This is a genomic window from Pseudomonas sp. St386, from assembly GCF_018325865.1.
In the GTDB taxonomy this organism is placed as follows: Bacteria; Pseudomonadota; Gammaproteobacteria; order Pseudomonadales; family Pseudomonadaceae; genus Aquipseudomonas; species Aquipseudomonas brassicacearum.
Genome location: NZ_AP021900.1, coordinates 6,780,677 through 6,821,346 on the forward strand (window position 1 = coordinate 6,780,677; position 40,670 = coordinate 6,821,346).

A 40,670-nucleotide genomic window follows, 5' to 3' on the forward strand; every position below is an offset into this window, starting at 1 on the left:
CCACCCAACCCACCTGCGGCCACATCCAGTTGCAAGGTCGTGTCGCCGCACTGCTGGAACTGGGCATGGGCTTTCATCCGGACTTCACCGGCCGCCAGAACGCGTTCATGGCCGGACAGCTGCTAGGCATGCAGGTGGAAGAAATCGAAGCCTTGATGCCCGAGATCGAAGGGTTTGCTGAAATCGGCGAGGCCATTGACCAACCGGTACGCACCTATTCCAGCGGCATGCAGATGCGCCTGGCTTTCAGCGTCGCCACCGCCCGGCGTCCGGACATCCTGATCGTCGACGAGGCGCTGTCAGTGGGCGACGCCTACTTCCAGCACAAGAGCTTCGAGCGCATCCGCAGCTTCCGCAAGGCCGGAACCACGCTGCTGATCGTGTCCCACGATCGCTCGGCGATCCAGTCAATCTGCGACACCGCCATCCTGCTGGAGCACGGGCGCATGGCGATGCGCGGCAAGCCCGAAGAAGTGATGGATTATTACAACGCGATGCTGGCCCAGCGCGAAGGCCAGGTGGTCCGCCAGGAAATGCTCGCCAACGGCCAGGTGCGCACGATTTCCGGCACCGGCGAAGCCGGCATCATCGATGTACAACTGCTCAACAGTCAGGGGCAGCCGGTGGAAGTGGCCGAGATCGGCCAGCCGATGGTGTTGCAAGTGCGGGTTGAAATCCGCCAGGACATCGAGCGGCTGGTGCTGGGCTTTTTGATCAAGGACCGTCTTGGCCAGCCCATGTACGGCATCAATACCCATCGCCAGGACAAAGCTGTGACCGACCTCAAGGCCGGCGAACAGATCACCTTCCGCTTCAGCTTCGATATGCGCCTGGGCAAGGGCAATTACTCCGTCGCGCTCAGCCTGTCGCGGCTGGACTCGCACCTGGACCGTAATTTCGAATGGCGCGACTACGGGTTGGTGTTTCACGTCATCAATAATCGCCAGGAGGATTTCGTCGGCTGTTCCTGGCTCCAGGCCGAGACCTGCATCCGGCGTTCGAGCCAGCCTGTCGTCGAAGCGGTGCCGCAAAAGGAGTTGCCATGAGCCGTCTGTTGGTGGAATGCACCTATGTGTTCGAACACCCGGAAGTCAATTCCGGCATTCAGCGCGTCGTGCGCAATGTGATTCGCGAACTGCCGGCCAAGGATGGCGAACGTGAATGCATTCCAGTGGTCATGCTGCAGGGCAAGTTGTACGAGGCCAAGAGCCTGGCACCGCTGTCGACCAATAAACTGGATCTGGTCAGCCTACGGATCCGCTGGGAACAGATGGCCAACCTGTTCTGGTTCTGGCACAGGACGCTCGCACGGCAGTGGCCCTTCAGCCGATCATTGTGGGCCCGCCGCCTCCTGTACGTTGGCTGCCGACTGTTCGCCTTCGGCTTCTTGAGCATACCGATACGTTTGTTCGACCGTGCCCTCAAAGGCCAAGAGCTGCCGAAGCGTTGCGTACCGCTGGAGCATCGGGCCGGCGATCAACTGGTCTTGCTCGATTCATCCTGGCACTCGGATATCTTCCCCCTGGCCGAACAGCTCAAGCGCGATGGCGTCGGGATCATCTCGGTGGTCTACGACCTGATTCCCCTGTCTCATCCACAATTCTGCGACGCCGGGCTGGTCAAGGTGTTCAATCATTGGTTCGACTGGATTGCCCGCACCGCCGACGGCTACATCGCCATCTCCGCCACCATCCGTGACCAGCTGCGCCAGGAAATGGTCCGGCGCATTGGCGAGCAGCAGGTACAAGAACGCTGGTTCGACTATTTCCACCTGGGCAGCGAACTGGACCAGATAAACACCGCCCACGCCGTCGATACGAAGTTGCTGCGGCTGTTCAAGCGCCCCGAGCCGGTGTTCCTGATGGTCAGCACCATCGAGCCGCGCAAAAACCACGCTTATCTGCTCGATGCATTCGATCGGGCCTGGGCTGCCGGCTCCCAGGCGCGGCTGTGCGTCGTCGGGAAGATCGGCTGGAAATGCGAGGCGTTGATCGAACGTATCGAGCGTCATCCACAACTCAACAGCCGCCTGTTCATGTTCAACAATCTCTCGGACCAAAGCCTGGAACACGCCTATCGCCACGCCACTGCGTTGGTGTTCCCGTCCTATGTGGAAGGCTTCGGCCTGCCCCTGGTGGAAGCCATGCAGCGCGGCTTGCCGGCGATGGGCAGCGACATTGAAGTGTTTCGGGAAATCGGCGGTGAGTTCATGGCCTACTTCGATCTCGACGATCCTCAAAGCCTGGCAAACCTGATCATCGACATGGAGCATACCGGGGTATTCCCGGCCAAGCGCAACCTGGAACAATGGCAATGGCTGAGTTGGCACCAGGCCAGTGCGCAATTGGTGGAGCGGATCGAGGGCCACGTTAACGAAGTCATCGTCGACCGGGAAACAGCATGCGGATAGCCCTCAACGCACGCATCCTCCAGGCGCCACGTACCGGCATCGGCCAATACGTGTCGGAACTGGCCACTGCCCTGGTCCGGGAGCCTGATGTGCAGTTGTCGCTGTTCCACGGCTGGGGCTGGAACTCGCAGCTGCCACAAGCGCCCACGCCTGGCTATTCGAGATTCAGTCCCTTGTTGCGGCGGGTTCCGGGTGCCTATCAGGCGCGACGCTGGCTGGAACAGAAACGCTTTGACCAAGGCCGTCCCGAGGCCATCGACCTGTACCACGATCCCAGCCTGTGGCCGCTGGCCTTTGACGGCCCGACGGTGATGACCCTGCATGACCTGACACATGTGCGTTATCCCGAGACGCAACCGCCGGCACGCCTGAAAGAGATCGAGCGGCGGCTGGCCCGGGCGGTGGAGCAGGCGCAACTGATCATGACCGTTTCGCAGTTCATCGCCGACGAGGTGCAACAGCATTTCGGCCTCCCCACCGAGCGCCTGCGGGTCGCTCCGCTGGGCGTGGCGGCGCGTTTCCATCCGCGCGAACCCGCAGCCATTGACGCCGTACTCAAGGCCCACGGCCTGGAGCACGGTCGTTACTTTCTATGTGTCGGCACCCTGGAGCCGCGCAAGAACCTGTCACTGGCCCTGCGTGCCCACGCCGGGCTTCCTGAATCCGTACGTCAGACCTTTCCTTTGTTCATCGTAGGAATGAGCGGATGGCAACAGGCGCAGCTCAATGATGAGTTGAAAGGCGCCCTGGCTGGCGGTCATGTTTGTCTGGCGGGTTACCTGCCTGACGAACAGGTCGCCCAACTGTTGGCGGGGGCACGGGCACTGATTTTCCCGTCCTACTACGAAGGCTTTGGCCTGCCGGTGCTTGAAGCCATGGCCAGTGGTACACCGGTGATTACCACCCGCTGCTCGGCGATGCCCGAGGTGGCGGGACCAGCCGGAAATTATTGCGAGCCGGACGATCCGCAAGGCATGCGAGAAGCCATGGGCCGGTTGATGGAAGATCCCCAGCACTGGCAAGCGTGTCGCGAAGCGGGGTTGCAACAAGCGGCGCTTTTTTCCTGGGAACGCTGTGCGAAGGTCACCGCCCAAGCGTATCGCCAGGTCTTGGGAGGTTGAATGCGAGTCCTGCACTTTTACAAAACCTATTTGCCAGACTCCATGGGCGGCATCGAACAGGTCATCTTCCAGCTGTGCGACAGCACTGACCGATTGGGTATCGATAACACCGTGTTGGCCCTGAGCAGGCAGCCGGCGCCCGAGCCGATCAAGATCCGACAGCATGTCGTTCATCAGGCGCGAATGGACTTCCAACTGGCGTCCACCGGCTTCTCCTACAGCGTGTTCAGGAAATTCCGTGAGCTGGCCGCCGAAGCGGACGTGATCAACTACCACTTCCCCTGGCCGTTCATGGACCTGGTGCATTTTTTCACCTGCGTGAAAAAACCCTACATCGTGACCTACCATTCGGACATCGTTCGCCAGCGGCACCTGCTCAAGCTCTATCGCCCCTTGATGCGGCGCTTTCTGGACGGCGCCGAGCGCATCGTCGCGGCGTCGCCGAACTATGTTCATACCAGCGATGTGCTCAAGCAATACCCCACCAAGACCCGGATCATCACCTACGGCCTGAACAAGACCAGTTATCCACAGCCTGACGCCGAGCGCATGGCGGGGTGGAAGGCAAAACTGGGCGAGCGTTTCTTTTTGTTCGTGGGGGTGATGCGGTACTACAAAGGCCTGCACATTCTGCTCGACGCCCTCAAAGGCGTGGATTACCCCGTGGTCATCGTGGGTGCCGGCCCGCTGGAAAAACAACTGCATGCCCAGGCGGCGGCATTGGGCCTGCGCAACCTGCATTTCCTCGGACGCCTGGGGGACGAAGACAAGGTCGCGCTGCTGGAACTGAGTTATGCCATCGTGTTCCCTTCGCACTTGCGCTCCGAAGCCTTCGGCATCTCGCTGCTCGAAGGCGCGATGTTCGGCAAACCGATGATCTCCAGCGAAATCGGCACCGGCACCAGCTACATCAATGTCCACGAAGAAACCGGCCTGGTGGTGCCACCGAGCAATCCCGAAGCTTTTCGCGAGGCGATGCGCACCCTGTGGGAAAACCCGGCACAAGCCCAGGCAATGGGCGCCAGGGCCGAAGCCCGTTACCGACAGTTGTTCACGTCTGAAGAGATGGGCCGCAAGTGGGTGCGGCTATACGAGGAACTGCTGGAGGAAAAGGCGCTTTCCTACGCATAGGTCTACTGGAACGATGCAATTGCTGTGGTGAGGGAGCTGTCTCTGTCATGTGGGAGCAAAGCTTGCTCGCGAAACAGGCGCCTCGATCTCTGAAAGACCGCAGTGCCTTCATCGCGGGCAAGCCTTGCTCCCACCGTGAAGATAAATTTCCTCGCCACCGAGTTCCGTTTCAGGCGTGCTTTTGCAACCCGACAACCGTACGCGGCATGCCCACGAACCCGGGCAAGGCTTCGATCCGCGCCAGCCAGGCCCGCACATTGGCATAGTCCTCCAGCGATACATTGCCTTCCGGTGCGTGGGCGATGTAGCTGTAGCCGGCGATGTCCGCGACAGTCGCAGCGTCACCCGCCAGATAAGCACGGTTGCTCAATTCTTGATCAATGACTTTCAGCACGTTGTGGGAACGGGCAATCACGTCCTCAGCGTTGTAGGCCGCGCCAAACACCGTGATCAGTCGCGCCGTGGCCGGGCCCGCATGGATCGGCCCAGCCGCCACCGACAACCAGCGTTGCACCCGGGCGGCGCCAACAGGATCGGTCGGCAGCCAGCGGCCCTTGCCATATTTGTGCGCCAGGTACACCAGGATCGCGTTGGAGTCCGCCAGCACCACACCATCGTCGTCAATGACCGGTACCTGGCCAAACGCATTGAGCGCCAGGAAGTCCGCCTGTTTGTGCGCGCCCTTGGCCAAGTCGACGAAGACCTCTTCGACAGGCAGCCCGAGCAACGAAAGCATCAGTTGAACGCGATGGGAATGGCCGGAAAGCGGGAAGTGATAGTGCTTGATAGGGTTCATGGTCGACTCCGCTGCAAGTGACGCCATCAGCACAACGGCGTCGATGGGGTCATCTTCCGCTCCAGGCAAAACCAAGAGAATCACCCAGAAATGCAATCCATTGTTTCAGCCAGCGAAACAATGCTTCAACCGCTCAAGGCCGGATGTTCGCGCAGTGCACCGACGACGAAATCGACAAAACTGCGGACCCGCGTCGGCGCATTGCGCCCGCCCTGGTACACCACATGGATCGGCAGAGGCGGCAATTCAAAATCGGCCAGGACGATTTCCAGTTCCCCGGCCGCCACGTTACCTGCCACTTGGTAAGACAGGACCCGCGTCATCCCCAACCCCTGGCAGGCCGCCGTGATCGCCGCCTGGTTGGCCGTCACCACCAGCCGAGGCACGGGCCGGACGGCCAACGGTTGGCCTGAATCGATGAAGGTCCAGCTTTTGACCTGGCCAATGGCCGATGACGCCACCACGGGCATTCGCTCCAAGTCCTCCGGATGCCGGGGCCGCCCGTGGCGCGCGAAGAAATCCGGGGCACCGCACACCACCCGCCGCACTTCACCGACACGCACGGCGTGCAAGTTGCTGTCCGGCAGCTCGCCAATGCGCAGGGCAACGTCGATGCCCTCCTCCACCAGGCTGACCGTGCGATCCAACAACAAGGCGTTGATGCTGACCTCGGGGAACCGGTGCAAGTAATCCACCAGCAGCGGCGTGACGAACAACTGACCGAACAACACCGGCGCGGTAATGGTCAACTGCCCACGGGGCTGGACGTGGCTGCCGGCCGCCGAATCCTCGGCTTCCTGCAAATCGCTCAGGATCCGGCGACAGTCCTCGAGAAAGCGCTGGCCGGCTTCGCTCAAGTACACGTTGCGGGTGGTGCGCACCAGCAATGGCGTGCCGATGCGTTGCTCCAACGCCGCCACCGCCCGCGTGACGCTGGCCGCCGACAACCCCAGGCGCCGCGCTGCCGCCGAAAACCCCGACGCCTGGGCCACGGCGAGGAAAACCTGCATTTCCTGGAACCTGTCCATCCATCCCCCGATGAGAAATCCTGATACAAGTTTTCTGCGCGTCTCAAAGCAGCGCTTCGCGGCCATTGTAGGGCCTGGGCCAGTGAACCACAGCGTAGCGCAGCCAGACACCGGGACATTGCCTCGGCCAGGGGCGATTGCCCTTGGTACCATCCCTCCTCATGACAATTTCATGACCGAAGGAACAACCCTCCGTGGGAGCAAGCTCGCTCCCACAGGGGTCGTGTCCGTTCAGTAGATTGGTTTCAACCGAAAGGCCTGCTTTTGTGAACGTTCTTTATCGCGCTTCAACCCATCCGCGCGCCGCCCTCATCGCCCTGATTGGCTGCGCACTACTCGTCCCCATGGGCCTGCGTCTCGCCCTGGGCTGGTCCGACCCGCTGGGTTATCTCTCGGACCTGGGTATCGGCGGGTTGCTGATCGTGCTGCTCCATCGCCGTCCCGGGTGGCTGGCGTTCCCGGTATTGCTGGCCTGGAGCGCGTTGACGCTGGCCAGCATCGAGCTGGTCAGCGCGGTCGGGCGGATGCCCAATCCTTCGGACATTCTTTATCTGACCGACCCACAGTTCGTTGAAAATTCCACCAGCGGCGGCTTCGCCCATCCCTGGCTGGCCGCGATCCAGTTGTCCGCGCTGGCGTTCTGGCTGATGACTCAATGGACCAGCCGCCCACGCCAGGCGCCACGTTTGCCTCGCCACGCCTGGGCCGTGCCCGTGTTGCTTCTGTTGGGCCACGGCGCGCTGCAAGCCTGGCGCCCCAGCGAGGCGGACCAATGGAGCGTGTTCAACCTGCCTCACCAACTCGTCACCGCAGGTATCGCCGCCGGGCAGGACCAGGCCCGACAATGGCTCGACGGCGATGCGGTGGACCCGGCCCCGCCGATGGAGGGGCTGACCCGCCTGGACCTCGATGGCAACAGATTGCTGGCCGAACCGGGGCGTGCGCGCAACGTCCTGGTCATCGCCCTGGAGGGCATTCCCGGGGCCTACGTGGGCGCCAACCGTCAGGCCTTGAAAAGCAGCTATCAGGAGAACCTGATGCCGCACCTCAGTGCCTGGGCCGAGCGCGGCATGAACACACCCGATTACGTCCTGCACAGCCACCAGACCATTCGCGGCCTCTACGCGATGCTGTGTGGCGACTACGACAAGCTCGACAACGGCACGCCCAAAGGCGTCGAAATGCTCAACCAGACCCAGCGCAACCAGGCCTGCCTGCCGGCCCAGTTGCGCCAGAACGGCTTTTCCACGCATTTCCTGCAGGGCGCGGGCCTGCGGTTCATGGCCAAGGACCGGATCATGCCGCACATCGGCTTCGACACAACCTTGGGCATGGAGTGGTTCACCCAACCGGCCTATCTGCAATTCCCTTGGGGCATGGACGACAAGACCTTCTTCGAGGGCGCGCTGGACTACGTCGGGCAACTGCAACAAGCGGACAAACCCTGGATGCTGACCCTGCTGACCGTGGGCACGCACCAACCCTACTCGGCACCGGATGACTACCTGCAACGCTACGACACCGCCAAGCAGGCGGCAGTAGGTTACCTGGACGACGCCCTGGAAAACTTCCTGGCGGGCCTGGAACGCCAGGGCATCCTGGACAACACCCTGGTGGTCATCACCTCGGACGAATCCCATGGCATCGACGACGTTCGGCTGGCCTCGTCCTGGGGGTTCAACCTGACGCTGGCGCCGGAGCCGTTGCCCAGGATCAAGTCCGGCACCTACGGCCACGTCGACCTGACCGCCTCGATCCTCGACTACTTCGGCTTTGCGGTGCCCACGTCGTTGTCCGGCCGCTCGATGTTCCGGGACTACCCGACGGGCCGGGAAATCATGTCGTTCACCAACGGTAAGCTGCGCTATCACAACGGCAAGGGCACCTTTACCGAGTGCGACTTCCTCCAGCATTGCCGTGACTACGCCAGCGACGGCTTCATCGCCGACCGCGCTACCTACGGCGGGCAATACAGCGGCCAGCGCGCCAGGCTGATCGGCGTCCGGGCCACGGCCCTGGACCAGACCCTGTTGCGCACGCCCTTGAACCAGCATTATCAATTCGGCAGTGCGGATAAGATCCCGCTGCCGGCCCAGGTCACCAACGACTGGACCGACAACCTGATCGGTGCCCAATACCTGGAAATGCCCAAGGGTTCACAGACCCGCGTCAGCCTGACCATCCGCGCCGTGGAGGCAGACCATGCCGCCTACATTTCCCTCAAGGCCAAGGAGTTCGAGCAGGATGTGTCGATGGACCTGCCGACAGACGTGGCGGTGACACCTGACCAGCCGCTGGTGATGAACCTCCGTTTCGACAATCCGCAGCAGCGCAAGGCGTTTTCCTTCCATCTGCTCGGTCATGGCGTCGGCGCCATCGAGATCAGCGACTTCAGCGTCGTGACCGAACTGCCGGACCAGACCGACCAGCCGCAATACCTGGACGATATGCAGGAAGACAGCGAGGCCCAATCCAGCTGAACGAAAAACGCGCACCCCTTGAACACGGCGGCGCGTTTCTATTGTTCGGGGCCGGACTTGATCAATGCTTGATCAATTGCATGATTTCGAACGCGTTCAATGCCGCCCCCCGCAGTAACTGGTCACCGCTGATGAACAGGTCCAGCCCATGCTCGCCATAGATCAGGTTGTAGCGAATCCGCCCGACTTCCACCGCATGCTTGTAGGTGGAAGTCATGGGCATCGGATAGGCGCCATACTCCGGCTCATCCACCACTTCAACCCCCGGCGCCGCGCGCAACAACTCATGCACCTGCGCCAATGACTGGACAGGCTCTTTGAACCGTAGGCTCAGGCTCTCGGCATGGGAGCGCAGGGTCGGCACCCGCACCGCCGTGGTGCTGATAGCCAACGCCGGCTCATCCAGGACCTTGCGCAGCTCCCAGACCACTTTCATTTCTTCACGGGTGTAACCATTGGCTTCGAACGAATCGACCTGGGGAATCACGTTGAAGGCCAGGTTATGGGCGAAGTGCTCGCTGTCATCGCGGTCGCCATAATCGCTGAAGGACTTGGCCTTCTCCCGCAGCTCCAGCATCGCTGGCTGCCCTGCACCACTGGCGGCCTGGTAAGTGGAAATGATCGCGCTCTCCAACCCGAAGGCCTGATGCAGCGGCCCCAGCACCATCAGCGCAATAGCCGAGGAACAATTGGGGTTGGCGATCAGTTTTTCGCCCTTGTAGCGCTGACCGTTGATGGGCGGCACCAGGAGCGGAATCGCCGGGTCGTAACGGAAGGCCGAGGAGTTATCAATGACGTAGGCGTTCTCAGCCAGACGCTCGCCATACTCCAAGGCGAAAGCCCCAGACACACACAGGAAGACGATATCGCACTCGGCACAACCCTCGACCGAAAAGACTTCGACCAGGTGCTCGCCCTTCCCCACCTTCAAGCGCTTGCCCGCCGAACGGCCAGAGGCCATGCACACCACTTCATAATCGGTATTTTCAAGCAATTGCAGCATGGTCATGCCCACTGCACCGGTGCAGCCCACCACGGCGACTTTCTTCATTTCGCGTCCCTTATCCACCTTTGCAAAGGCTCAACCGTCTTGGTTTTCCCGATTACCTGCGATCGATTGTAGGGACACGGGCACGTCCGCTACAGTGCAGCGCAAGACAATAAACGGTGGATTTACGCCAAATGCATGCGCATCCCGGAACCGTGGCAATCCTCGTTTATGAAGGCCTTTGCGTGTTCGAGTTTGGTATCGCCCTGGAGATCTTCGGCCTGCCTCGCCCTGAGCTGGATGTACCGTGGTATGGCCATCAAATCGTCGCCGTCGACGCTGGACCGATGCATGCGCTGGGAGGCCTTCGGATAGCCGTCGACGCGGGCCTCGAAGCACTGGTTACCGCGCGAACCATCATCATCCCCGGCTGGCGCAGTCACCACGAACCGCCTCCTGAAGCGTTATTACAAGCACTGCGCCGCGCCCATGCCCGCGGTGCACGCCTGCTGTCGATCTGCTCGGGGGTGTTTGCCCTGGCTGCCACCGGGCTGCTCGACGGCAAGACCGCGACCACCCATTGGCAATTCTGCGCAGAATTGGCTGAGCGCTTCCCGCTGATCACGGTTGACCCGAATGTGCTGTATGTCGATTCCGGGCAATTGATCACCTCCGCCGGCAGCGCCGCCGGCATCGACGCCTGCCTGCACCTGATTGCCCGGGACTTCGGCACGCACATCGCCAACTCGGTGGCCCGTCGCCTGGTCATGGCGCCGCAACGGACCGGTGGCCAGGCCCAGTTCATCATCGCCCCCGTGAGCAAGTCACCACGCAACGAACTGACCCGCGTCCTGCAGTGGATGCGTGAAAACCTCGACCAGCCCCTAAGCGTCGGCGACATGGCCGCCCGCGTCGCCATGAGCGAGCGCACCTTCCTGCGCCGCTTCGTCGAAACCACCGGCCTGCCGCCCAAGACCTGGCTGCAACAGGAACGCTTGAACCGGGCACGGGCGCTGCTGGAAAGCACCGACCATAGCACGGCCGGCATCGCCCAGGCCTGCGGCTATCGGTCGGTGGAGAGTTTCCGGGCCGCGTTCAGGAACGCTATCGGTTTGCCGCCCTCCGCCTATCGCGAAAGATTCGGCAGCGGTGAGGGTCGCCCAGAGGAGGCCTGGGGCTAATCCAGCAGCCGATGCAGCTTGGCGTACTGCAACAGCATGATGGTCTTGCCGTCGCAAATCTCCCCGGTCTCGATCATGCCCAAGGCCTGGTCGAGGGGCAGCTCCAGCACTTCGATCTCTTCGCCCTCGGCTTCCAGGCCGCCGCCTGCGTGCTGCTTGTCTTCATCGAAATACTCGCCGACGAAAAAATGCACCCGTTCAGTCACCGAACCCGGGCTCATGAAGGCGTCGAACACCTTGCGCACGTCCTGGATGATATAGCCGGTTTCTTCCTGGGTTTCCTTGCGGATGCAGGTGTGCGGGTCGTCGTTATCCAGCAGGCCAGCGCAGGTTTCTATCAACAGGTCGTCGTGCCCGTTGACGAAGGCCGGGAAGCGGAATTGCCGGGTCAACACCACGGTCTGCTTGGCCTTGCTGTACAGCAGGATGGTGGCGCCGTTGCCCCGGTCGTAGGTCTCGCGCGTCAGCTCGCGCCATTGGCCGTTGCGGCCGAGGTAGTCGTAGGTGGTCTTGCGCAGCACGTACCAATTATCCGAGAGGACTTCGACGTGCTTGATTCGTACGCGATCCTTGATGCCGATTGCCTGTGTCATTTGCCCACTCCGTTCGGGACCCGAGGTCCCCTTTGAAAACTCCATTCGCACCTCTTTCATGCCCACAAGAAAACTCACGATGGCCCATCGTTTTTTCTAGTTCGACAAAATCCGCCCGCTCATTAAATCTTCGACCAGCCCTGAGCCTGCGGGGATTCGATCAATAAAAAAGAAACCAGACGAGAATTCCTCATGGGCATCAATCTGAAATTCGGCCACAAGATTCTTCTGGGGGCCTGCGTCATCGTGATGGCGGTATTCCTGTCTTTCTCGTTGTTCAACGACCATCGCCAGCAAGCCAGCACCCGCGAAGCACTGCACCGCAACCTACAGGCCACCGGCCAGTTGCTGGGCGCGAACCTCGACAGTTGGCTGGCAGGCCGGATCCTGTTGATCGAAGGTGCCGCCGAAACCATCGCCGCCAATCCCACCCCGCAGAACATCGGCGCAATTCTCTCCCAGGACATCATTGCAAAGACCTTCATCGCCAGCTACGTCGGCCTTGAAGACAGTCGTTTCTTTATCCATCCCGAACGGGTAATGCCCGACGGGTATGATGTTCGCCAGCGCGCCTGGTACAAAGACGCGGCTCGCAGCCTTGAACCGGTGCTGACCGAACCCTACATCGGTGCCGGTATTGATTATCTGATCATGACCCAAGCAGCGCCGATCAAGGTCAATGGCAAGGCCGTGGGTGTGCTGGGTGCGAGCCTGAGCCTGGAGCAACTCGCGAAAATCATCAATGCCGTGGACCTCAACGGCATAGGCTATGCCTTCCTGGTCAGCGACGACGGCAAGATCCTGGTGCACCCGGACAACACACGAGTGACCAAGACACTCACCCAAGCGTTCCCCGAAGGCCCGCCGAGCATCAACAGCGCCCTGAATGAAGTGCAGGAAAATGGCCGAACGCGGATCGTCACTTTTACCCCGATCAACGGCCTGCCCTCGCTGCACTGGTCCATCGGACTTTCAGTGGATAAAGACAAGGCCTACGCCGCACTCCACGAGTTTCGCACTTCGGCGCTGGTCGCCACATTGATCGCCATGCTGGTCACGGTCGGTTTGCTCGGTCTGTTGATCAATGCCCTGATGCGACCATTACGCCGCATGGGCTCGGCCATGCAATCCATAGCCGATGGCGAAGGCGACCTGACCCAGCGCCTGCACAGCCTGTCCCGGGACGAGTTCGGCATGATGGCCGGGGGCTTCAACCGCTTCGTCGAACGTATCCAGCAGTCGATCCGAGAAGTCCTGGCGTCCAGTGTCCAGCTCACCCAATTGGCGGCACAGGTCAGCCAGGCGTCAAACGCGTCACTGGAAAGCTCTGACACTCAAGCGGCGCTGACCCATAACGTCGCCGCGGCTATCAACGAGCTTGGGGCCGCAGCGCAGGAAATCGCCCGCAGCGCCGCTCATGCCTCAAGCCGCGCCTCTGATACCAGGGATCAGACCCAGGAAGGCCAGTCGGTGGTGCAGCGCAGTATCAGCGCCATGTCGCAACTCTCGTCGCAGGTGGTCAATACCCGCCAGGACATCGAAAGCCTGAATGAGAAAACGCTGAAGATCGGACGTATTCTCGACGTCATCAAAGGCATCTCCGACCAGACCAACTTGCTGGCCCTTAACGCTGCCATCGAGGCCGCCCGTGCCGGAGATGCCGGGCGCGGTTTTGCAGTGGTCTCAGACGAAGTGCGTACGCTCGCCCATCGCACCCAGCAGTCCGCCCAGGAAATCCACAGCATGATCGAGGAACTGCAAGCAGGTGCCGGTAGCGCCGTGAGCGCCATGCTCGAAAGCCAGCGTCACAGCGACGACAACGTCACTACCGCCAGGCTTGCGGGCGAGCGACTCAATCGCGTGCTGCTGGGCATCGGCGAGATCGATGAGATCAACCTGTCGGTAGCCACCGCCACCGAAGAACAAACCTCAGTGGTGGACAATCTGGATCGCGACATCAGCCACATCAATGACCTGAACCAGCAAATGGTCGGCAATTTGCAATCCACCTTGCAGGCCTGCACAGAACTGGAAAACCAGTCACGCCGCCTGCAACAAATGGTCAACACCTTCAAGATCTGAGGGTCATTCAGACCGGGTAGGCGGGACGCGGGGCAATGCTCGTTTGTGGGCCGTCTTGAGGTAGGCGCGTTCAATGATCTGTCGCGCCTGCGGCGACACCTCTTCGCCCATCAGATACCCATCGATTTCCTCGTAGCTGCAGCCATACGCCACCTCATCCAGCTTACCGGGTGCCAGGTCTTCCAAATCAGCGGTCGGCGCCTTGCACACCAGGTATGCGGGGGCGCCCATCGCATCGGCCAACAATCTCACCTGAGTCTTCGTCAACCCGGACAGCGGTGCCAGGTCGCACGCGCCGTCGCCAAACTTGGTAAAAAAACCCATCACCGCCTCCGCCCCATGATCGGTGCCCACCACCAACCCATTGCTCAGATTGGCAATGGCGTATTGCGCCAGCATCCGGGCCCGGGCCTTGGCGTTGCCTTTGGCAAAGTCGATGAGCTCGGCGCCAGGCTGCAAGCCATCGATGGCGATACTGCCCATCAGCCCGTCAACACCAGCGGCGATGTTGCTGGTGGTGATCAAGTCCGGCCGAATGAAGTCCAGGGACGCCTGGGCGTCTTGCTCATCGGCCTGAGCCTTGTAGGGCAACCGGACGGCGATAAAGCGCGCCTCGTAGTCTTCACCCCGCAGTTGCTCCACGGCCAACTGACACAGGCGGCCGGCGGTGAGAGAGTCGACACCGCCACTGATCCCCAGGACCAGGGACTTGCAGCCCGACTCGCGCAAGATCTGCTTGATGAATTCGATGCGGCGGGCAACCTCGGTTGCTTCGCCACCCCGTGTGAGTTGACGGTCGATGCCCAGTTCCCGGGCAATGCGTTCTTGCACAAGCGTAGTCATATCAGGCTCCCAACTGTGGATTGATCAGGGCAACGTTGAACACTTGGGCGGCGTACCGCAGAAACGAGGCATCCTCGCAGACGTTCTTGATCGGGTCGTCGGAGAACTTCACGACCGGCTCGCCGTGGACCCGCACCAGCTTCATGACGATGCTCAGCGGTTCAACCCCGTCGACATCGCAGGCCAGGCTGGTGCCCATGCCAAAACCGAATTTGGCCTTGCCGCGAATATGACGCAGGATCGGCAGGCACTTTTCGAAATTGAGGCCATCGGAGAACATCAGGTCCTTGGTGCGCGGGTCGATGCCCAGTTCCTGGTAACGCCCCAGCACCTTGTCAGCCCAGACGATAGGGTCACCGGAATCCTGGCGCAGGCCGTCATAGAGCTTGGCAAAGTACAGGTCGAAATCCTTGAGGAAGAAGTCGGTGCTGATGCAGTCCGTCAGGGCGATACCGAGGCGGCCACGATACTCGCGCACCCAGTTTTCCAACGCCGCGTTCTGGCTCTCGCGCAAGCGCCCGAGTTGTTGATGCACCATCAGCCATTGGTGAGCCATGGTGCCTATCAGGGGCAGATCGAACTCGTAAGCCAAGTGAGCGTTACTGGTGCCGACAAAGACCCCAGGAAAATCGCTGCGCATGATATTCACCACTTCACGCTGGGCCCTGAACGACAGCCGCCGCCGGGTGGAGAAGTCTGAAACGCGAAACTCGGCGAGTTCTTCACGGCTGGCGTTTTTCTCCAGCCATTCGAACTTCTGGTACAGCTTGCGGGTGACGTCGGCCAACTCGACCTCGGGGTATTTCTCGCGGTTGCGCAGTTCGCTGACCATCGCCAATACCGGCTGCTCGAACATGATGCAGTGCAACATCGGCCCACGGACGCGGATGTGCAGTTGGCCGTCGACTTCCGAAACGTGTATGTAGCGCAAATTGAAGCGAAACAGGCCGAGGAACTGCTCGAAGTCCGGTGTCAGGTACTCACGGAAACGCTTGTTGAACAGAAACCGCTGCTCCCCCTCGCGCAGCTGCAGCCCGGCGAGCCTCTCAAGCTCGACACGAATATCCGGGATCAGGTGACCGAGGCGCTCCTTGGAACGCACGATGAACTGGTATTCCACCTCGACATTCGGGTGCTGGTGCAAGACCGCCTGCATCATGGTGAAGGTGTAGTAGTCGGTATCCAGAAGACTCTGGATGGTGCCGCTGCTTGAATCGAATGCACTGTCCATGGCTCTTCCTTATGCGTTTGCCAGGCGGATGGTTTCTTCGCGCGTCGCGGCAACCGAGACGCCCGCTTGCCGCATGTTTTGAATGGCTTGAATAGCCCCCTCTTCACTGATGGCCCGACAGGCCGGGAGGTGAATGATCACCTTGAAGCCGGCGGCGGCCAGTTGCAAAACGGTGGTCTTGACGCAGAAATCCAGCGCCAGCCCGCCAACTATCACCTGCTCCACACCCAGGCCGTTCAGGTACTCGATCACCCCGGTGGACAGCTTGCCGTGCAGGTCGTGATAGCAGGCGCCGTAGGGGTGCAAATCCGGCTCGACGCCCTTCCAGACGAAATAGTCGTAGTCGTAGGGAGTCGGCAGTTGATCCAGCAAAGCGAAACCTTCGGTGCCGGGAACGCAGTGGCTGACCCAGGTGATATCGGCATGCTCGAGCCCGGTCGGCACGAACATCTGTGCGTGATCGGCGACCACCCACGGCGCCAGGGGCGAATGGGCGTCCTTGCTGCCGACGCGGAGGCTGGCCAGGGACGCGATGAAATTCAGCTCACCGGCAATCTGGTCGCCGCCCGGCACTGGAAGCTCATCGGGGCATAGCGGCGTGAAGCTCTTTTGCGCATCGACATCGAAGGAAGCTGTTTTCCGGGTCAGGCTGTTCATGCTGGGTTTCTCCTCTTCATGGCCATGAGAGTACATAAGGTGTACTTTCATAACAAGCCACTCGCAGAAAATATTTTTGATGAGTCTTCTTTAATTAATGGCTATGGTTCAGCACAAAGCAGGTTTTCACTAAAAAGATTTTGCTGATAGAGTACATGTCATGTACCAAAAGAGGATGTGCCATGTTCGAGATTGCCCTTTATGGCGGCGCCTTCAATCCCCCGCACGCCGGTCACGCCCAGGTGATGATCGAGGCCTCACGCCAGGCCAGACGCGTGCTGGTGGTCCCCAGCTTGCGGCATCCCTACGGCAAGCAAATGGTCGACTATGAGGTTCGCCTGAACTGGCTGGAATCGATCGTCGAGAACGTTCAGCCACTGTGCTGCGCCGAAGTGCGTGCAAGCCGGGTGGAACAGGTCGTGGCCCGTGGCGTTGAAGGCGCAATCTACAGCTACACCCTGCTCGCCCACCTCGCCGACAGCCTGGCCCTGGACGGCAAGCGGATTGCGTTGGTGGTGGGTCAGGATGTTGCGGATCGGCTGCCGACCTTCTACCGCGGCCAGGAATTGCTGGAGCGTTTTTCCATTCTTTGCGTGGAGGAAAGGATCCACGTGCGCAGCACGGTGGTTCGCGACCGACTGGCTTTGGGCAAACCGCTTCCCAGCGACTGGATGGCACCGGGCATGAACCCGTTAAACTATGGTCTTTACGCTCCCCACGGAAATCGACATGCCCACTAGCACAGCCCCCGCGCGCGGTTATCTGCACACCATCGACCTCTGTGTGCTGCGCTTCTGCCGGGAAACCCACGCACTGGAAATCCTCCTGAACCGACGGGAAGCCGAGCCGTTTGCCGGCCATTGGGCGCTGCCCGGGATCGTGGTCAATGGTGACGTCGAAGATCTCACGCTGAACGACGCCGTGGAGCGCCTGCGCAATTCAAACAAGGTCGGCATGCCGCTGGCCTGGATCGAACAGGTCGGCACCGTCGGCGACGCGTTCCGCGATCCGCGCTGCTGGTCGTCCTCGACGTTCTACCTGGCGATTGTCAGCGAGGCGGTCCAGCTCGCCGAACACCAGGGATTTTTCCCCCTCAAGGACGTCGCTGACGCCTCGATCAAACTTCCTTTCGACCACAACAGCCTGGTGGCTGCAGTCCAGGAGCGGTTGTTGTCCAAAGCCCTCTATAGCAGCCTGCCGCTGATGTTCCTGGGCCCGGAATTCAGCGCGCCGGAAGCGGTGGGCATTTTCTCCGTGGTGCTCGATCGCCCGGTACTCAAGACCAGCATGCGCCAGCGTTTGCTGAAGATGACCGAGGCGGGTTATTTGCAGGAAACCGGTCGCAAAAAAAGCGGTGACGGCGGCCGCCCGCAACGCACGGTGGAAAATCTCAAGCCGACCAGCGTTTATCTTTTTGATCGTTGTTTTCTGGAGTAGCGGTCAGCGGGCAAGCGCGAATGCTGGCGCTATGCGCTCCTGCTCATTGCTTGAGATTCCCAGATAGCGCGCGACTCTGGGCCATTTCCTGACGACGCCCTGAAACCTCTCGATGGTTTGTCTGGCATCGTCAGCAGACACTCGGAAGTAGCCTGCCACGCTCATTGCCAAATCAAGGTCCATGGCGTTATCTGCCTCTGAAACGTTGAGCCTCAAGCCAGTATCACCAGGGACAGGGTTCATGTCATACGCAGGTGAAAGACGCCAACCGCGTCCTGGCTCCAATAGGAAGCCATGGTTTCGTAGATGATCGTCAGTATTCGAAACCAGCATATTGAAGACAATTCTTCGCCAAAGCTCGGGAATATCTACGTCGGGAGCGGCACCCTCCCTCACCAATACCTCTGCAATCTCCAGATAACTCGCCCCCGTCTCATGCCCATCACCATCTTGATGGTCCGTCAGGGTCATCGCTGAAGCAAAATGAAATCGTCCACCCGTTGCTGTTCTGTCAAAGCGCTTAACCATGAAACAGTGGTAATCACTCGCGTATCGTTGCGCTCTCCCTTCGGCAACATTTAGTCCACAGCCTTGGGCCAATGTGTTGACGACCATCTCCCAGCCGCCCACGTCGTGGGTGTCTCTATTACTGGGGAATTTTCCTATCCAGAGAGCGTGATCGTCATCGACTACGCTTGCCTTGGGCCTCGCTCCGCCCAGAGAGCCACCTGGAGCAATGAGCATTCGAATCCAGTCCTGCCCCTGAGCCCCCCGATCCTCTCCGGCTTCAAATCGACGCGAAGCCTCTTCAAGCTCCCGCATGCGAGCCATAGGTGGGGCGGCCTGTTCCACATGGTCGTCAAGGAACGCTCCCTCTTCCTCCACTTTGAAACGCAACCCCCCTACCCGGTAAGCGTCGTGAACACCGATGAGGTAGTCCGAGTCAAATAGCCGTGCGTCCTGCGGTACGACTCCTGCTCTTTTATCCCGCTCCAGGCGACGATCCATCAGCAGTCGCCCCCATCGATCAGGTGAGGAGTCCGATACGCACCCAAAGCAATTTCTCGCTGGATATTGCCGTCCTTCGTAAGGCTGAATCCGAGGGTCGATCGCAATCTGAGTGTGAATGGTTTGAAGAACGGCCCGCGCGTATTCAAACTCCATACGCTCTGATCCTGCCAATCTGCGGGAATGAAGGGTCCCAAGCAGTACCGGTGCTGTTTCATTCCAGTCTGCGTAGACGAAAATCCTTTCAGGCATCGTCGTCCCCTAGAAGCTTCTTAGCCAGTTCAGAGCTTGTCTGGCTCCGACTGTCAGCGGCTGGTGATGTAGAACTATTTTCTTTTGCTGAGACGCTGACCAAGTTGTCCCAATGAAACTGAGGCAGCCGTACTTTTGGCTTGATGTGCTCGACTGCAGACCGCCCTTTCAGCTCAGCATCTTGCAGATCACGGCCTAGCTCATCCGTGCGTGCGAGCAATTCGAGATCCTTCTCCAACCCCAAGGCTACTAACACTGAAACGTAGGCTCCGATGGTCACAGCGGGGCTGCCACTTTCCAGCGCCCTCAACGTGGGGGCGCTCATGCCTGCCCGCGCCGCCATTTGCGCCGCAGTTATCTTACGGCGCTTACGAGCCAGCTCGATCCGTTCGCCAAACTGGCGCAGGAGCCGCTCGGCTGACGGCATGAGGGGTGCGGTTTTTTTAGGCATGGCCGTATTTTTTCAATTTCTGCAGGAATTTGAAAAAATACTAGCACAGCACATAGATTCCAGGCACTCGCTTCTAAGCGAGAAAAACATGAAAGTATTTTTTCATATTTCAGATAAAATTCGAAAAATACCTTCCAGTTCCACCTCTGGCTGCTCAATTAGCGCAGATGCTAAGTCTGGTTCGTATTCTGCTGTGGTAAAGGGGGATATACGATCAAGGTCTAGCCATGCGTCAGGGAAGAATGACCGGGTTTAGCAGCGCTAAACCCGAACAGACTTATGACTTAGGATCACCAAGGAGAGCCAGGCTTCTGGTGGGCGACTCACTCCACCGTCACAGATTTCGCCAGGTTACGCGGCTGGTCCACATCAGTCCCCTTGAGCACCGCGACGTAGTACGACAGCAGTTGCAGCGGGATGGTGTAGAGAATCGGCGACAGGATGTCGTGGATGTGTGGCATGTGCACCACGTGGGTGCCTTCGCCATTGGTCATGCCAGCCTTTTCGTCGGCAAAGACAATCAACTGGCCGCCACGGGCGCGCACTTCCTGCAGGTTGGACTTGAGCTTTTCCAGCAGCTCGTTGTTCGGCGCGACGGTGACCACCGGCATGTCGTTATCCACAAGCGCCAGCGGGCCGTGCTTGAGCTCGCCGGCCGGGTAGGCCTCGGCGTGGATGTAGGAGATTTCCTTGAGCTTCAAGGCCCCTTCCATCGCCACCGGGAATTGCGCGCCACGGCCCAGGAACAGGGTGTGGTTCTTCTCGGCGAACAGCTCGGCGATTTTTTCCACAGTACCGTCCATGGCCAGGGCTTCGCCCAGGCGAGCCGGCAGGCGACGCAGTTCTTCCACCAGTTCGGCCTCGACGCCCTTGCCCAGCGTACCGCGCACTTGGCCCAAGGCCAGCGTCAGCAACAGCAACCCCACCAGTTGCGTAGTGAACGCCTTGGTCGACGCCACGCCGATCTCACGACCGGCCTGGGTCAGCAGGGTCAGGTCGGATTCGCGCACCAGCGAGCTGATGCCGACGTTGCAGATCGCCAGGCTGGCGAGGAAACCCAGTTCCTTGGCGTTGCGCAAGGCGGCCAGGGTGTCGGCGGTTTCGCCGGACTGGGAGATGGTGACGAACAGCGAATCGGGTTGCACCACCACTTTGCGATAGCGGAACTCGCTGGCGACTTCGACCTGGCACGGAATACCAGCCAGTTCTTCCAACCAGTAACGGGCGACCATGCCGGCGTGATAACTGGTGCCGCAGGCCACGATCTGCACGTTGCGGACCTTGGCGAACAACTCGGCCGCCTGTGGACCGAACGCCTGGACCAGCACCTGGTTCTGGCTCATGCGGCCTTCCAGGGTGCGTTGCACCACGGCCGGTTGTTCGTGGATTTCCTTGAGCATGAAGTGGCGGAACTCGCCCTTGTCAGCGGCTTCGGCACCGTCGCGGTACTGGACGGTCTCACGCTCTACACTTTTGCCATCGAGGTCCCAGATCTGCACGCTGTCGCGGCGGATTTCGGCGATATCGCCTTCTTCCAGGTACATGAAGCGGTCGGTGACCTGGCGCAGCGCCAACTGGTCGGAAGCCAGGAAGTTTTCCCCCAGGCCGAGGCCGATGACCAATGGGCTGCCGCTGCGGGCTGCCACCAGGCGATCAGGTTGTTTCGTGCTGATGACCGCCAGGCCATAGGCACCGTGCAGTTCCTTGACGGTGGCCTTGAGGGCGACGGTCAGGTCCAACAGGTCCTTGAGCTTGTGATTGAGCAGATGGGCAATGACTTCAGTGTCGGTGTCCGAGGTGAACACATAGCCAAGCGCCTTGAGCTGTTCACGCAGGGCTTCGTGGTTTTCGATGATGCCGTTGTGCACCACCGCCAGGTCGCCGGAAAAATGCGGGTGAGCGTTACGCTCGCACGGCGCGCCATGGGTGGCCCAGCGGGTGTGGGCGATGCCCAGGCGACCGAGCAGCGGTTCGGCTTCCAGCGCCTGCTCCAGCTCGCTGACCTTGCCCGGACGACGCATGCGTTCGAGCTTCTCGTCGTTGGTAAACACCGCCACACCGGCGCTGTCATAACCGCGGTACTCCAGGCGCTTGAGGCCTTCGAGCAAGATTGCTGTGATGTTGCGTTCAGCAACGGCGCCGACAATTCCACACATGCTATTTCTCCTGGCTGACAGGCGCGCAGATCACGGTGATGCCGCGGGCCTGAATCTGATCGCGGGCCTCTACGGGCAGGCGATCATCGGTAATGAGGGTATGGACGCTGCTCCACGGCAGCTCCAGGTTGGGGATCTTGCGGCCGATCTTGTCGGCCTCCACCATCACGATCACTTCGCGGGTAACCTCAGCCATCACACGGCTCAAGCCCAGCAGTTCGTTGAAGGTGGTGGTACCTCGAACCAGATCGATGCCGTCGGCGCCGATGAACAACTGGTCGAAGTCGTAGGAACGCAGCACCTGCTCGGCCACCTGGCCCTGGAACGACTCGGAATGAGGGTCCCAGGTGCCGCCGGTCATCAACAGCACCGGCTCGTGCTCCAGTTCGCTCAAGGCATTGGCGACGTGCAGGGAATTGGTCATCACCACCAGGCCCGGCTGTTGGCCGAGTTGCGGAATCATGGCCGCCGTGGTGCTGCCGCTGTCGATGATGATGCGCGCATGTTCGCGGATCCGCTTCACCGCGGCCCGGGCAATGGCCAGTTTGTACTTGGAGACGGTTTGCCCGTTATCGGCCACCAACTCCTGCGGCATCGGGACCGCGCCACCGTAGCGACGCAGCAGAAGGCCGTTGGTTTCCAGGGCGGCGAGATCCTTGCGAATCGTAACTTCCGAGGTTTCGAAGCGCTTGGCCAACTCATCCACACTGACCTCACCCTGCTCCTGGAGCAAGGCAAGGATGTTGTGACGGCGTTGTGGTGTGTTGCGTTTCGACATGGCGGTATAAGTTTCGATTCGAAAGATAACGTAAGCAATCAAAACCTATTGAAGGGAAATCGTCAAGACGGGAGAAGAAAAATTCAGAAATCCCCTAAATCAATGTGGGAGCGAGCTTGCTCGCGAAGGGGCCAGGTCAGGCAATGCCGCTTTACCTGATACACCGCTATCGCGAGCAAGCTCGCTCCCACAGGGGGTTGTGGATAACTTTAGGGCTTCTTGATTTTCTCCGGTCGCTTCCAGCCATCAATATTGCGCTGACGGGCACGAGCCACAGCCAGTTGGGACTTATCCACATCCTGATTGATAGTTGAACCTGCGGCCGTGTTTGAACCATCACCGATAGTCACGGGAGCCACCAGCGAGTTGTTGGAGCCGATGAACACGTCTTCTCCAATGGTCGTCCGGTACTTGTTGGCGCCATCGTAGTTGCAGGTGATGGTCCCGGCGCCAATGTTGGTGCGGGCGCCGACTTCAGTGTCACCGAGGTAGGTCAGGTGCCCGGCCTTGGCGCCTTCGCCCAGATGAGCATTCTTCAGTTCAACGAAGTTACCCACATGGGCACGGGCTTCCAGCACCGAGCCTGGACGCAGGCGGGCAAACGGGCCGGCGTCGCTGCCCTCTCCCATGACCGCACCGTCGAGATGGCTGTTGGCTTTGATCACCACGCCTTTGCGCAGGGTGCTGTCCTTGATCACGCAGTTCGGGCCGATGACCACGTCGTCTTCGAGGACAACCTTGCCTTCGAGGATGACGTTGATGTCGATGACCACGTCGCGACCCACGCTGACTTCACCACGCACGTCGAAACGGGCCGGATCGCGCAGGGTCACACCTTGGGCCATCAGGCGGCGGGCGGCGCGCAATTGATAGTGGCGCTCCAGTTCGGCCAGTTGCCGACGATCATTGGCACCTTGCACTTCCATGGCGTCCAGCGGCTGCTCGGTGGCGACCACCAGCCCGTCGCTGACCGCCATGGCGATCACATCGGTCAGGTAGTACTCGCCCTGGGCATTGTTGTTCGACAAGCGGCTCATCCAGTCACCCAGGCGCTCGGCCGGTACGGCCAGAATCCCGGTGTTGCCTTCAGTGATCGCGCGCTGGGCTTCGTTGGCGTCCTTCTGCTCGACGATGGCGGTCACCTGGCCGTCGACGTTACGTACGATGCGGCCATAACCGGTGGGGTCGTCGAGCTCGACGGTCAACAGGCCCAACTGTTGTGGCGCGACATGCTTGAGCAGGCGTTGCAAGGTGTCGACTTCGATCAGCGGCACATCGCCGTAGAGAATCAGCACCGTATCGGCCGTGATGAACGGCACGGCCTGGGCCACTGCATGGCCGGTGCCCAGTTGTTTGTCCTGCAGAACGAAATTCAGGTCATCGGCGGCCAGGCGTTCGCGCACCGCATCGGCACCGTGGCCGATCACCACGTGAATGCGCTGTGGATCAAGTTGCCGGGCGCTGTGGATAACATGGCCGAGCATGGAGTTGCCGGCTACCGGGTGCAAGACCTTGGGCAGCGCCGAACGCATGCGAGTGCCTTGACCGGCCGCGAGGATAACGATTTCAAGAGACATGACTGGCTACCAATCCTGGGTGGTCAGCGGCTGCGACCAGATGATGAGTGTCGGGAAAAGAAAAAAGGGTAGCCGAGGCTACCCTTTTTAATCAATCGCACAGAAAGCAGACGGCTTAGCCGCCGAACTTCTTGCGGATCTGCTGGACGGTACGCAGCTGGGCTGCGGCCTCGGCCAGACGTGCAGCAGCAGAACCGTAATCGAACTCCGCGCCTCGCTCGTGCAGGGCCTTCTCGGCAGCCTTGACGGCTTCCTGAGCGGAGGCTTCGTCCAGGTCGGCAGCACGTTGCACAGTGTCGGCAAGGACCTTGACCATGTTCGGCTGAACCTCGAGGAAACCACCGGAGATGTAATACACCTCGGCTTCCCCGCCCTGCTTGATCAAGCGGATCGGACCCGGTTTCAGATTAGTGATCAGCGGTGCGTGACCCAGAGCGATACCAAGATCACCCAGCTCACCATGCGCAATCACCATCTCGACCAGACCGGAGAAGATTTCCCCTTCCGCACTGACGATATCGCAATGGACTGTCATAGCCATCTGATTGCCTCAACCTAAATTAGCGCCCGTTGCCGGGCGCCGGGATTACAGTTTCTTGGCTTTCTCGATCGCTTCTTCGATGCCGCCGACCATGTAGAACGCTTGTTCTGGCAGGTGGTCGTAGTCACCGTTGAGGATGCCTTTGAAGCCAGCAATGGTGTCTTTCAGGGAAACGTATTTACCCGAGGCACCGGTGAAGACTTCAGCCACGAAGAACGGCTGCGACAAGAAGCGCTGGATCTTACGAGCGCGGGATACCAACTGCTTGTCGGCTTCCGACAGCTCGTCCATACCCAGGATCGCAATGATGTCCTTCAGCTCTTTGTAGCGCTGCAGCACGTACTGGACGCCGCGAGCGGTGTCGTAGTGCTCCTGGCCGATCACGTTCGGGTCCAGCTGGCGCGAAGTCGAGTCCAGTGGATCAACCGCTGGGTAGATACCCAGGGAAGCGATGTCACGGGACAGAACGACGGTGGCGTCCAAGTGGGCGAAGGTGGTCGCTGGCGACGGGTCGGTCAAGTCATCCGCAGGTACGTATACCGCTTGGATCGAAGTGATCGAACCTTCCTTGGTCGAAGTGATACGTTCTTGCAGAACGCCCATCTCTTCAGCCAGGGTCGGCTGGTAACCTACTGCCGAAGGCATACGGCCCAGCAGTGCGGATACTTCGGTACCGGCCAGGGTGTAACGGTAGATGTTGTCGACGAACAGCAGAACGTCGTTACCTTCGTCACGGAACTTCTCGGCCATGGTCAGGCCGGTCAGGGCTACGCGCAGACGGTTTCCCGGCGGCTCGTTCATCTGGCCGTAGACCAGTGCCACTTTGTCCAGAACGTTGGAATCCTTCATCTCGTGGTAGAAGTCGTTACCCTCACGAGTACGCTCACCCACACCGGCGAACACGGAATAACCGCTGTGCTCGATGGCGATGTTACGGATCAGTTCCATCATGTTTACGGTCTTGCCCACACCGGCACCACCGAACAGACCGACTTTACCGCCCTTGGCGAACGGGCAAACCAGGTCGATAACCTTGATGCCGGTTTCCAGCAGGTCGTTGCCGCCCGCCTGTTCAGCGAAGGATGGCGCAGGACGGTGAATGCCCCAGCGCTCTTCGGTGTCGATCGGACCCGCTTCGTCGATCGGGTTACCCAGTACGTCCATGATCCGGCCCAGGGTCGCTTTACCGACCGGTACGGAGATGGCAGCGCCAGAGTCGATAACGTCCAGACCGCGCTTCAAGCCTTCGGTAGAACCCATCGCAATGGTACGAACGATGCCGTCGCCCAGCTGCTGCTGAACTTCCAGGGTAGTTTCCGCGCCTTGTACTTTCAGCGCGTTGTAGATGCTCGGTACGCTGTCGCGTGGAAATTCCACGTCGATAACGGCGCCGATGATTTGAACGATACGTCCGCTACTCATAGCTGGATCCTCTGAATATTTGAACCGTTAAACCGCGGCAGCGCCGCCGACGATTTCCGAGATCTCTTGGGTGATCGCAGCCTGACGCGCCTTGTTGTAGATCAGCTGCAAATCGCTGATCAAATCACCGGCGTTGTCGGTAGCGTTCTTCATCGCGATCATCCGCGCTGCTTGTTCAGCTGCGTTGTTCTCGACCACCGCCTGGTAGACCTGCGACTCCACGTAGCGGACCATCAAGCCGTCAAGCAGCTCCTTGGCATCCGGTTCGTAGAGATAGTCCCAGTGGTGCTTGAGTTCCTGTTCCGGGGTCGCCACCAGTGGAATCAACTGCTCCACGGTTGGCTGTTGCGTCATGGTGTTGATGAACTTGTTGGATACCACGGACAGGCGGTCAATCCGGCCTTCCAGGTAAGCATCCAGCATCACCTTGACGCTGCCGATCAGATCATTGATCGACGGCTCTTCACCCAAGTGGCTGATAGCAGCGACGACGTTGCCGCCGAAGTTGCGGAAGAAAGCCGCACCCTTGCTACCAATCACGCACAGATCGATCTCGACGCCTTGTTCGCGGTTTACAGCCATGTCCTTGACCAGGGCCTTGAACAGGTTGGTGTTCAAGCCACCACACAGACCACGGTCACTGCTCACCACGACGTAACCGACGCGCTTGATAGCACGGTCGATCATGAACGGGTGGCGATATTCCGGGTTGGCGTTGGCCAGATGACCAATAACCTGGCGGATGCGCTCCGCATAAGGGCGGCTAGCAGCCATGCGCATTTGTGCCTTGCGCATTTTGCTGACCGCCACTTTTTCCATGGCGCTGGTAATTTTTTGCGTGCTTTTGATGCTCGCAATCTTACTGCGAATCTCTTTTGCGCCTGCCATGTAACACCTATCAGGTTAGCAAGCGGGAGCCTTGCGACTCCCGCTGCGGCTTACCAGGTTTGGGTGGCCTTGAACTTCTCGATACCGGCTTTCATGCCAGCGTCGATTTCGTCATTGAAGTCACCCTTCACGTTGATCTTGGCCAACAAGTCGGCGTGATCGCGGTTGAAGTAAGCAATCAGCGCTTGTTCAAAGCTGCCGACCTTGGCGATTTCAACGTCAGTCAGGAACCCACGCTCAGCGGCATACAGCGACAGCGCCATGTCAGCGATCGACATTGGTGCGTATTGCTTCTGCTTCATCAGCTCGGTAACGCGCTGACCATGCTCAAGTTGCTTACGGGTCGCTTCGTCCAGGTCAGAAGCGAACTGGGCGAATGCCGCCAGTTCACGGTACTGGGCCAGGGCGGTACGGATACCACCGGACAGCTTCTTGATGATCTTGGTCTGAGCGGCACCACCCACACGGGATACCGAAACACCGGCGTTCACAGCAGGACGGATCCCGGAGTTGAACATGGCCGATTCCAGGAAGATCTGACCGTCGGTGATGGAAATCACGTTGGTCGGAACGAACGCGGAAACGTCGCCAGCCTGGGTTTCGATGATCGGCAGAGCGGTCAGGGAGCCGGTCTTGCCGGTCACTGCGCCGTTGGTGAACTTCTCTACGTACTCTTCCGAAACGCGGGATGCGCGCTCCAGCAGACGGGAGTGGAGATAGAACACGTCGCCTGGGTAGGCTTCACGGCCTGGTGGACGGCGCAGCAGCAGGGAGATCTGGCGGTAAGCCACTGCCTGCTTGGACAGATCGTCATAAACGATCAGCGCGTCTTCACCGCGGTCGCGGAAGTATTCGCCCATGGTGCAACCGGAGTACGGTGCCAGGAACTGCAGCGCAGGAGATTCCGATGCGCTGGCTGCCACGATGATCGTGTTGGCCAGGGCGCCGTTTTCTTCCAGCTTGCGAACCACGTTGGCGATGGTCGATTGCTTCTGACCGATGGCTACGTAGACGCAGAAAATGCCGCTGTTCTTCTGGTTGATGATCGCATCGATCGCCAGAGCGGTCTTACCGATCTGACGGTCACCGATGATCAGCTCACGCTGGCCACGGCCGACAGGGATCATGGCATCGACAGCCTTGTAGCCAGTCTGTACAGGCTGGTCTACCGACTTACGCCAGATCACGCCAGGAGCAACTTTCTCGACCGCGTCGGTCTCGGTGTTGTTCAGCGGACCTTTGCCGTCAACAGGGTTACCCAGTGCGTCGACAACGCGACCCAGCAGTTCCTTACCAACCGGAACTTCGAGGATGCGGCCGGTGCACTTGGCGCTCATGCCTTCGGCCAGCGACTGGTAGGAACCCAGTACAACGGCACCTACGGAGTCTTGCTCCAGGTTGAGGGCCATACCGTAGACGCCGCCCGGAAACTCGATCATCTCGCCGTACATGACGTCGGCCAGACCGTGAATCCGCACGATACCGTCAGATACGCTGACGACAGTGCCTTCGTTACGGGCTTGGGAGGTCACATCGAGCTTGTCGATGCGGCCCTTGATAATTTCACTTATTTCGGAAGGATTGAGTTGCTGCATTGCTCTGCTGCCCCTTCAAACTCAAGATTTCAATGCTTCGGCAAGTTTCGCGATTTTGCCGCGAATCGAGCCATCGATAACCAGGTCGCCGGCGCGGATTACAACGCCCCCTATCAGGGACTTGTCTTCCTCGACTTGCAGGCGCACTTCCCGGTTGAGTCGTGCACTGAGAACCTTGGCGAGTTTGTCTTGCTGTTCTTGGTTCAATGCGAAAGCACTGGTCACTTCCACGTCTACCGACTTCTCTTGCTCGGCCTTGTACAGGTCAAAAAGAGTGGCGATCTCCGGCAGAAGCAGGAGACGGTCGTTTTCGGCAACGACGTGAATGAAATTCTGTGCCTTGGCATCGAACTTGTCGCCGCACACGTCAATGAACGTGGCGGCCTTTTCTGCGCTCGTCAGTCGCGGGGCCTTGAGCACGCGCTGCATGGTGTCGTCTTGCGACACCGCTGCAGCCAGGCCGAGCATGGCTGACCAATTGGCCAGTTGCTGGTGGGCCTGAGCGTGCTCGAAGGCCGCCTTAGCGTAAGGTCGGGCCAACGTGGTCAGTTCTGCCATGATCGCCCTCGCTTAGATTTCAGCAGCCAGTTGGTTAACCAGCTCTGCGTGCGCGTTTTGATCGATTGTGGCACCCAGGATCTTCGAAGCACCGCCAACGGCCAGGGCACCCACTTGGGCACGCAGCGCGTCTTTGACACTGTTGAGTTCCTGTTCGATCTCGGCTTGAGCCTGAGCCTTCACACGGTCAGCTTCGACGCGAGCCTGTTCACGGGCTTCGTCGACAATCTGGGTACCGCGTTTCTTGGCTTGCTCGATGATTTCAGCTGCCTGAGCTTTCGCTTCGCGCAGTTGCTGACCCACTTTCTCATGGGCCAACTCCAGGTCGCGAGCTGCACGGCTGGCAGCGTCCAGACCATCAGCGATCTTCTTTTGACGTTCGTGCAATGCCGCAATGACCGGAGGCCATACGAACTTCATGCAGAACAGTACAAAAATCAGGAACGCAACGGACTGGCCAATCAGGGTCGCATTAATGTTCACGCCAACACCTCGCAGTTACGTTGTCCATCACACCAATCTACTCGAGACATCCGAGTAATTAGCCAGCGATTTGACCAACGAACGGGTTCGCAAAGGTGAAGAACAGAGCGATACCAACACCGATCATGGTCACGGCGTCGAGCAGACCGGCCACGATGAACATTTTGACTTGCAGCATTGGAACCATTTCTGGCTGACGCGCTGCGCCTTCCAGGAACTTGCCGCCCAACAGGCCGAAACCAATTGCGGTACCCAGTGCGCCCAGGCCGATCAACAGTGCAACAGCGATAGCGGTTAGACCAACTACAGTTTCCATCTTTCCTCCCGACTTTTACGTCGTATGGTTTAGGTTTTTTAGATTAAAGCGGTAAAACAAATCGTTTCTCAGCCCGGTTCGGGCTCCTTCCCGTTTGACCGGGAAGGACATCAGACTAGTCGAGACTGGCCTTAATGGTTTTCTTCGTGCGCCATCGACAGGTAGACGATGGTCAGCATCATGAAGATGAACGCCTGCAGGGTGATGATCAGGATGTGGAACACAGCCCACGCCCATTGCAGGACTACACCCAGGCCGCTGAGCCACAGCAGGCCGCTGCCGAACATCACAGCGATCAGGATGAACACCAGTTCGCCGGCATACATGTTGCCGAACAGACGCAGTGCCAGAGAAATCGGTTTGGCGATCAGGGTCACGAACTCCAGCAGGAAGTTCACCGGGATCAGCAGGGCTTGAACCAGGATGTTCTTGCTGCCGAACGGGTGCAGGGTCAGTTCGCCGATGAAGCCGCCGATGCCCTTGACCTTGATGCTATAGAAAATGATCAGTGCGAAGACCGAGAAGGCCATGCCCAGGGTCGCGTTCGGGTCGGTGGTCGACACGGCGCGGAATGGGATGTGGTGGTCGCCGGAGATCAGGATGGCCAGCTGAGGAATCCAGTCGACCGGTACCAGGTCGACGGCGTTCATCAGGAACACCCAGACGAAGATGGTCAGTGCCAGCGGTGCGATCACCGGGCTACGGCCATGGAAGCTGTCTTTCACGCTGCCATCGACGAATTCGACCAGTACTTCAACGAAGTTCTGCAGTGCACCAGGCTGACCGGAAGTCGCCTTCTTTGCCGCCATGCGGAAAAGAAGAACGAAGATCAGACCCAATGCGACCGACCAGCCGAGGGTATCGACGTGGAAAGCCCAGAAACCCATTTCCTTGGCTTCTGCTGCGGTGTGGGCAAAGCCCCAGCCGCCGTTGGGTAGCTGACCGAAGGTCAGGTTCTGCAAGTGGTGCTGGATATAGCCCGAAGCGGTTGTCTCTGCCATGGTTGCCTCAAACGCCCTAAGGTCTCGAAAGTCTTGTTCTCATTAGCAGGGGAGCGAACCAGCTAACCAGTTGGGTCAGCACGAAGACGCTGAATACAGCCAGCGGCGCCAGTGGCTTCACACCTGCGAACGTCAATGCAAACAGCACTGCCGTCAAAATCAGTTTCCCCGCCTCACCGGCATAAAAAGACCGGACGATAGCCTGGGCTGCTCGGGCGCCGGAAAACCGAAAGGCCCTGTGAGCAAAGTAAATATTGGGAAGCAAGGCTATCAGGCCTCCGCAAAGCCCTGAGTATCCGGCGACGACTCCTTTCCATTGCCAGAGCGCCAATGCGGCGATCAGTACAACGGTGAACTGGGCCATCAAAACCGGGAAAACTGCCAGACGATGGAACGGCAAGCGGTTTGGCGTGCGGGTTTCCATCGCTTTTGCTCTCCAATAGTCGGCCGCCATAATTCAATAACTTGGCATAATTTGTGCCGACAAAATGCGCGCAGAGTATAGGGGCGGTTCTGCCCCTATTCAACTGTCAGGTAGTGATTTCCGACTGCGCGCTACAAGAGCAATTGTTTCAGCGAATGTGTGCAAGGACACCTTGCAGCTCATCGAGGGAGTTGTAACCAATCACCAATTGTCCCTTGCCCTTCTTTCCGTGGCGGATCTGCACCGCAGAGCCCAGGCGCTCGGCCAGGCGTTGTTCCAGGCGAGCGATATCAGGATCGGTTTTGGGTGCCTCGACAGGGGCCGGTTTGCCGCTCAGCCACTGGCGAACCAGTGCCTCGGTTTGGCGCACAGTCAGACCGCGTGCGACAACATGTCGCGCCCCTTCAACCTGTTGATTTTCCGGCAAACCGAGCAATGCCCGGGCATGACCCATTTCCAGGTCGCCATGGGACAGCATGGTCTTGATGACTTCCGGCAACGCAATCAGGCGCAGCAGGTTGGCCACGGTCACGCGGGACTTGCCCACCGCCTCGGCAACTTGTTGCTGGGTCAGCTGGAATTCCTGCTGCAAGCGCTGCAGGGCCACGGCTTCCTCGATCGGGTTGAGGTCTTCACGCTGGATGTTCTCGATCAGCGCCATGGCGATGGCCGTTTCATCCGGCACATCGCGGACCATCGCCGGGATGGTTTCCTGGCCGGCCTGCTGGCTGGCGCGCCAGCGACGTTCGCCGGCAATGATCTCGAAGCGCCCATTGGCGATCGGCCGAACCACGATCGGCTGCATCACGCCCTGGCTCTTGATCGACTGGGCCAATTCTTCCAGCGCCTGCGGATCCATGTCCCGGCGCGGCTGATATTTGCCGCGCTGGATCAGGTCCAGCGGCAAATGCTGCAACTCACGCTGATCGACCTGGACGGCCTGCTCTTCCAGCGAGCTGACAGTGGGACCGCTGAGCAGTGCATCCAGTCCACGTCCGAGACCTCGTTTCTTGACGGCCATGGGGTTTCCTTAAGTTGGCTGGGCTGCAGCGGTGCGTGGATTGCGGCGCTGACGGCGAACCATCTCGCCCGCCAGGGCCAGGTAAGCCAGCGCGCCACGGGATTGTTTGTCGTAGGCCAGGGCCGGCATGCCGTAGCTCGGCGCTTCGGCCAGACGGATGTTACGCGGGATGACCGTGTCGTAGAGCTGCTCGCCGAAGTGTTCCTTGAGCTGGGCCGAAACATCGTTCATCAGGCTCAGGCGCGGGTCGTACATGGTCCGCAGCAGGCCTTCGACCTTCAGGTCCGGGTTCAGCAGTTCGGCGATGCGCTTGATGTTATCCACAAGGTCGCTCAACCCTTCCAATGCGAAGTACTCGCACTGCATGGGGATAATTACCCCATCGGCCGCCACCAGGGCGTTGAGGGTCAGCATCGACAGCGACGGCGGGCAGTCGATCAGGATGTAATCGTAGTTTTCCCGGATCGGCGCCAAGGCGCTGCGCAGACGGCTTTCCTTCATCTGCATTTCCAGCAGCACCACTTCGGCCGCCGTCAGGTCACGGTTGGCCGGCAGCAGTTGATAACCGCCGTGTTCGGAGAAGTGCATGGCCTGGCCCAGATCGCATTCGCCGATCAGGACGTCGTAGATGGAGTTTTCCAGGCCATGTTTATCCACACCGCTACCCATGGTGGCGTTGCCCTGTGGATCGAGATCGATCAACAGCACCCGGCGCTTGGTCGCGACCAGGGATGCTGCGAGGTTGATACAGGTGGTGGTCTTGCCCACACCACCCTTCTGGTTCGCTATCGCGAATACCTTAGCCATTCTTGCTTGTGTTCCCAATCATGCCGTGCGGCGCAGTATCAGCAGATGGCGTTGGCCTTGGCAACCGGGTACGGCCAAGGCGTGTTCGCTATCGAGGTGGAAGTCTGCCGGCAATGCTACCAGCTCATCGGCCGGATGAACGCCCTTCATTGCCAGCCAGCGCGTATCGGCGTCGCCCAGGTGGCGAGTCCAGTTGCTGAAGTTCTCCATGCTGCTGAACGCCCGGGAGATGATCCCGTTGAACGGCTCGGCAGGTTGGAACGCTTCGACGCGGCTGTGGATAACTTGCAGGTTATCCAGTTTGAGTTCGAGTTTGACCTGGGTCAGGAAGCGGGTTTTCTTGCCGTTGCTGTCCAGGCAGGTCACTTGCGAGTCGGGAAACAGTATCGCCAGCGGGATTCCTGGCATGCCACCGCCACTGCCGACATCCAGCCAGCGACCGTTTTCGACGAAGGACATGACACTGAGGCTGTCGAGCAAATGGCGCGAGACCATTTCGTCCGGATCGCGCACGGCGGTCAGGTTGTAGGCCTTGTTCCATTTGATCAACAACGCCAGATACCCCAGCAATTGCGCGTGCTGGGCTTCGGTCAGGCTGACGCCGAGCTGACGGGCACCTGTGGATAACTCTTCAGCGTGTTGCGAGGTGACCATCGAACTCAAGCGCTTTGCTCCAACTGGCGGCCGGCGCCGCGTTTTTTCAAATGAATCATCAACAGGGAAATCGCCGCCGGCGTGACGCCGGGAATGCGCGAGGCCTGGCCCAGGGTCTCTGGACGGGTCGCACCAAGCTTGCTCTGGATTTCTTTCGACAACCCGGAAATGCCGGTGTAATCGATATCCACAGGCAGCTTGGTGTCTTCACTGGCGCGCAAACGGGCGATTTCGTCCTGCTGGCGGTCGATGTAACCGGCGTATTTAGTCTTGATCTCGACCTGTTCGGCCACCTGTGGATCTTCCGCGCCCTGGCCGGTCACTCCCACCAGCCCGGCATAGTCGATTTCCGGACGGCTCAAGAGGTTGAGCAGGTTGTATTCGTGGGTCAGCGGCGTGCCGAATTTCGCCGCAATGGCATCGCCCTGCTCGGTACCGGGACGAACCCAGGTGCTTTTCAGGCGCTGCTCTTCCAGCTCGATGCTCTCGCGTTTCTTGCAGAACGCGGCCCAACGCGCGTCGTCCACCAACCCCAGTTCGCGACCTTTCTCGGTCAAGCGCAGGTCGGCGTTGTCTTCACGCAGGATCAGGCGATATTCGGCCCGGGAGGTGAACATCCGATACGGTTCCTGGGTTCCCAGGGTAATCAGGTCGTCCACAAGCACACCGATGTACGCCTCATCGCGGCGCGGGCACCAGGCTTCTCTGCCCTTGGCGAGCAGTGCGGCGTTGGCTCCGGCGAGCAAACCCTGGGCACCAGCTTCTTCGTAGCCGGTGGTGCCGTTGATCTGCCCGGCGAAGAACAGACCGCCGATAGCTTTGGTTTCCAGGCTGTACTTCAAATCGCGCGGATCGAAGTAGTCGTACTCGATCGCATAACCCGGACGCACGATGTGCGCGTTCTCCATGCCACGGATCGATTGCACGATCTGCAATTGCACGTCGAACGGCAGACTTGTGGATATCCCGTTCGGATACAACTCATGGGTGGTCAAACCTTCCGGTTCGATGAACACCTGATGGCTTTCCTTGTCGGCAAAGCGATGGATCTTGTCTTCAATCGACGGGCAATAGCGCGGGCCGACACCTTCGATTTCACCGGCAGCGGAATACATCGGCGAACGATCGAGGTTCGCCGCGATGATTTCGTGGGTGCGGGCGTTCGTGTGGGTGATCCAGCAACTGACTTGCCGTGGATGCTGTTCCTTGTTGCCCATGAACGACATCACCGGGATCGGCGTATCGCCAGGCTGCTCGGTCATCACCGAGAAATCCACGGACTTGCCGTCGATGCGAGGTGGCGTACCGGTTTTCAGGCGCCCGACACGCAATGGCAACTCACGCAGACGGTGAGCCAGAGAAATCGACGGCGGATCACCGGCGCGACCGCCGGAAAAATTCTGCAAACCGATGTGGATAAGTCCGCCGAGGAAGGTCCCGGTGGTCAACACCACGGAATCGGCGAAGAACCGCAGGCCCATTTGCGTGACGACACCACGTACCTGGTCCTGCTCGACGATCAGGTCATCGGCCGCTTGTTGAAATATCCACAGGTTCGGCTGGTTTTCCAGGATTTCACGGACAGCGGCCTTGTACAGGACTCGGTCGGCCTGGGCGCGTGTAGCGCGCACGGCTGGGCCTTTGCGGCTGTTCAATACGCGAAACTGGATACCACCCTTATCGGTGGCCATGGCCATCGCGCCGCCTAGGGCATCGATTTCCTTGACCAGGTGACTTTTGCCGATCCCACCAATGGCAGGGTTGCAACTCATGGCACCGAGGGTTTCCACGTTATGCGTCAGCAACAGGGTTTTTGCCCCCATGCGTGCTGATGCAAGTGCTGCCTCGGTACCGGCATGACCGCCGCCGATGACGATCACTTCAAAACGGGAAGGGAAATCCACCACGCACCTCGTGCCTGCTTAATTCAGGTAATTCGGAAATAGGTCTTGAGCCTGGCCAGAGCGTTTTTCGAGCCAGGTCGGCAAGTATAGGGACTTCCCCTTTCCTAAAGAACCCTTTGCACAAAATTTAACCAGCTGTGGAAAACTCGCGGTTAAAGAAATTAAAAAGAAAGAAATTTATAAAATCTTTGTTTTTATGTTTATTCTTACTGAGCCACCTATCTGTGGATAACGTTGCACAGGCCTTTATTTTCAATATGTACAGAGATTCAAAACCCTGTGGTCAGGTGGCAATGAGGGGCTTGGATAACCGGTGTAAGCCTGTGGATGAATGGGCCTGTTATCCACAGAGGCGGTTATCTTCAGTTTTGAAGGGGGTTTATCAACCGACCTCAATGGCAGTTATTCACAGGGCTTAATCCACAGAAAACCGCAGCGATGGACCGCCGCAGCGTCCACAGGCAAGCCGCCATCAAGGGCAATCGTGTCAAAAACAGAGGAGAGGAACCGGGTTTGCGTTGGACTCGAGAGGCTTCGAGGGCAAACCCGGTTTGAAAGGCGGGGTTATTTACCGATGCAGAAGCTGGAAAAGATCCGCCCCAGCAAGTCATCGGAGCTGAAGGCCCCGGTAATTTCCCCAAGGGAATGTTGGGCCTGGCGAAGGTCTTCGGCCAACAATTCACCCGCCCCCGCCAAGGTCAGCTGCGCGCGACCGTGTTCCAGGGCGGCACTGGCATGGCGCAAGGCTTCAAGATGCCGCCTGCGGGCGCTGAAGCTGCTTTCCGAGGTCTGCTCGTAACCCATGCAGGCCTTGAGGTGTTCACGCAGCAATTCCAGGCCTTCGCCAGCCGCCTTCGCGCTCAGGCTGATGGTCACATGGCCGTCGTTGCTGACCTCAAGGACAATCGCTTCCCCGGTCAGGTCGGCCTTGTTGCGGATCAAGGTGACTTTTGCCGGATCCGGGCGGACTTCGAGGAATTCAGGCCACAGGGCAAATGGATCGTCCGCTTCCGGTGCGGTGGCATCCACCACCAGCAGGACCCGATCGGCTTCACCGATGGCCTTGAGCGCCCGTTCAACGCCAATCTTTTCCACCTGGTCCTCGGTGTCGCGCAAACCTGCGGTATCCACTACGTGCAGCGGCATGCCGTCGATGTGGATATGTTCACGCAGAATGTCCCGGGTGGTGCCGGCGATCTCGGTGACAATCGCCGCTTCACGACCGGCCAGGGCATTCAACAGGCTGGACTTGCCGGCATTCGGACGCCCAGCGATCACCACGGTCATCCCATCGCGCAACAAGGCACCCTGCCCGGCTTCGCGCAGTACTGTGGATAACTCATCGCGCACTTTATCCAGCATGCTCAGCACGTGGCCATCGGCTAGGAAGTCGATTTCTTCTTCCGGGAAATCAATCGCGGCCTCGACGTAGATCCGCAGGCCGATCAACTGTTCGGTGAGGTTATGCACACGCAGGGAAAACGCGCCCTGCAAGGAACGCAATGCGTTGCGTGCCGCCTGTGCAGAACTGGCTTCGATCAAATCGGCGATCGCCTCGGCCTGGGCCAGGTCGAGCTTGTCGTTGAGGAATGCCCGTTCACTGAATTCACCCGGCCGCGCCAGGCGACAGCCCAGTTCCAGGCAACGCTTGAGCAGCATGTCCAGCACGACGGGGCCGCCATGCCCTTGCAGTTCCAGTACGTCTTCGCCGGTGAACGAATTCGGCCCTGGGAAATACAAGGCCAGGCCCTCGTCGAGGACCTGCTGGTCATCACTGAAAAACGGACCGTAATGAGCAAACCGCGGCTTGAGTTCACGACCGCTGATTGCCTTGGCCGCAATACTGGCCAAGGGCCCCGAAATACGGACGATGCCGACACCGCCGCGACCTTGGGCAGTGGCAACGGCGGCGATGGTTTCACGCGGTGCGCTCATAAAGCGGTATCCAGACAAAAGTGGCAGATAGCAAAACGCCCCACTAGGGGGCGTTTTGTGTGGTTATCCACAGAGCAAGTTACGCCTCGGCTTTTTTCGTAGCCGCTTCGATCTTACGCGTGATGTACCACTGCTGAGTGATGGACAACACGTTGTTCACAACCCAGTACAGCACAAGACCAGCCGGGAACCACAGGAAGAAGAAGGTGAAGATGATTGGCATCATTTTCATGACCTTCGCCTGCATCGGATCCGGAGGCGTTGGGTTCAGCTGCTGCTGGATGAACATGGTCGCGCCCATGATGATCGGCAGGATGAAGAACGGATCCTTGATCGACAGGTCGGTAATCCACAGCATGAACGGTGCCTGACGCATCTCCACGCTTTCCAGCAACACCCAGTACAGCGACAGGAACACGGGCATCTGTACAAGAATCGGCAAGCATCCACCCAGCGGGTTGATCTTCTCTTTCTTGTACAACTCCATCATGGACTGGGACATTTTCTGCCGGTCATCGCCATGTTGCTCTTTCAGCGCGGCCAGTTTCGGGGCCACAGCGCGCATGCGAGCCATGGATTTGTAGCTGGCGGCCGACAATGGGAAGAACAGACCCTTGATCAGCATGGTCAGGAAAATGATCGACCAGCCCCAGTTACCGACGATGCTGTGGATATGTTGCAGCAGCCAGAAGATCGGCTGGGCAATGAACCACAGGAAACCGTAGTCCACAGTCAGTTCCAGACCTGGGGACAACTCTTTCAGCACGGCCTGGCTTTTAGGACCGGCATACAGAATGGCGCTGGTTTCGGCTTTCGCACCTGGCGCGGCAGTCAATGTCGGGCCGGTGTAACCGATGATGAAGTTGCCTTTGCTGTCTTTCCGCGTCTGGACGACGTTGCTGTCGCCTTTCTGCGGGATCCAGGCTGTTACAAAGTAGTGCTGCAGCCAGGCAACCCAGCCACCTTGGACGGTTTCCTTGAGCGGGCCCTTGTCCATGTCCTTCATCGACACTTTCTTGTACGGCTCCGAACTTGTCCACAGGGCGGCGCCCAGGTAAGTCGCGGTGCCGGTGGCAGTGCTCGAAGAAGGATCGGAGCTGGCGTCACGCTTCAATTGCGCGAACATCGCACCAGACCAGGGCTGTGCGCTCTGGTTGTCGATCAGGTAAGAGACGGTTACGTCATACAGGCCACGTTTCAAGGTGAAACGCTTGATGTAATTGACGCCATCCTTGCTGAACTTCAGGTCCACGACCAATTGGTCCTGACCGTCAGCCAGTTGATAAGTCTTCTTCTCGGCGGAGTAGATCGGGCGACCGGCCGGGTTCGAATCCGGGCCGTTGGTACCGATCAGGCCACTTTGGGCCAGATAGGTACGCTCGTTACCGTTGTCGAACAACTGGAACGGGATTTCCGGATGATCCTGGCGACGCGGGTACAGCGGCAGCTTCAGCTGGGCGACGTCACCACCTTGTGGATCGATTGCCAGCTCGAGCACGTCCGTCTTGATCTGGATGAGATCTTTGCTTACGGCCACGGGGGCTTCGGCGGGAGCGCTGGTATCGCTTGCCGCGCGCGGGATGTCGTCATTGCTGGCAGCGTTGTTGCCAACTGGGGCATCCGGCAGGCTCGGTGCGGTATTGCTGGCTGCAACATTCTGAGTCGGCAGGGCAGCCTGGCCATAGTCCTGGTTCCATTTAAGGACCATGACGTAGGACACGATTGCCAGGGCGACGATCAGGATCGTGCGTTTGATATCCATGATTACTCGGCCATCGAAGAAGAACGGGAGGTAGGGATAGGCGGAACCGGGTCATAACCGCCGGGATTCCACGGATGACAGCGACCTAAACGACGAAAGGTCAGCCAGCCACCGCGCAGTAGGCCATGATTTTCTATGGCTTCGTACGCGTAGCAGGAACAACTGGGGTAGAAACGACAGTGACTGGCCATCAAAGGACTAATGGCATAGCGGTAAAACTGGATCGGAACGAGTGCCAGTTTACGCATCAGGACTGTCTACCCCTACAGTTTCGGTGTTGACTGCTGGTACTGGCTTGTTGCGGGCCAGACGCTTCCAGAGCTTGCCGAAATGCTGAATCAATTCGGGGTTTTCTACGTCACCCAAACCTTTGCGCGCGACGATAACAATGTCCCATCCAACCAGTGAATCCTGGTTAAGGCGAAACGATTCGCGCATCAGACGTTTGAGGCGATTGCGCTGAACAGAGAGCTTGACGCTCTTTTTCCCGATAACCAGCCCTAGTCGGGGGTGATCGAGATCGTTACTGCGCGCAAGGAGCAGGAGATTTTTCCCCGGAACCTTGCCGGTAGGGGAGTCAAAGACTGCCTTGAAATGCCGGGGTGTAAGCAGACGCTTTTCCCGACTGAAGTCCTGACTCACCTCCAGTGCCGGATTATCAAACTGCCAGACGCGCACGACCTTTGGCGCGACGACGCGACAGGACGGCACGACCGTTCTTGGTAGCCATGCGAGCACGGAAACCGTGGGTACGAGCGCGTTTGATAGTGCTTGGTTGGAAAGTACGTTTCATGTCGTGTTACCTGGTTCGTCCACAACGGGCCGGAATGGCCCCCGTTTTAAGAGACCGGGGATTCTAGAGAAAGCAAGCCTCTAGGTCAATTTCCAACCAGCGTTTCCTTTAAATAGATATCCAGGCGCTTGGGCGGATTCATCACACGACACTAGATATAGAAATAAAGAAGGGAATTATTTAAAGCTTTTCTGTAAAGCTTATAAAAGCAAGGCAGCCACCTGTCTGTGGATAACCATGCTCAGGCCTTGTAATCCGCCATGTACAGAGAATGACAACTACAGGGGAAAGCAGTGGCCAGCCTGTGCTGCGCTGTCGGATAAGCTGTGTGTGGAATGGGTGGTTATCCACAGGCCGGTTATCCAC

General features: G+C 59.3%; 39 protein-coding genes (1 of these 39 cut by a window edge). 9 read left to right on the forward strand and 30 right to left on the reverse strand.

Features of this window, described 5'->3' with window-relative positions; genetic code table 11:
* The 4 genes in view from KI235_RS30115 to KI235_RS30130 are tightly spaced (each overlapping or abutting the next) and all read left to right on the forward strand, a layout consistent with a single transcriptional unit that may run on beyond the window.
* Nucleotides 1–1,046, forward strand: the 3' portion of a protein-coding gene (locus KI235_RS30115; protein ID WP_003207050.1) for an ABC transporter ATP-binding protein. 220 nt of this gene lie to the left of the window's left edge; the window shows 1,046 of its 1,266 coding nt (coding positions 221–1,266); the start codon falls outside the window, past its left edge; its stop codon occupies nucleotides 1,044–1,046.
* Nucleotides 1,043–2,410 (forward strand): glycosyltransferase family 1 protein, encoded by a 1,368-nt coding sequence (locus KI235_RS30120; protein ID WP_212795411.1) that lies wholly within the window; start codon nucleotides 1,043–1,045, stop codon nucleotides 2,408–2,410. The genes KI235_RS30115 and KI235_RS30120 overlap by 4 nt, the downstream gene beginning before the upstream one ends.
* Nucleotides 2,401–3,531 carry a glycosyltransferase family 1 protein gene (locus KI235_RS30125; RefSeq protein WP_027912865.1) on the forward strand — a complete coding sequence of 377 codons (1,131 nt, stop codon included), beginning with the start codon at nucleotides 2,401–2,403 and terminating at the stop codon, nucleotides 3,529–3,531. Before KI235_RS30120 ends, KI235_RS30125 begins: the two co-directional genes overlap by 10 nt.
* The gene (locus KI235_RS30130; protein WP_003207053.1) at nucleotides 3,532–4,662 is read left to right on the forward strand and encodes a glycosyltransferase family 4 protein; all 1,131 of its coding nucleotides are present in this window, start codon (nucleotides 3,532–3,534) and stop codon (nucleotides 4,660–4,662) included. It begins immediately after the preceding gene.
* A 169-nt stretch (nucleotides 4,663–4,831) separates the two neighbouring features.
* Here the strand turns inward: KI235_RS30130 and KI235_RS30135 are convergent, their stop codons facing one another.
* Both KI235_RS30135 and KI235_RS30140 read right to left on the reverse strand, forming a co-directional pair.
* Complete coding sequence (locus KI235_RS30135) at nucleotides 4,832–5,458, reverse strand: glutathione S-transferase (protein WP_027912866.1); 627 nt, start codon at nucleotides 5,456–5,458, stop codon at nucleotides 4,832–4,834.
* Nucleotides 5,459–5,583: 125 nt separating this feature from the next.
* Nucleotides 5,584–6,486 (reverse strand): LysR family transcriptional regulator, encoded by a 903-nt coding sequence (locus KI235_RS30140; RefSeq protein WP_003207055.1) that lies wholly within the window; start codon nucleotides 6,484–6,486, stop codon nucleotides 5,584–5,586.
* A 266-nt stretch (nucleotides 6,487–6,752) separates the two neighbouring features.
* Here KI235_RS30140 and KI235_RS30145 point away from each other — a divergent pair, with 266 nt between their 5' ends.
* Nucleotides 6,753–8,966, forward strand: coding sequence for an LTA synthase family protein (locus KI235_RS30145; protein WP_027912868.1), 2,214 nt, complete (start codon nucleotides 6,753–6,755; stop codon nucleotides 8,964–8,966).
* A gap of 61 nt (nucleotides 8,967–9,027) precedes the next feature.
* Here the strand turns inward: KI235_RS30145 and KI235_RS30150 are convergent, their stop codons facing one another.
* A complete protein-coding gene (locus tag KI235_RS30150) occupies nucleotides 9,028–10,017 on the reverse strand; it encodes an aspartate-semialdehyde dehydrogenase (RefSeq protein ID WP_212795412.1) in 990 nt (329 codons plus the stop codon).
* Between the two features lie 131 nt (nucleotides 10,018–10,148).
* On the opposite strand from KI235_RS30150, the gene ftrA reads away from it, so the two are divergent.
* Entirely contained in the window at nucleotides 10,149–11,135 is a 987-nt protein-coding gene (gene ftrA, locus KI235_RS30155; protein ID WP_212795413.1) for a transcriptional regulator FtrA, read from the forward strand.
* On the opposite strand, the gene nudK is transcribed toward ftrA, so the two are convergent.
* The gene (gene nudK, locus KI235_RS30160; protein WP_003207065.1) at nucleotides 11,132–11,728 is read right to left on the reverse strand and encodes a GDP-mannose pyrophosphatase NudK; all 597 of its coding nucleotides are present in this window, start codon (nucleotides 11,726–11,728) and stop codon (nucleotides 11,132–11,134) included. The two genes, ftrA and nudK, sit on opposite strands and share 4 nt — an antisense overlap.
* A 192-nt stretch (nucleotides 11,729–11,920) precedes the next feature.
* Here nudK and KI235_RS30165 point away from each other — a divergent pair, with 192 nt between their 5' ends.
* Entirely contained in the window at nucleotides 11,921–13,810 is a 1,890-nt protein-coding gene (locus KI235_RS30165; RefSeq protein WP_039013316.1) for a methyl-accepting chemotaxis protein, read from the forward strand.
* A gap of 3 nt (nucleotides 13,811–13,813) precedes the next feature.
* Here the strand turns inward: KI235_RS30165 and nadE are convergent, their stop codons facing one another.
* From nadE to KI235_RS30180, 3 genes are read right to left on the reverse strand one after another with little or no spacing between them, the layout of a single operon-like run.
* Nucleotides 13,814–14,653, reverse strand: coding sequence for an ammonia-dependent NAD(+) synthetase (gene nadE, locus KI235_RS30170; RefSeq protein WP_039013318.1), 840 nt, complete (start codon nucleotides 14,651–14,653; stop codon nucleotides 13,814–13,816).
* Nucleotide 14,654: 1 nt separating this feature from the next.
* Nucleotides 14,655–15,884, reverse strand: coding sequence for a nicotinate phosphoribosyltransferase (gene pncB, locus KI235_RS30175; RefSeq protein ID WP_003207071.1), 1,230 nt, complete (start codon nucleotides 15,882–15,884; stop codon nucleotides 14,655–14,657).
* A 9-nt stretch (nucleotides 15,885–15,893) separates the two neighbouring features.
* Complete coding sequence (locus tag KI235_RS30180; protein ID WP_212795414.1) at nucleotides 15,894–16,541, reverse strand: nicotinamidase; 648 nt, start codon at nucleotides 16,539–16,541, stop codon at nucleotides 15,894–15,896.
* Between the two features lie 182 nt (nucleotides 16,542–16,723).
* On the opposite strand from KI235_RS30180, the gene KI235_RS30185 reads away from it, so the two are divergent.
* Both KI235_RS30185 and KI235_RS30190 read left to right on the forward strand, forming a co-directional pair.
* Nucleotides 16,724–17,281 carry an adenylyltransferase/cytidyltransferase family protein gene (locus tag KI235_RS30185; RefSeq protein ID WP_003207075.1) on the forward strand — a complete coding sequence of 186 codons (558 nt, stop codon included), beginning with the start codon at nucleotides 16,724–16,726 and terminating at the stop codon, nucleotides 17,279–17,281.
* Complete coding sequence (locus KI235_RS30190; protein WP_003207077.1) at nucleotides 17,271–17,978, forward strand: NUDIX hydrolase; 708 nt, start codon at nucleotides 17,271–17,273, stop codon at nucleotides 17,976–17,978. The genes KI235_RS30185 and KI235_RS30190 overlap by 11 nt, the downstream gene beginning before the upstream one ends.
* Nucleotides 17,979–17,981: 3 nt before the next feature.
* Here the strand turns inward: KI235_RS30190 and KI235_RS30195 are convergent, their stop codons facing one another.
* From KI235_RS30195 to rpmH, 23 genes are all read right to left on the reverse strand, one after another.
* On the reverse strand, nucleotides 17,982–19,238 hold the full coding sequence (locus KI235_RS30195) for a HipA domain-containing protein (protein ID WP_038855946.1): 1,257 nt from the start codon (nucleotides 19,236–19,238) through the stop codon (nucleotides 17,982–17,984).
* On the reverse strand, nucleotides 19,231–19,689 hold the full coding sequence (locus KI235_RS30200; protein WP_013694633.1) for a helix-turn-helix transcriptional regulator: 459 nt from the start codon (nucleotides 19,687–19,689) through the stop codon (nucleotides 19,231–19,233). The genes KI235_RS30195 and KI235_RS30200 overlap by 8 nt, the downstream gene beginning before the upstream one ends.
* Nucleotides 19,690–20,012: 323 nt before the next feature.
* The gene (glmS, locus tag KI235_RS30205) at nucleotides 20,013–21,845 is read right to left on the reverse strand and encodes a glutamine--fructose-6-phosphate transaminase (isomerizing) (RefSeq protein WP_003207080.1); all 1,833 of its coding nucleotides are present in this window, start codon (nucleotides 21,843–21,845) and stop codon (nucleotides 20,013–20,015) included.
* 1 nt (nucleotide 21,846) lies between these two features.
* A complete protein-coding gene (locus tag KI235_RS30210) occupies nucleotides 21,847–22,623 on the reverse strand; it encodes a DeoR family transcriptional regulator (protein WP_003207082.1) in 777 nt (258 codons plus the stop codon).
* Nucleotides 22,624–22,832: 209 nt separating this feature from the next.
* Nucleotides 22,833–24,200, reverse strand: coding sequence for a bifunctional UDP-N-acetylglucosamine diphosphorylase/glucosamine-1-phosphate N-acetyltransferase GlmU (gene glmU, locus KI235_RS30215; protein WP_013694634.1), 1,368 nt, complete (start codon nucleotides 24,198–24,200; stop codon nucleotides 22,833–22,835).
* 115 nt (nucleotides 24,201–24,315) lie between these two features.
* A complete protein-coding gene (locus KI235_RS30220) occupies nucleotides 24,316–24,741 on the reverse strand; it encodes a F0F1 ATP synthase subunit epsilon (protein ID WP_003207087.1) in 426 nt (141 codons plus the stop codon).
* Between the two features lie 45 nt (nucleotides 24,742–24,786).
* A complete protein-coding gene (gene atpD / locus KI235_RS30225; RefSeq protein WP_003207089.1) occupies nucleotides 24,787–26,163 on the reverse strand; it encodes a F0F1 ATP synthase subunit beta in 1,377 nt (458 codons plus the stop codon).
* A gap of 27 nt (nucleotides 26,164–26,190) precedes the next feature.
* A complete protein-coding gene (gene atpG, locus KI235_RS30230) occupies nucleotides 26,191–27,051 on the reverse strand; it encodes a F0F1 ATP synthase subunit gamma (protein ID WP_003207090.1) in 861 nt (286 codons plus the stop codon).
* A gap of 50 nt (nucleotides 27,052–27,101) precedes the next feature.
* Complete coding sequence (atpA, locus tag KI235_RS30235; protein ID WP_003207093.1) at nucleotides 27,102–28,646, reverse strand: F0F1 ATP synthase subunit alpha; 1,545 nt, start codon at nucleotides 28,644–28,646, stop codon at nucleotides 27,102–27,104.
* Nucleotides 28,647–28,667: 21 nt separating this feature from the next.
* Nucleotides 28,668–29,204: a F0F1 ATP synthase subunit delta gene (locus KI235_RS30240; protein WP_003207094.1), complete on the reverse strand. Its 537-nt coding sequence runs from the start codon at nucleotides 29,202–29,204 to the stop codon at nucleotides 28,668–28,670.
* Between the two features lie 12 nt (nucleotides 29,205–29,216).
* Nucleotides 29,217–29,687: a F0F1 ATP synthase subunit B gene (locus tag KI235_RS30245; RefSeq protein ID WP_003187193.1), complete on the reverse strand. Its 471-nt coding sequence runs from the start codon at nucleotides 29,685–29,687 to the stop codon at nucleotides 29,217–29,219.
* 58 nt (nucleotides 29,688–29,745) lie between these two features.
* Nucleotides 29,746–30,003, reverse strand: a complete 258-nt coding sequence (gene atpE / locus KI235_RS30250) for a F0F1 ATP synthase subunit C (protein WP_003097235.1) — start codon at nucleotides 30,001–30,003, stop codon at nucleotides 29,746–29,748.
* Between the two features lie 131 nt (nucleotides 30,004–30,134).
* On the reverse strand, nucleotides 30,135–31,004 hold the full coding sequence (gene atpB / locus KI235_RS30255) for a F0F1 ATP synthase subunit A (protein WP_003207096.1): 870 nt from the start codon (nucleotides 31,002–31,004) through the stop codon (nucleotides 30,135–30,137).
* Nucleotides 31,005–31,020: 16 nt separating this feature from the next.
* Entirely contained in the window at nucleotides 31,021–31,428 is a 408-nt protein-coding gene (locus KI235_RS30260) for a F0F1 ATP synthase subunit I (protein WP_013694636.1), read from the reverse strand.
* Between the two features lie 148 nt (nucleotides 31,429–31,576).
* The gene (locus KI235_RS30265; RefSeq protein WP_003207098.1) at nucleotides 31,577–32,449 is read right to left on the reverse strand and encodes a ParB/RepB/Spo0J family partition protein; all 873 of its coding nucleotides are present in this window, start codon (nucleotides 32,447–32,449) and stop codon (nucleotides 31,577–31,579) included.
* A gap of 9 nt (nucleotides 32,450–32,458) precedes the next feature.
* Entirely contained in the window at nucleotides 32,459–33,256 is a 798-nt protein-coding gene (locus KI235_RS30270) for a ParA family protein (RefSeq protein WP_003207100.1), read from the reverse strand.
* A gap of 18 nt (nucleotides 33,257–33,274) precedes the next feature.
* Nucleotides 33,275–33,910, reverse strand: a complete 636-nt coding sequence (rsmG, locus tag KI235_RS30275) for a 16S rRNA (guanine(527)-N(7))-methyltransferase RsmG (RefSeq protein WP_013694637.1) — start codon at nucleotides 33,908–33,910, stop codon at nucleotides 33,275–33,277.
* Between the two features lie 5 nt (nucleotides 33,911–33,915).
* On the reverse strand, nucleotides 33,916–35,814 hold the full coding sequence (mnmG, locus tag KI235_RS30280; protein WP_212795415.1) for a tRNA uridine-5-carboxymethylaminomethyl(34) synthesis enzyme MnmG: 1,899 nt from the start codon (nucleotides 35,812–35,814) through the stop codon (nucleotides 33,916–33,918).
* Between the two features lie 564 nt (nucleotides 35,815–36,378).
* Nucleotides 36,379–37,749: a tRNA uridine-5-carboxymethylaminomethyl(34) synthesis GTPase MnmE gene (mnmE, locus tag KI235_RS30285; protein ID WP_212795416.1), complete on the reverse strand. Its 1,371-nt coding sequence runs from the start codon at nucleotides 37,747–37,749 to the stop codon at nucleotides 36,379–36,381.
* A gap of 79 nt (nucleotides 37,750–37,828) precedes the next feature.
* The gene (gene yidC, locus KI235_RS30290; RefSeq protein ID WP_003207105.1) at nucleotides 37,829–39,511 is read right to left on the reverse strand and encodes a membrane protein insertase YidC; all 1,683 of its coding nucleotides are present in this window, start codon (nucleotides 39,509–39,511) and stop codon (nucleotides 37,829–37,831) included.
* 2 nt (nucleotides 39,512–39,513) lie between these two features.
* Complete coding sequence (gene yidD / locus KI235_RS30295) at nucleotides 39,514–39,759, reverse strand: membrane protein insertion efficiency factor YidD (protein WP_010465488.1); 246 nt, start codon at nucleotides 39,757–39,759, stop codon at nucleotides 39,514–39,516.
* Nucleotides 39,752–40,153: a ribonuclease P protein component gene (gene rnpA / locus KI235_RS30300; protein WP_003207107.1), complete on the reverse strand. Its 402-nt coding sequence runs from the start codon at nucleotides 40,151–40,153 to the stop codon at nucleotides 39,752–39,754. The genes yidD and rnpA overlap by 8 nt, the downstream gene beginning before the upstream one ends.
* A gap of 16 nt (nucleotides 40,154–40,169) precedes the next feature.
* A complete protein-coding gene (gene rpmH / locus KI235_RS30305; protein WP_003213577.1) occupies nucleotides 40,170–40,304 on the reverse strand; it encodes a 50S ribosomal protein L34 in 135 nt (44 codons plus the stop codon).
* Nucleotides 40,305–40,670: the final 366 nt, after the last annotated feature.

Coding starts and splice junctions, on each gene's coding strand:
- KI235_RS30120 (WP_212795411.1), top strand. CDS start 1,043: ATGAGCCGTCTGTTGGTGGAATGCACCTATGTGTTCGAACACCCGGAA.
- KI235_RS30125 (WP_027912865.1), top strand. CDS start 2,401: ATGCGGATAGCCCTCAACGCACGCATCCTCCAGGCGCCACGTACCGGC.
- KI235_RS30130 (WP_003207053.1), top strand. CDS start 3,532: ATGCGAGTCCTGCACTTTTACAAAACCTATTTGCCAGACTCCATGGGC.
- KI235_RS30135 (WP_027912866.1), bottom strand. CDS start 5,458: ATGAACCCTATCAAGCACTATCACTTCCCGCTTTCCGGCCATTCCCAT.
- KI235_RS30140 (WP_003207055.1), bottom strand. CDS start 6,486: ATGGACAGGTTCCAGGAAATGCAGGTTTTCCTCGCCGTGGCCCAGGCG.
- KI235_RS30150 (WP_212795412.1), bottom strand. CDS start 10,017: ATGAAGAAAGTCGCCGTGGTGGGCTGCACCGGTGCAGTGGGCATGACC.
- ftrA (WP_212795413.1), top strand. CDS start 10,149: ATGCATGCGCATCCCGGAACCGTGGCAATCCTCGTTTATGAAGGCCTT.
- nudK (WP_003207065.1), bottom strand. CDS start 11,728: ATGACACAGGCAATCGGCATCAAGGATCGCGTACGAATCAAGCACGTC.
- KI235_RS30165 (WP_039013316.1), top strand. CDS start 11,921: ATGGGCATCAATCTGAAATTCGGCCACAAGATTCTTCTGGGGGCCTGC.
- nadE (WP_039013318.1), bottom strand. CDS start 14,653: ATGACTACGCTTGTGCAAGAACGCATTGCCCGGGAACTGGGCATCGAC.
- pncB (WP_003207071.1), bottom strand. CDS start 15,884: ATGGACAGTGCATTCGATTCAAGCAGCGGCACCATCCAGAGTCTTCTG.
- KI235_RS30180 (WP_212795414.1), bottom strand. CDS start 16,541: ATGAACAGCCTGACCCGGAAAACAGCTTCCTTCGATGTCGATGCGCAA.
- KI235_RS30185 (WP_003207075.1), top strand. CDS start 16,724: ATGTTCGAGATTGCCCTTTATGGCGGCGCCTTCAATCCCCCGCACGCC.
- KI235_RS30190 (WP_003207077.1), top strand. CDS start 17,271: ATGCCCACTAGCACAGCCCCCGCGCGCGGTTATCTGCACACCATCGAC.
- KI235_RS30195 (WP_038855946.1), bottom strand. CDS start 19,238: ATGCCTGAAAGGATTTTCGTCTACGCAGACTGGAATGAAACAGCACCG.
- KI235_RS30200 (WP_013694633.1), bottom strand. CDS start 19,689: ATGCCTAAAAAAACCGCACCCCTCATGCCGTCAGCCGAGCGGCTCCTG.
- glmS (WP_003207080.1), bottom strand. CDS start 21,845: ATGTGTGGAATTGTCGGCGCCGTTGCTGAACGCAACATCACAGCAATC.
- KI235_RS30210 (WP_003207082.1), bottom strand. CDS start 22,623: ATGTCGAAACGCAACACACCACAACGCCGTCACAACATCCTTGCCTTG.
- glmU (WP_013694634.1), bottom strand. CDS start 24,200: ATGTCTCTTGAAATCGTTATCCTCGCGGCCGGTCAAGGCACTCGCATG.
- KI235_RS30220 (WP_003207087.1), bottom strand. CDS start 24,741: ATGGCTATGACAGTCCATTGCGATATCGTCAGTGCGGAAGGGGAAATC.
- atpD (WP_003207089.1), bottom strand. CDS start 26,163: ATGAGTAGCGGACGTATCGTTCAAATCATCGGCGCCGTTATCGACGTG.
- atpG (WP_003207090.1), bottom strand. CDS start 27,051: ATGGCAGGCGCAAAAGAGATTCGCAGTAAGATTGCGAGCATCAAAAGC.
- atpA (WP_003207093.1), bottom strand. CDS start 28,646: ATGCAGCAACTCAATCCTTCCGAAATAAGTGAAATTATCAAGGGCCGC.
- KI235_RS30240 (WP_003207094.1), bottom strand. CDS start 29,204: ATGGCAGAACTGACCACGTTGGCCCGACCTTACGCTAAGGCGGCCTTC.
- atpE (WP_003097235.1), bottom strand. CDS start 30,003: ATGGAAACTGTAGTTGGTCTAACCGCTATCGCTGTTGCACTGTTGATC.
- atpB (WP_003207096.1), bottom strand. CDS start 31,004: ATGGCAGAGACAACCGCTTCGGGCTATATCCAGCACCACTTGCAGAAC.
- KI235_RS30260 (WP_013694636.1), bottom strand. CDS start 31,428: ATGGAAACCCGCACGCCAAACCGCTTGCCGTTCCATCGTCTGGCAGTT.
- KI235_RS30265 (WP_003207098.1), bottom strand. CDS start 32,449: ATGGCCGTCAAGAAACGAGGTCTCGGACGTGGACTGGATGCACTGCTC.
- KI235_RS30270 (WP_003207100.1), bottom strand. CDS start 33,256: ATGGCTAAGGTATTCGCGATAGCGAACCAGAAGGGTGGTGTGGGCAAG.
- rsmG (WP_013694637.1), bottom strand. CDS start 33,910: ATGGTCACCTCGCAACACGCTGAAGAGTTATCCACAGGTGCCCGTCAG.
- mnmE (WP_212795416.1), bottom strand. CDS start 37,749: ATGAGCGCACCGCGTGAAACCATCGCCGCCGTTGCCACTGCCCAAGGT.
- yidC (WP_003207105.1), bottom strand. CDS start 39,511: ATGGATATCAAACGCACGATCCTGATCGTCGCCCTGGCAATCGTGTCC.
- yidD (WP_010465488.1), bottom strand. CDS start 39,759: ATGCGTAAACTGGCACTCGTTCCGATCCAGTTTTACCGCTATGCCATT.
- rpmH (WP_003213577.1), bottom strand. CDS start 40,304: ATGAAACGTACTTTCCAACCAAGCACTATCAAACGCGCTCGTACCCAC.